The sequence below is a fragment of the Nonomuraea mesophila genome (assembly GCF_004352805.1).
Taxonomy (GTDB): Bacteria; Actinomycetota; Actinomycetes; order Streptosporangiales; family Streptosporangiaceae; genus Nonomuraea; species Nonomuraea longispora.
This window is the reverse complement of record NZ_SMLD01000036.1, coordinates 1-56,722: the sequence shown is the minus strand read 5'-3', so window position 1 is coordinate 56,722 and position 56,722 is coordinate 1. Positions and strand designations below refer to the sequence as shown.

Here is a 56,722-nt window from a genome sequence, read left to right as displayed (position 1 = left end):
CGGCAACTGCCTCTACGCAGCCAAACTCACCGGCGACCGCTACGCCATCCGCGACTCCGAACAACCCGACATCCCACCCATGATCCTGCGCGGCGACGTCTTCCGCGCCTTCATCGGCGGCGCCAAACTCGGCGAATTCGACTTTTAGCCTCCGAAGGCAATCCTGGGCTGCGTGGCGCCGACCACCAGCCCAGCGAAGGCAGACGACACGCAAGGCACCATGAACCTAACGAAGGTCGTCCCTGTCCCGATCAACAAGGGTGGCCAGCACAAGCTGTGCGAGCGGGATAGCCTGCCTGTACCAGGCGTTCCACTGCCCTGCTTTATCACCCGCGACCAGCAGGATGCTAGATCGCCACGGATCGAAGGCGAAGAGGATGCGCACGGTCCCGGGTCAGAGTTCTTGCAGAGAGGAGCGCATGATGGGTCACAGCCGTTGGGAAACGTACAAGGCCAAGCGTCTGCGCGAGATGGACGCGGATGTGCAGCCGCATCCCGAATACGAGCAGGCGGGCCGTGACCTGGAGCTCGGAGACCAGCTACGTGAGATCCGTAAGCGTCGAGGCCTGTCGCAGAAGGTCGTGGCGGAGCGCTCTGGGATGTCCCAGCCCGCCCTGTCCCGCATCGAGGGCGGTGGCGGCATCCCGGATATGGCGACACTGCTGCGCCTCGGTGCGGCAATGGGGGTTCGGCTTCGCGTCGAGCTCGTCGTCGACAACGACGACACCGCTGAAGTCGAGCCTCTAACGGTGCGTCACCGACAGCTCGCGAACGTATGAGTCGCAGGCGGCCACGTCGAGATGTTTCTGATTGACGGTAGCGACCGCTAGCCAGGAATCTGTGCGACCACGTGGTCCGGGGAGTCGAGCCAGAGGTGGTGTTGCTCCGGTGTGACCGTCATGCCGAATCGGTCGCGCCCCGGCTCCCCCCAGCTCACCCACCGGAAATAGGCGTCCACGACCTCGTCCCACAGAGCCCGCTCACCCACCTGGAACACCTTGTACCGCGCGGTGTCCGGACGCCAGTCCACCGCCGCCCACGAGTACGGCTCAGCGGGGTCGGACACCCACAGCCGGTACAGGTCGCCGTCCTCGTCCGGTTCGCCGCTGCCGTTGGAGGTCAGGCCGGTCAGTGCCGCGATGGCCAGATCGGCACCGGCGGGAGCGTGGGCGATCGTGCGCGGGTCGATGCGGGTGGTCAGATGGTGTTTGTCCTCAGGGCCGCGCGGCGGACGGTCATGGATGCCACGTTGCGAGCGCATCAGCATGTACGAGGCGAAGCCGGGGAAGCGGCCGATCGCCGTACCGTCGGGCATGGTCACCAGTCGCAATGCGTGGTTGGTGCCGAACCCCGGGCAGTACGGCAGCACGATCACCGCGCCCGGCCGCGACTGCTCGACCCAGGCGTACGGAACGGTCCGGACCCCGCACGTGACGTGGATCCGGTCGAACGGCGCCCGCTGCGGGCACCCGGCGGCGCCGTCACCGACGACCAGGTGCGGCTGGGCGCCGGCGGCGGCGAGGTTCTTGGCCGCCTGTCCGGCGACGGCGGAGTCCACTTCGACCGTGCTCACCTCCCCGTGGGCACCGACCAGATGGGACAGCAGGGCAGCGGTCCAGCCGGTGCCGGTGCCGATCTCGAGCACCCGGTGGCCGGGGCGGGGGTCCAGCAGGTTCAGCAGGTGGGCGACCGTGCTCGGAGCGGACGCCGAGGAGGTGTAGTCACCTTCCATCTCACGCAGGTCTGTGCCGCCGTCGTCGAGCTGGGTGACGACGCTGGTGTCGGAGTAGACGACGTCCCACCAGGTTGTGGGATCGGCGTCGCGGTCGATCAGGACCGCGGTGCCGGTTTTGCGGGGCGAGACGAGGCCGACGTCGGGGATGAACAGGTGACGGGGCACCGCGCGGACCGCTTGCTTGACGACATCCCTGATGTCTCCGAGGGGGTCGAGGTCGGCGATCAACGCCTCCATCCGCGCGGTGAGGTCCATTACTTCTTACCTCCCTGATCTTCACCGTGCTGGCCGGAGCCTGTCCGGTTCTCGTCGTCGTTGCTGCCCTGACCTCCCTGTTTGGGGTCGAGCGGCGCGTCCTTGGGGCTGTCGGGGTCTTCGTGTCGGCCCACGGATGTTCTCCCTTCACTCGCACCGACTGCTCTCTGTCATCGTATGGTCACTAAATGAATGGAGGGAGAGGCATTTCCGCTGGCTACCTGTCACTTCACGGGGACCCTCGGGTTACATGATGGGGAGATGGCGTCACAGGTCGTAGGGGTTCCGCTGTCGCTGACCGGGAGGTTCGCCCGGTTCGGGGAGCAGGCCAGGCTGGGGCTGGAGGTCTGGCGGGCGGCCGCGAAGGGTGTGGAGTTGGTCGTCGAGGACGATCGCAGCGATCCCGACGTGCTGGAGCGGGTGCTTCGAGGGCTGGCGGGCCGGTGCGATCTGCTGCTGGGGCCGTACTCCACGCTTCTCATGCGCCGGGCGGGGCGGGTCGCGGCGGAGCTGGACCTGCTGGTGTGGAATCACGGCGGGGCGGGTGACGACGTGCAGGGCGCGCATCCCGGTCACGTCGTGTCGATCCCGGCGCCGGCGAGCGCGTACGCGGAGCCGTTCGTGCGGCGGCTGGCCGAGGACGGCGAGCGGGACCGGTTGTGGGTCGTGCCGGGCAAGGGGAGTTTCGGGCGGCAGGTCGCGGCGGGCACCGAAAGGGCGGCGAACGAGCGGGGCATTCCGGTGACCGTGGCCGGGCCTGGGGACGCGCTGCCCGTCGGCGGGTCGTGGAACCTGCTGTGCTGCGGGTCCTTCGAGGAGGATGTCGCGGTGATCGGGAGGGCCGTCGGTCCGCGGAAGGTCTGCGCGGTGGCGGCCGGGGTGCGGGCGTTCGGGGAGGTGGTCGGCGATCCGTACGGGATGTACGGGGTCGGGCAGTGGTTCCCCGGCGGTGGCCAAGGGGCGGCGGTCGGGGTGTCGGAGCGGGAGTTCGTGACCGCCTACAGGGAGCGGGCCGCCGGGGTGGTGCCCGACTATGTGGCCGTGCAGGCCGTGGCCGCCGCCGTGGTCGCGACCCACTGCGCCGCTCTGGCCGGGAGCACCGGGCGTGCGGCGTTGTGGGGCGCTGCCACCGCTCTGGAGACGACGACGCTGTTGGGGGACTTTCGCGTCGATCCAGGCAGCGGGGCGCAGGTCGGGCATCGGGCCGCGCTCACCCGCTGGTCGTAGCGGGCCGCACTCATCCCGCTGGTCGTAGCGGGTCGAGGGGGTTGTGAGGGCCGGCCCGCCGTCGTTACGGCGGGCCGGCCCCCGTACGGCTCGTGCCCCCGCCAGAGTGGGCACGAACCGCACGGCTCTCAGCGGCTGATCCGTACCGCGTCCGCGATGACGTAGCCGGTGCCCGAGGTCCACCGGCTCACGCCCACGACGTTGTACGTGCCGGCGTTGAGGGAGAAGGTGCCGATGCTGCGCCAGGATCCGCCGCCGGATCTCTGGTCGACGTAGACGGTCTGGTTGCCGCTCGATGTCGCCACGATGTACGGCGCCGAACTGTTGTACCCGGGATCGGACGGATACCAGACCTCCACCTGGTACGTGCCCGCGCTGGGGATGGTGGCGGAGTACCAGGCCGGGTCGCTGGAGGAGACCGGGTCGGCGAAGCGGTAGTCGGCGCCGTGGCGCTGGCTGGAGAAGGTGGAGGTGCCCCAGTTGGCGCTGGCGGTGAACTGGCCGGCCGTGGCGTTGTCGACGGTGGTCGTGAACGTCGGGGGGTTGCCGCCACCGGTCACGTAGTTCATGTACGTGTTCCAGTTCCAGTTCCTGCCCGGGTCGGTGTGGGTGGCGCCGGGCACCTCGTTGTGCCCGATGATGCCGGTCCGGGTCTTGGGGATGCCGTACTTGTCGCAGAGGTGGCGCGTCAAGGCGGCGGAGGCCCGGTACATGGCGTCGGTGAACCAGGAGGCGTCGTCGACCCAGCCTTCGTGTTCGATGCCGATCGAGCGGGTGTTGTAGGACCAGTTGCCCGCGTGCCAGGCGACGTCCTTGTCGCGCACCATCTGGGTGATGGCGCCGTTGGACGACTTGACCACGTAGTGGGCGGAGACGTTGGCGCTGGGGTTCTGGAACCAGGAGATCGTGCCGGCGTACGAGCCCTGGGTGACGTGGATGATCACCCGGTCGATGTTGTAGCTCGATTCCCGGCTGGAGGCGGTGTAGTTGCCGGAGTTGGCCGCGACCCAGGCGGCCGGCGGGTAGTCGGGGCTGGCCACGGCGCGCGCGTTGAGGTCGCGGGCGTTGGCCAGGTCGCCGCGGTCGGCGGTGACCTCCTGCGGCTTGACCTGTACGCCGCGGATGTCGATGCCGAGGCCGAGCCCTTCGTAGACGGCGTCGGCGTAGAGGCGGGCGAGTTCGGGTGAGGTCGCGTGGCCGTACGCGGCCACGGCCTGGTACCAGCGGCCGATGTCCTTCCTGGCCGCCTCGTCGAGGCCGAGTTTGTCGGCGTGGGCTCGCAGGACGGCGGCGCCGCCGAGGATGTTGGCCTCGTCGTCGGCGCGCAGCTTGTCGACCGGGAGCTTGGTGAGCTCGGCGGCCTGTTCGAGCGAGTGGTTGGTGGGGTTGCTGACGAGGTGCATCACGCCGTAGCCGCCGCTGGCGCTGGGCTCGCCGCCGTGGCCGTCGAGGTGGGTCTCGGCGTAGGCGAGGGCGACGAGCAGGTCGCGGGGTACGTCGTGTTCGGCGGCGGCGCGGTCGAACGCGGCGGCGAGCGGGTTCTCCTCGGCCGTGGCGACGGCGGGCTGGCCTGCGACGATGAGCAGGGCGGCGAGGAGGGTGGTGGCGAGGGCGGCTAATCGCGTGCGGGCGAGAGTCATGGGTGCTCCTCGTTGGGGGTAACGGGGGCACGGTACGACATCTTCCTGACTAATGTCGATAATTGACATTACTTCCCGGTTAAGTGAAACTTTTCGCCCCACCTTTCCGGGAGAGGAGAGGCTCGTGAGATTGGGCCCCTGAAAACTATTGCGCTTTCGCTGAGCGACGCTGAAACTTCCTTTCGTGACCGCGCTCGTGCGTACCGTCCTGGCGGCGCTCACCGCCGCACTCGTCGGCATCGTGGCCCCCACCCCCGCCCCCGTCGCCGCGTCGGCCGCCTGCGCGACCGACCCAGCGACCCCGAAACGCCAGCTCAGAGCCATGTGGATCTCGTCGGTCGCGAACATCGACTGGCCGAGCCGCACGGGGCTGAGCGTGTCGGCACAGCAGGCGGAGTTCCGCGCCTGGCTGGACCTCGCCGTGCGCAAGCGCATGAACGCCGTGATCGTGCAGATCAGGCCCACGGCCGACGCGTTCTGGCCGTCGCCGCACGAGCCGTGGTCGCAGTGGCTGACCGGCACCCAGGGCCGCGACCCGGGTTACGACCCGCTGGCGTTCATGGTGAACGAGGCACACGCCCGCAACCTGGAGTTTCACGCCTGGTTCAACCCGTACCGGATCGCCAACCACGCCGACCCGAACAGGCTGGTCTCCACGCACCCCGCCCGCAGGAACCCGGGCTGGCGCTTCGCCTACGGCGGCAAGCTCTACTACAACCCGGGCATCCCGGAGGTCCGGGCCTTCATCGAGGACGCGATCATGGACGCCGTCTCCCGCTACGACGTGGACGGCGTGCACCTCGACGACTACTTCTACCCCTATCCGGTGAGCGGCCAGACCATCCCCGACGCGGCCACGTACGACAGGTACGGCTCCGGGTTCGCCACCATCGGCGACTGGCGGCGCAACAACGTCAACCTCCTCGTACGCGAACTCGGCCAGCGCATCCACGCCGCCAAGCCGCACGTCTCGTTCGGGATCAGCCCGTTCGGCATCTGGCGCAACGCCGGCACCGACCCGCTCGGCTCGCGCACCTCGGGCCTGCAGTCGTACGACGCGATCTACGCCGACAGCCGCGAATGGGTCAAGCAGGGCTGGGTCGACTACATCTCGCCGCAGATCTACTGGCACATCGGGTTCTCCACCGCCGCGTACGAGGTGCTCACCGCCTGGTGGTCGGACGTCGTACGGAACACCGGCGTGCAGCTCGTCGTCGGCCAGGCCGCCTACCGGGCGGGCGCGTCCGGCGAGGACGCCGCCTGGCAGGACCCGGCCGAGCTGAGCGACCACCTCCACGACAACAGGAGACATCCCGAAGTCGTCGGCGACGTGTTCTTCAGCGCCAAGGACGTCAGGGCCGACAGGATCGGGGCGTTCACCCGGGTCGTGAACGCCCACTACACCAGGCCCGCGCTCCTGCCCGCGCGCGGCTCCGGCGGCGCGCCGGGCGCGCCGGCGATCACGTCGGCCACGCGGGCCACCGACGGCGTACGGCTGGCCTGGAACGGCTCGGGCACCGCGTACGCGGTCTACCGGGTGGACGGGACGCAGTCCGCGGCCGACCCATGTTTCTTCGCCGACGCCCGCAACCTGGTCACGACGACCCGGCAGCGCACGTTCACGGACACGACCGCCGGCGGGTCGGCCTACACGTACTACGTGAGCGCGCTCAACCGCACCCACCAGGAGGGGTCGCCGAGCGCGGGCCGGGTCGTGGAGGCGGGCGGCGGCGCGTTCAGCGTCGTCGTCGACAACGCCGGCCCCGGCTTCACCGCCGGCCCGAACTGGGGCACCTCCTCCTTCTCCGGGCAGCTGCACGGCAGCGACTACCGCTTCGCCGAGCCGGTGTCCGCCAGCGACCCGGCCTGGTTCCGTGCGGCCATCCCCAGCGCGGGGAACTACCGGGTCGAGGTGTGGCATCCGGCGGATCCCGGCTACAACAGCGCGGCCCCGCACATCGTGGCGGCCTCCGGCGGCAACCGGACGGTCGCCGTCGACCAGCGTTCGGGGGGCGGGCAGTGGCGGGTGCTGGGGACGTACCCGCTGGCGGCCGGCACCTACGACGTGGTCGGCGTGAGCCGCTGGACCTCCGCCGCGGGTTACGTGATCGCCGACGCGGTCCGCATCACCAGGGTGTGACGTCGGGGCGTGCACTGGAGGGTGGGCAGGCCCGGCCCCCGATCGTACGATGAGCCGGTGGACGGAGCCCGCCCGCGGCCGATCGACGCGATCGCGGTCATGGTCGCGGCAGGCCTGACCGCGGCGACCGGCTACGAGGGTCCGGTGCTGGCGCTGCTGATGGCGTCGGCGCTGCCGGTGCTCTGGATGCGCAGGGCCCCGCTCACGGTCGCGTGGATCAGCGCGGGCACGGCGCTCGCCCTGCCCGTGCTGCTCGTGTTCGCGGCGCCCGCCGTGGTCCCGCCCGCGGGCGCGCCGCTCTGGCCGCCTGCGGCCGCGTTCGCCGCGTACGGCGCGATGGCCTTCGCCCGCGACAGGTACCGCGGGGCGGCGCAGTGGCTGCCGGTGATCGTGCTGGCTCTCGCGGTGCTGGCGCTGCCCCACCGGATGCCTCTCGTCCTGCGCACGGAGACGGTGATCGCGCTCGCGGTCATGTACGGCATGTACACCGCCGTCCGGGCCCGGCTCCAGCGCGGCCTGGCGGAACGGTCGGAGCGGGTCGAGCGCGAACGGCTGGCGGGCGAGATGCACGACGTGGTCACCTATCGCGTGAGCCGGATGGTGTTGCAGGCCGGGATGCTGGCCATGAACGCGCCCGACGAGCGGGTGCGTACGGCGGCCGAGGAGCTGCGGGCGACGGGCTGCGAGGCTCTTGACGAGCTGCGGCACATGGTGGCGCTGCTGCGGCGCGGCTCAGGCGAGGGCTTCGACCTGGGGCTGCCGCTGCCCGATCTGCGCCCGCTGATCACCGAGTCGGCGTGCGCGGGAGTGCCCGTCGAGCTGGCGGTGACCGGCACGCCCGAGCCGGTGCCCGGCGTGGTGGGGCGGGCGGCGTACCTGATGGTTCAGGAGGCCCTGACCAACGTGCGCAAGCACGCGCCCGGCGCGGACGCGCGGGTGCAGGTGAGCTACCGGCCGGGAGCGGTACGGCTGAGCGTGCGCAACACCCCCGGCAGGCCGGACGCCTGGGTGGCGGTGAGCGACCCGGGCATGGGCCTGCTCGACCTGTGCCGGCACGTGGAGCTGGCAGGCGGCACCATGGAGATCGGCCATGACGCCGACGGCGGCTTCCGGGTCGAGGCGTCGTTCCCCACGTCGCGGCCGTGAACGTACGGACGATATGTCAGCGCACCGAAGGGCTGAATCGATGGAGTTCAACGGCTTCCGGTACAGCCGGAGCCACCTGCGCGGCCTGGCCGAGGGCATGGGCGACATGGGGGCGGCCGTGTCGGACGTCGAGTCCCGGTACGAAGAAGCCCAGAGGGCGATCAGGGCCGCTCTCGGCGGCGACGACTACGGCGAAAGCTACTGGCGCAGTCGCGAGGAACGCCTGGAGACCATCGGGAGGGCGTTGACGCTGCTGGCCGGAGCGCTCAGCGACGAGGAGGACAAACTCACGAAGGCCTCCGCCACCTACAAGGCCAGTGACGACGCCGGCACCATCGGCGGATGAGGGCGATCGCCCGGCCCGCCGGGGCGTGAGCCGTCAGTCCCAGCCGGCCAGCGCCTGCTCCAGCTCGGCCCGCGCGGCCACGGGGTCGTAGCCGGGGATGGCCTCGCGTAGCACCTCGTCGGTCTGCCGCTCGGCGTCGGCGCACGCCTCACCGAGCGCCGCGAGCACCTCGTCGGCCAGGTCCCTGCTGCCCAGGCGCATGGCGCGGGCGTCGAACGTGACGTCGAGGACGCGGCCCTCCTGGTCGACCGAGGCCGTCACGTGTCTCGACGGCCCTCTGCCGGTGCCGACGATCTTGTCGAGGTGCTCCTGCGCGGCCTCCATCCGGGCCATGAGCTGATCGGCCTGCCGGGCGGGCGCGTCGACGTCCTCCTCGTCGCCGGAGGGCTGGTCGAAGCCGTACACGTCTCGCCTCCGTTCTAGGAAAGAAGGTCGCGGGCCGCCTGCTCGACCCGGTCGCGGACGAACGTCTCATCGAGCGGCTTCGGCAGCGCGTCGGCGCGTTCGGAGACCTCGTCCGCTATCTCCTGCGCCTGGCGCGCGGCCTCCTCCTGCGCGGCGCGGAGCACTGCCGTCACCTGGCCGCCGAGCATCCGTTCGCCCTGCCGCAGTGCCCGCGGGTCGATGCGCAGGCGCGTCACTCTCCCGTGGCCGTCGGCGGCCGCCTCGACGAGCCCGTCCCTGCTCTCCGCCCGGCCCTGAACCTGCCTGATCGCGGTCTGCGCGTCCTTGATGCCGCGAATGACCTCGCGGCTCTTCTGGACGTAGTCGGCCACGTACTCCGCGTCGTCTTCCGGTGCTGGTGGGCGCATGTCTCACTCCGATGGTCACGGGCGAACCATCGGCCATTCTAGCGACCCGGGGGGCGAGTCTTACTGTTGTGTGTCATGTTCCGATAAGTGCCGAAATATTGCCATTGAGCCGCAGTAGTATCCACGGAATGACGGGAATGGAGATGGACCGGGGAGGAACGGGGCAAGATGCCTCCCTGGTCAGTACTCACGCGGAGGAGCACCACGCCGCTCTCAACCCCCTCGCGCAACGCGGCACCTCCTCCTTCGGGGACGACGGCACGTTCGGCCTGTTCATCGCCGCGTACGCGGAAAGCCGCGACGTGTCGATGGCCGTGCACCAGGGGCTGTCCACGGTGATGCAGGACACCGGCACCGGCATGCACCTCGCGGTCAGGAACACCAACGACGCCGAGGCCGCGAACGCCGAAGCCTTCAGAGATCCCGGTGCCGCATGGGCATGACCGTACCCCCAGAGGTCAGCGGCTTCATGCCGATGGTGAGCCCCTGGTACACCATCGACGAGGACGACATGCGGACGGAGAGCGCCGCCTCACGCGCCACGGCCACGCAGGGGGCCTCCGCGGCCGCACAAGGAGAGACGGCGGTACGCGGCGCCGGGCAGCACTACGGCGGCGAGTCCGGCACCGCCCTGCAGGCCCACTGGGACAGGACCGGGCTCAGCGGCGGCCACTTGGACCAGGCCGCCAACGCGGCGAGGCTGGCGCCCGTGGGGCTCGAAGGCGCGGCCAACGTGGTGTCCGGGGTGAAGGTCGCGACCATCGTCCAGGCGGCGCACGCCTCGGTCGACGTCGCCCGGCTGCTGGCCCTGGGTGCCGCGGCCGGCGGCACCGCGTTCGCTGTCAGGCGCATCCTCATGGCACGGGCCGCGAACCGGAAGATCAGGAAAGAGGGCGTGCAGGGCACGGGCAACGTGCTCGGCCAGCTGCTGCGCCGCCGGGTCACCGAACCGGGCCGCCGCATCCTCGACGATCTCCACCGCCTCAACGGCCCTCGCGGCACGCCCGCCCTGGCGGGCACGGGCGGCCGCAGCATCCCGATGCGCCCGGCAGGACTGCGCTCGCCGTCCGGCCCCCGCTCCGTCCAGGACGGCATCGCCCAGATGGGCCGCAGGAGCGGCGGCAGGGGCAGGGGCAACTCGGGTGGCGACAACAACGGAGGGTTCTTCTCCCGCCACGCACGGCAGCGCCAGGAAGAGCGCGACGTCTCCGAGCAGGACATCAATGAGACCCTGTCGAAGGGAACCAGGAGGCCCGGCAAGAAGCCCGACACGTCGGAGTACGAGAGGGACGACGGACTGGTGGTGATCCGTGGTGATGACAATTTCAAGGTCATCACCACCTTCTGGAGAAGAAAGAAGTAGCAGGCTTGCGGATCGAATACAACGACGAGAACGACGTCGCCTACATCTACCTCGTCGACCACATCAACGCCGGCGAGTCGGCGACCCAGATCCCGGTGGAGGCCGACGAGATCCCGGGATATGTCATCCTCGATATGGACAAGGAGGGCGCCCTGCTGGGGATCGAGATCGTCGGCGCCTCCCGCATCCTGCGCCCCGCGACCCTCTCGGCGGCGCAGAACGACGAAACGGGCCAGGAACTGACCTGAGGTAACGGGCCGAGGCCCGCCTCGCCTTGCTGGGTTCGTCGCTCCTCTGTGAGGAAAGGGCTCCTATGTGAGCCAGGAGATTCTCAGGGCCGAAGGACTGCGGAAGACGTTCCCGGGCGTGGTCGCGCTCGACGCGGTCGACCTGCGCCTGCGCGCCGGCGAGGTGCACGTGCTGCTGGGCGAGAACGGCGCGGGCAAGAGCACGCTGATCAAGATCCTGTCCGGGGCCTACCATCCGGACGGCGGCCGGGTGCTCATGGACGGCAGGCAGGTGCACATCCGCTCGGCGGGCGACGCGCAGCGGCTCGGCATCGCGACCATCTACCAGGAGTTCAACCTCGTCCCGCAGCTCACGGTGGCGGAGAACCTGGCGCTCGGCCGGCCGCCGCGCAGGTTCGGGTTCGTGGACGTCGAACGCATGGAGCAGCAGGCGGGCGAGCTGCTCCAACGGGTCGGCGTGGACGTGGACCCGCGCACGCCGACCGCCAGGCTGGGCATCGCCCGCATGCAGATGGTGGAGATCGCCAAGGCGCTGGCGCTGGACGCGCGCGTGCTCATCATGGACGAGCCGACCGCGGTGCTCACCACGAGCGAGGTGGCCAGGCTGTTCGCCATCGTCAGGCAGTTGCGCGACGAGGGTGTGGCCGTCGTGTTCATCACCCACCACCTGGAGGAGATCGCCGCCATCGGCGACCGGGTGACGGTGCTGCGCGACGGCAGGTCCGTGGCCGAGGTGCCGGCGAACACCCGGCGGGACGAGCTGGTCGGCCTCATGGTCGGGCGGCCCATCGACCAGCAGTACCCCCGGCGGCCGGCCGAACGGGGAGAGCCGCTGCTGGAGGTGCGGGGGCTGACCCGGCGCGGCGTGTTCGACGACGTGTCGTTCGACGTGCGGGCGGGCGAGGTGGTCGGCATGGCCGGGCTCGTGGGTGCGGGCCGCACGGAGGTGGCCCGCGCGGTGTTCGGCGCCGACCGCTACGACGCTGGCCAGGTGTTCGTACGCGGCCGGCGGCTACCGCCGGGCGACGTGCACGCCGCCCTGGAGGCCGGGCTCGGCCTGGTCCCCGAGGACCGCAAGGCCCAGGGCCTGGTGCTGGGCGCGGACGTAGCCGAGAACCTGGGTTTGGTCACCATGCGTGACGCCACGCGGGCCGGGTTCGTCGACCGGTCGGGCCTGCGCGGCATCGCCGCCAAGGTGGCCGAGCAGCTCGGCATCCGGATGACCGGCCTGAGCCAGGAGGTGCGCACGCTCTCCGGCGGCAACCAGCAGAAAGTGGTCATCGGCAAGTGGCTGGCGGCCGACGCGAACGTGCTCATCCTCGACGAGCCGACGCGCGGCGTGGACGTCGGGGCCAAGGTCGAGATCTACCAGCTCGTCAACGCGCTCACCGCCGCCGGTGACGCGGTGCTCATGATCTCCAGTGACCTGCCGGAGGTGCTCGGGATGAGCGACAGGATCCTCGTCATGGCGCGGGGGCGGCTCGTCGGCGAACTGCCCGCCGCCGAGGCGACGCAGGACGCCGTGATGGCGCTGGCGACCACGGAGGCCTCCCATGTCCGCTGACGTGCTCCCGCGCCGCTCGCCGGCCGCCGCGTGGCTCGCCGAGAACGGCGCCGTCGTCGCGCTCGTGGTGCTGGTCGTCGCGCTGTCGCTGCTGTCGGGCGACTTCCTGAGCCTGACGAACCTGCTCAACGTCGGCGTCCAGGCCGCCGTCACCGCGATCCTGGCGTTCGGGTCGACGTTCGTGATCGTGACGGGCGGCATCGACCTGTCCGTCGGGTCTGTCGCCGCGCTGTCGGCGATCTCGCTCGCCTGGACCGCCACCTCCGCCGGGATGCCGTGGCCGCTGGCCACGCTGGTGTCGCTCGCGGTGGGCGTCGCGTGCGGGCTGGTCAGCGCGGCACTCATCGCGTACGGCAAGCTGCCGCCGTTCATCGCCACGCTGGCCATGCTCGGCATCGCCCGCGGCCTGGCCCTGGTCGTCTCGGAGGGCAGCCCGATCGCGATGCCCGACGCCGTGTCGGAGCTGGGCGGCACGATCGGGGCGTACCTGCCGATCCCGCTGATCGTGATGGTCGTCATGGGCGTGATCGCGGCCGTGATCCTGAACAGGACCTATCCGGGCCGGGCCATGTACGCGATCGGCGGGAACCAGGAGGCCGCGCGGCTGTCGGGCATCAAGGTGGACCGGCAGCTGCTCATCACGTACGCGCTGTCCGGGGGGTTCGCCGCGGTGGCCGGGATCGTGCTGGCCAGCCGCCTGGCCTCGGCGCAGCCGCAGGCGGCGGCGGGCTACGAGCTGGACGCGATCGCGGCCGTGGTGATCGGCGGGGCGAGCCTGTCCGGCGGGAAGGGCCGGGCGCTCGGCACGCTGGTCGGCGCGCTCATCCTGGCCGTGCTGCGCAACGGGCTGAACCTGCTGTCGGTGTCGGCGTTCTGGCAGCAGGTCGTGATCGGCGTGGTGATCGCGCTCGCGGTCCTGGTCGACACCCTGCGGCGCAGAGGTACCAACTAGGAGGGGATAGATTATGCGCAGTCCCGCGATCATCATGGCCGCGGCCGTGCTCGGGCTGGCCGCGTGCGGCACGGCCGGCGGCGGCGGAGAGGGCGGCGGCGCGGGGGAGGCCGAGCTGAAGCTCGGCATGTCGGTGTCGACGCTGAACAACCCGTACTTCGTCCAGTTGCGCGACGGCGCGCAGGCCGAGGCGAAGACCCGCGGGGCCACGCTCACCGTCACCGACGCCCAGAACGACGCCTCGCAGCAGGTCAACCAGGTCCAGAACTTTACCAGCCAGAACATGAAGGCGATCATCATCAACCCGGTCGACTCCGACGCGGCCGCGCCGGCGGTCAAGGCGGCCGAGCGGGTGAACATCCCGGTCGTCGCGGCCGACCGGGGCGTCACCGGCGCGGAGGTGGCGCAGACGGTGGCCTCCGACAACGTGGCGGGCGGCAAGATGGCCGCGCAGGAGCTGGCCGCGCAGCTAGGCGAGAAGGGCCAGGTGGCCGTGTTGCAGGGCACACCCGGCACCTCCGCCTCGCGCGACCGCGGCCAGGGGTTCACCCAGGGCATCGCGGCGTACCCCGGCATCAAGGTCGTCGCCAAGCAGCCGGCCGACTTCGACAGGACCAAGGGCCTCGACGTCATGACGAACCTGATCCAGTCGCATCCCGGCGTCACCGGCGTGTTCGCGGAGAACGACGAGATGGCGCTGGGTGCGATCAAGGCGCTGGGGGTCAAGGCCGGTCAGCAGGTCAAGGTCGTCGGCTTCGACGGTACGCCGGACGCGCTGAAGGCGGTGCAGTCCGGCACCATGGCCGCCACCGTCGCGCAGCAGCCGAAGCTGCTCGGCAAGCAGGCGGTGGAGGCCGCCGTGCGGGTCGCCAAGGGCGAGACGGTGCAGAAGACGGTCGCGGTGCCGGTCAAGGTGGTGACGAAGGAGAACGTGGCGGACTTCCTGACCTCCTGAGGAGGTCAGGCGGTGGCGCCGCCGTCGATCACGTGGTCGTGGCCCACGACGAACGACGACTCGGGCGACGACAACCACAGCGCCGCGGCGGCGATCTCCTCGGGGGCGGCGACCCGGCCGATCGGCAGCGCGTCCTTCATCCGGATGTCCCGCTCCTCGGTGGTCTCGCCGGGCCGCGAGGACATGGGCGAGTCGATGGGGCCGGGGCTGAGGGCGTTGATGCGTACGCCCTCCGCGATGTGTTCGATCGCCGCCGTGCGCGTCAGGTGGCTCACGGCCGCCTTCGACGCGACGTAGGCGCCGGCCCCGGGCATCCGCCAGTGGGCGCCGAGGTTGGAGGCGACGTTGACGATGACGCCACCGCCGTGCGCGCGCATGTGGGCGATCTCGTGCTTCATCGACAGGAACACGCCCTTGAGGTTGACCGCCAGCACGTCGTCCCAGACGTCCTCGTCATAGCCGGTCACCGGTGCCAGCGTGCCGAAGATCCCGGCCGCGTTGAGCGCCACGTCGAGCCGCCCCCAGCGGGTGACGGCCGCGTCCACCATGGCGGCGACCTCGGCGGACCTGGTGATGTCCACGGTGAACGCCGCGGCCCGCCCTCCGCCGGCCTCGAGCTGCCGCACGACCTCGTCCAGCCGCCCGGCGTCGCGGCCCGCGAGCAGCACCGCCGCGCCCTCCCTCGCGTACGCCAGCGCGGCCGCCCGGCCGACGACCCCGCTCGCACCCGTGACGAGCGCGACCTTGCCTGCAAAACGTCCAGCCATTATTCCATACCAATCGTTCTTAAATTCGGATGACGTTCATCGCCTGATCGACCGCGTCGCGCAGCCGCCGGTGCGGATCGGGGTCGGCCCTGCCCAGCACCCTGACGCCCTGCAGCAGGACGAGCAGGAACCTGGCCAGCGCGTGCGGGTCCTTCTCCTCGGGGATCTCGCCCTGGGCCCGCGCCCTGACGAGGGCGGCGGCGAACGCGGTCTCCAGCTCCGTCCAGCTCGCCGCCACCTTCGCCGACACGGCGGCGTCGCGCGCGGCGAACTCCACGGCGGTGTTCACCACCATGCAGCCTCTCCGCAGCTCGTCGGCCAGGCATTCGGCGACGTAGGCGTCGAGGAACGCCCGGATCGCGGGCAGCGCCGGCCCCGGCTGGGACAGCGGCCCGACGATGTCGCGCTGCCCCAGGTAGCGCTCCAGCGCCCGCAGGTAGAGCTCCCGCTTGCCGCCGAACGTGGCATAGATGCTCGCCCGCGCGACGCCCAGGTGCTCGACGAGGTCGGCCATCGACGTCGCCTCGTAGCCGCGCTCCCAGAACAGTTCCAGCGCTCCCTGCAACGCGACGTCGGGATCGAACTCCTTGCTCCTCGCCATGCCGGAGACGGTAGCACATTCAAGACCGTTCGGTCCAAATAGAGGGCACCTGAACCGGTCCGCAGAACGGGCGGGAATCCGGTCGTGAGGCCCCGCCGCCGGGGCAGGTGCCAGGGGCGGGTCCCGGGGGTCCCGGGTTCCGGCCGGGGAGTGCCGAACGAAAGGTAGGAGAAGCTCGCCATGGCAACCACTTACGGCCTCCTTCCGCCGACCGGGCGGAGAGAGGAAGACGCGGAGGCCGACGACCTCGCGGTGACGGCGCTGCTCAACTGCCTGCTCCGCGAGCTGGCCCGACCCGCGGGCCCGGGACCGGGGACGTACGAGCTGCCCGCGACCGGCCGCATCCTGCGGGTCGGCGGCGCCCTGCGGGTGGGCGGCACCCCGCCGGTCGGCGGCGCGCGCCACCCCGGCGCTCCCGCCCTGCGCACGCCCGGCGGCTGGCGCGCACTGTCGCTGGGTGAACTGCTCACCCTGGTCTGCGCCGAGTTGCGCGCGGGCACGGGGGTCGGCAACGACACGCTGCCCGCCGAGATCCTGCACAGCCGGGACGTCACGGCCGCGCTGCTGGCCGCCAGGCGCGCCGCCACGCCGCCCGCGGACCCGTACCTGCGTTCCGAGCAGGCACTGGTGGCGGGCCACCGCTACCATCCCGCGCCCAAGGCGCGCGGCGGGTCGGGGCCGCGGGCGTGGTTGCGGTACTCGCCGGAGGCGCACGCGCGTTTCGCCCTGCCCCTGCTCGGCGTGCCCGCCGAGGACCTGGTCGAGCAGGGCGACACGACCGGCCTCGACCACTTCGGGTTCGCGGACGGGCTGGTGGCGTTGCCCGCCCATCCCTGGCAGGTGGAGCTGCTGGGCGGGCTGCGCGGCGGGCGGCTGCGCCACCTCGGGGTCACGGCGGCCGTGGCCGTGCCGACGGCGTCCATCCGCACGGTGTACCTGCCGGAGCAGGACCTGTTCTGCAAGTTCAGCCTGGACGTACGCATCACGAACGACGTGCGCCGGCTGTGGCTGCGCGACCTGCGCAGGTTGCCCGTGGTGGCCGACGCGCTGGACCTGGCCTTCGACGACCTACCCGGCCACCTGCCGCGCCCGGCCGTGCTGCGCGACCGCGGCTACCGCAGCGCCCGGCTGGGCTCGGACGGCGGCGAGGCACTGGCGGTGATCGTCCGCGACGGGCTGCGCGAGCACGTCCGTCCCGGGCTGACGGCGCTGCTGGCGGCGGCGATCGCCGAGGGGTTCCCCGGCAACCCGCTCGACGGGCTGGGCGAGGAGCAGGCGCTGGCGTGGTGGTGCCGCTATCTCGACCACGTGGTGCCCCCGCTGCTGCACGCCTATCTGCGCCACGGCGTGGTGCTCGAATGCCACCTGCAGAACGTGCTGATCGCGGTGGACGGGCAGGGCATGCCCGCGCAGGCCGTCTTCCGCGACCACGAGGGCGTCAAGCTGGTCGCGGACCGGCATGCCGCGCTCACGGACGCGCCGCTGGTCAAGCGCTCCTACGCCTGGGAACGGCTGGTGTACTGCCTGGTGACCAACCATCTGCAGGAGATCGCGGGCGCCGTCGCGGCCCGGCATCCGCGGCTGCGCGCCGAGGTGTGGGCGCGGGCGAGGGCCGTGTTCGCCGCCGCGGGCGATCACCGGGAAGTGCGGGAGTTGCTGTCGGCGCCGTACGTGCCGGCCAAGGCCAACCTCACGCTGCGCTGGCTGGACGCCGACGGCGGGGACATGAGGTGCGTGCCCGTCCCCAACCCGTTGAGACTCTTTACGCCATAAGCTATTGTCGCGGAGCAAACACTTTACGGCGTACGGAATCAGATGAGGAGCCCCGATGGCCAAGGCGACACTGCACGACGGCGGCACCATCGACGTGGAGGTGCACGGCACCGGCCCGGCCCTGCTGCTGCCCGTCGACCCCACCCCGGTCGAGGGCGAGCGCGCCGAGGAACTGCGGAAGTGGGGCACCGACCCCGCGCTCGGGCGTTCGCTCATCGACGGTCTGCGCGACACCTTCCAGGTCATCACCTTCGACTACCTCGGGCACGTCATGGCCACGCCCAAGCCCGACACCCTCACGCCCGCCGCCGTCGCGGCCGACCTGCTGGCCGTGGCCGACGCGGCGGGCGCCGGGCGGTTCGCCTACTACGGCTACTCGTGGCTGGCGGTGAGCGGGTTGCAGCTGGCGATCAGGACCGACCGGCTCTCGGCGCTCGTCATGGGCGGCTTCCCCGCGTTCGGAGCGCCGTACGCCGAGATGTTGCGCGTGACCCGGGCGACGTACGACCTGGCCACCGGGCAGAAGCCGGCCGAGCCCGCGCAGAGCGGCACGGGCGACGAGTACGACTGGTCGTCGGCCGAGGTGGCCACGTCCGAGGAGCAGGCCCGGCAGTTCGTCACCCTCTACGAGGGATTGCAGGGGTTCGACGACAAGGCCGTGCGCCTCTCCTGTCCCCGGCTCTGCTTCGCCGGTTCGGCCGACGAGATCCGCTACGACGAGCGCTGGAGCGGCACGCACGTCAGCATCGGCGGCACCCTGACCCGGCACAAGGACGAGCTCGAAGCCCTCGGCTGGGACGTCCAGGTGCTCGACGGGCTCGACCACATGTCCGCCATGCACTCGGCGACCGTGCTGCCGGTCCTGCGCCCGTGGCTGGCCAGGGCGCTCGCGGTCCGGCTCTGAGCCGGCGGCCGGCCCTCAGGGCGTCGCCCGCATGCGGCCGATGATGGCGGTGGACGACCGGTCGCGTACGTAACCGAGCACGCGCACCTCGCCGCCCAGCGAGCGCACCAGCGGGGCCTCGGAGAGCATCTCCGGCGTGTAGTCGCCGCCCTTCACGTAGATCTCTGGCCGGACCATCCTGAGCAGCCGCTCGGGCGTGTCCTCGTCGAACTCGGTCACGTAGTCGACGTCGTTGAGCGCCGCCAGCACGGACATGCGGTCCTCGCACGGGTTGACCGGGCGTCCAGGGCCCTTCAGCCGGGCCACGCCCGCGTCACTGTTGACCGCCACCACGAGCACGTCGCCGAGCCGCCCCGCCTCCTCCAGGTAGGCCACGTGCCCCCGGTGCAGCACGTCGAAGCAGCCGTTGGTGAACACCACCCGCTCGCCCCTGCGCCGGTGCTCGTCCAGCAGCTGGGCGAGGCTCTCCGCCGACTGCACCGTCCCCTCGTGGCGGCGCAGCGCGCGCATCAGCTCGTGCCGGGTGCAGACGGCCGTCCCCTGCCGCCGTACGACGACGCCGGCCGCCGCCTGGCCCGCCTCCGCGGCCTCCTCGGGCAAGGCTCCGCCCGCCAGCCAGAGCGCGAACGCGGCGGTGAAGGTGTCGCCCGCGCCCGTCGCCATGTGCTGCGGGGCGGGCCTGGCGTACGTCCGGTACGGCGGCCGGCCGCGCCTGTGCAGCAGCGTGCCCTCACCGTCGAGCGTGGTCACCACGATCCCGGCGCCGGTCAGCTCCAGCAGCCGCTCGGACCTGGCCGACAGGTAGGCCGGCCGGTCGGGCGGGTCCACGCCGTCGTCGACCAGGCGTACGACCTCGGCGAAGTTCGGCAGCACCGCGGCCGGCCCGCACTCGCGCCACGCGGCCACCGCGTGCGCGTCCACCACCAGCAGGGGCACCCCGGCGAGCGCCCGGCGCACGGCCGGGGTGAACACGCCTCCCCCGTAGTCGCACGCGACCACCACGTCGGCCTGCGCGGCGGCGCGGGCCAGCCGCGCGAGCAGCGCACGCTCCGCGTGGCCGGGGATGCCGTCGAGGTCCTCCTCGTCGTAGCGGGCGGTCAGCTGGCCGCTGGTGACCAGCCGCCGCTTGTGCGCGGTACGCCGTCCCGGCACCGTCACCAGGTCCGTCTCGACGCCGCGCAGGTGCAGCGAGCGCAGCAGCGTCCCGCCGCACTCGTCGTCGCCCACGACGCCGACGAGCCGGACGCGAGCCCCCAGCGCCACCAGGTTGGCGGCGGTGTTGGCGGCGCCGCCAGGAGCGTCCACGGTGTTTTCCAGGCTCATCACGGGCACCGGCGCCTCCTGCGCCAGGCGCTTGGCCGAGCCGTGCAGCCACGAGTCGAGCATGACGTCGCCGACGACCGCGGCGCTGATGACCCGCTCTGTGCCCATGAGTAGCGCTTACCAGCAAAAGGCCAGGTCAAACCAGCGATGGACTATTCGTCCGGGGGTTACGGGCATGGCGTCCCGGGGTAGCCAGGCGGCTATGCAGCGCCCATCCGCACACCACGCGCCCGGCCTTACCGTACGGGAGGAACGATGACGGCGATCGTCGGCGGGGTGGAACGGATCGCGGTGCTCCGGGCCAACGCCCTCGGCGACTTCCTGCTGGCCGTCCCGGCGCTGGAGGCGCTCAAACGGGCCTACCCCGGCGCGCACCTGACGCTGCTGGGCACCCCGTGGCACGCCGCGTTCCTGGCCGGCCGGCCGGGGCCCGTGGACGACGTGGTGGCCCTGCCGCCGATCTCGGGTGTGTCCACGACCGATCCGGGGCACGCCGCGCCCGACCGGCTGTGCGAACGGCTGCGCAGACGCCGGTTCGACCTCGCGGTGCAGATCCACGGCGGCGGCCGCTTCTCCAACCCGTTCGTACGCCTGCTGGGCGCGAGGGTGACCGCGGGGATGCGTGCGCCTGGGGCCGAACGGCTGGACCGCTGGGTGCCGTACACGGACTATCACCACGAGACGCTGCGGTTTCTGCAGGTCGCCGCGCTGGTCGGCGGGGTCGCGGGCGGGCTGGAGCCGCGGGTGACGCTCACTGCGGCCGACCGCGCGGAAGCGGCGGGCGTGCTGGGCGAGCCTCCGCCGGGGCTGGTGGCCGTGCACCCGGGAGCGCGCGACCCGAGGCGGCGCTGGCCCGTCGAACGGTTCGCCGAGGTCGCCGACCGGCTGGGCAGGCCGGTCGTGGTGACGGGCACGCGCGAGGAGGAGGACCTGGTCCTGGGCGTGGTGGAGGCGATGCGGCGGCCCGCCGTCGCCGTCGTCGGCGCGCTCGGCATCGGCGGGCTGGCCGCGCTGTACGAGCGCTGCGACATGCTGGTGGCCAACGACACGGGCCCCCGCCACCTTGCCGCCGCCGTCGGCACGCCCACCGTGGGCGTCTACTGGTGCGGCAACCTGATCAACGCGGGGCCGCTCAGCAGGACCCGCCACCGCCCGTTGATCTCCTGGACCACGGCCTGCCCGGCATGCGGCGCGAGCGGCGTCGACCCGGCCGCGCAGCGCTGCCCGCACGACCGGTCGTGGGTGTGCGACGTCTCGGTCGAGATGGTGATGGAGCAGGCGGAGGATCTGCTCGCCGGACCTACGGGGGATGAGGCCGATGACTGACCACGCCGTACGCGACGAACTGCAGCAGGCCATCGACGAGGCGTTCCGCGGCCGTGACCGGGTGGCGATGCGGGAGGTGTACTCGGCGGTGTCGCAACACGTGAACCTGCCCGCCGACGTGCTCACCCACCTCAACGAGCTGAGCGAGGGCGACTACAGCAGGCAGGAGCTTGCCCGCGCGATCAACGAGGTCATCACGCGCAGGGGCGAGCAGGACAGTCTCGGGCTCCTGGACGTGCCCGCCGGATAGGAATCACGTGGGCCGGGCGCGTGACGGGTCCCTGACCGGCGATTCGCCGGGTAGCTACGGGACATGATGCGACATGTACGGAAAGCGGAGGCCGCGTTCGAGGCCGAGCTGGCCACCGTCCGGCCGGACCTCTCCGCGCCCTACGCCGCCGCCCTGCCCGGCGCCAGAGCCGCCGTGCTCGGACGCCTGTGGCGCAGCCTGCTGTACGAACCGCTGCCCGGCCTCGCGGCACCGGTCTGCCCGCAACCGGGCGGGGACGGGCCGGCGTGCGTGCCGCTGGCGGACGGACGGCGGCTGCGGGGGCGGGCGCGGCAGCCGTACGACCTCGAAGGCGAGGCGGCGCTCTGGCTGGACGGCCGGCCGTACCCGCACCCTGCCGAACTGCTGGCCGCCCTCGCCCTGCCCGGCACCACCCGGCTGGTCGAGGACCTCGGCAACAGCGTCGCCTCGCTGGCCCTGTCGCGCGCCGCCGCCACCGCCAGGGCCGGACCCGGCCGCCCGGACACGCCGGAGGACCACGAGCAGAGCGTCGTCGACGGGCATCCGTACCATCCGGGTTGCCGCAACCGTCCCGGCGTCTCCGCGGCCGAGCAACTGGCGTACATGCCGGAGCACCGCACCACCGTCGCCCTCGACCTGGTCGCGCTGCCCGCCGCCGAATGCCTGGTCACGGGCGCGTGGCCGGGCGCGCTCATGGACGGCGACCGGCTCCTGCTCCCCCTGCACCCCTGGCAGACCCGCCATGTCCTGCCCGGCCTGGGTCTGCGCCCGTACGCGACCGGGGCGATCCCGGCCCGGCCGCTGATCTCCGTACGGACGCTCGCCCCCGTGGACGGCGGCCCGCACGTGAAGACGGCGTTCAGCACCCGGATGACCTCCAGCGTCAGGGACATCTCCCCCGGCTCCGTACGCGACTGCGTCCCCCTGTCGCGCCTGCTCACCACGTTGTCGGAGCGGCTGGGCGGCCGTCCCGCCGTCGCCGGCTACCTGGCGGGGGCCGCCGCGCGGGTCGACGGCGAGCACAGCGCGGACCTGTCGGCCATGCTGCGCGAGCCCACCCCGCGCGCCGGCGCGGAGACCGTGCTGCCCGTGGCGGCGATCACCCGCGACATGATCGCCGACCCGGTCGCGTGGCTGGCGGCGTTCGCCAGGGCCGCTCTGGAGGATGCGCTCGGGCTGCTCTCCCTGGGCGTGGCGCTGGAGGCCCATGGGCAGAACCTGCTGGTCGCGCTCGACCGTGACTGCCTGCCGTACCGGCTGATCCACCGGGACCTGGCCGACGTCAGGATCAGCCCCGCCCGGCTCGCTCGCAACGGGATCGACACCCCTCAGGTCAGCCCCAGACTGCTCACCGACGACCCGGACGTGCTGCACGGCAAGCTGCTCGGGTCACTCGTCGGCACCACGTTCGGCAGCCTGGTCGCGCTGCTCGGACGGCGCGACCGCGCCGCCGAGTCGCGGTTGTGGGACGTCGTGGCCGCCGCCGCGCGCAAGGTGCTCGACGAGCTGCCCCGCACGCCGGACACGGACGCCGACCGCGACGCCGTGTTCGGTACGCATCTCGCGGCCAAGGCCCACCTGCTCGCCCAGCTCGACGACGCGCCTCCCGGCGACCGCTGGACCCGGCTGCCCAACCCCCTCGCTCAGAGGACGTCGTAGGTCAGGTGCGTCGCGCCGGATCCTGCGCGAGTCGTCGTGCTCGGCCGCCGAAACTCATCGCCGGCGCACCAGTTCACCGATCGGGATCCGGCGGAAGGCGATGCTCTCGTACGGCCCCGAGCCGCCGGTCTCGAACAGCAACCCCACCGTCTCCGCGTCCAGCCTGACCAGGTCCGAGTAGGCCGCGGGCGAGCCGGACACCGTGTGCGCGACCCGCCAGGTGACGCCGTGGTCGTCGCTGGCGCGTACCGTCATCGACGCCCGCGCGTCCGGCGCGGCCGGCCCCGAGAACAGCAGCACGTCCGGCGCCCCGCACCAGAGCACGCTGCCCTCCACCACCGGCCCCACCAGAGCGGGCTGCGGCTTGAACGGCTGCTCCAGCGTCTGCCCGCCGTCGGAGGAGTAGGCGTCGGCCCTGGTGCCGGGGGCGTCGGAGTCGGTACGGGTGTTGAGGTAGACGCATCCGCCGGGCAGCTCGGCCGCGGTGGTCTCGTTGACGTTGACGTGGCCGTCGGGGTCGTCGTCGACGTAGCCGATGCGCCACGTCCGGCCGCCGTCGTCGCTCAACAGGCAGTGGCCGCCGTCGTACCTGCCCTCGGTGCCGTCGTCGGCGCCCTCCGGCGGCAGCGAGTGGTTGGCGGGCACCACGATCCGCCCCGCGTGCATGCCGTGCCGCAGCTCGACGGCGTGACCCGGGGTCGTCGCGTACCAGCGCCACCCCGGGTCCTTCACGCTGTCGGTGATCTCACGGGGCCGCGACCAGGTGACGCCGTCGTCCTCGCTGTCCTGGACGAACACCCGCCGTCCCTCAGCCGCCTCCACCTCGCCCCGCCGGATGCTCCCCTCGGTGGCCGACGGACCCTGTCTGACGAACACCAGCACGATCCTGCCGTCGGCCAGAACCACCGGCGCCGGGTTGCCCGCGGTGCCGCGCCGCGGCTCCGTGGCGACCACCTCCAGCTCGCCCCACGTCCTGCCGCCGTCCGCGGATCGCGTGAGCACCAGGTCGATGTGGCCCGAGTCGCCGGCCGAGCCGCGCCGCCCCTCCGCGAACGCCAGCACCGTGCCTGCCCGGGTCGCCACGACCGCCGGGATCCTGAACGTGTGGTACCCGTCGCTCGCCTGCCGGTACGGCACCGACGTGGGATAACGCTCCGTCATGCGCGGCACGCTACGGCCCCCGGGTGAACGGGTTCCGACCTCAGCCGTACACGAAGGCGAATGCCGGGCCCCGCAGTCCGGCGGGAACCTGCCCGCGGCCCCGGCCGGGCCATGCACCGGCGTGCCGCCGGGATGCCGGTTCCCGGCGGCACACCGGCCGCCGCGCCGTCAGCGGGCGCGCGCCGTCACGCTGATCGGCGCGCGAACACGACCACGTTGTCGCGGTAGCTGCGGCGGGCTCGGTCGAAGGTGCCGCCGCACGTGACCAGGCGCAGCTCGGTGCCCCGGCCGCCGTGATAGACCTCCTTGTCGGGTACGCGGCTCTTGGGATACCGAGCCACTCGGCCGACCACGAACGTGACCGTGCTGCCGTCGGCCCGGTCCACGTGCACCCGGTCACCGTCGCTCAGCCGGCGCAGGCGATAGAACACGGCGGGCCCGGTGGTGGAGTCCACGTGACCGGCGATCACGGCCACACCCCGCTCGCCCGGCTCCGGCCCGGCCTTGTTCCAGCCCACTTGGTCGAAGCGTCTGGGAGCGACCAGGCGGCCCCTGGCGTCGAGCCGTAGCGGGCCCACCCGGGTGGACAGCTTGATGGCGGGGATGCGCAACCGTACGGGATCGGCCGCCTCAGCGTCCGAGACGGCGACCGCCGTCCCGACCCGCACCCCGGCCGCGGGGACGGCGGGGGTCGCGGCAGCGGGGGTGGCGTGCCGGCGGGCCGGGACGGTGGCGCAGGCGGCCACCGTGACCAGCGCGCATGCGGCCATCATGAGGGCGCGCATGGTCAGCCGTCCGCGGAGAACTTGTACCGCAGCCAGAACACGCCGGCCCCCAGCAGCCCGGCACCCACCAGGCCCACCGGCACCAGCGGCAGCGCACCACTCGCACCCGTCCCGCTCCCGGCCGTCCCGCTCCCGGCCGTCCCGCTCCCGGCTGCCCCGCTTTCGGTCGTCCCGCTACCGGCGGCCGCGTCCCCCGCCGTCCCGCCCATCCCGGTGTCGACCCCGCCACGCGGAGCACCGTCGTCGTCATCGTCGTCGTCACGAACGACCCCACCGAACCCTGTCTCCACCCCGCCACGCGGAGCGTCGTCATCGTCGTCGGCCGTTGTGAGGGAAACGGTGGGGACGGTCGCCGCCTGGGCGGGGGCGGTCAGGGAGATCGTGCCGGCGCCCAGCCCGAGGGTGAGCGCGGTCGCGAGCACGACTCGCCGTAATTCCTGTGCCATGTGGATGCCTCCCGATGTGCTTGCCGCGGTTCGCCCGCGGCCTGCCTCCAGACTCGGTGCCACCGGTTGGACCACCATGAGCACGGAATGAAAGGGCTCTCACCCTGTCGGCGGGCCGGGTGGTTCGCGTTAGGAGGCGCCCTGGCGTGAAAGAGTTTTCTCACGTCCGACGAATGCTTGGGAGGCAGGGGTGGCTGACGAGTTCGACGTCGTCGTGATCGGCGCCGGTCCCACTGGTGAGAACGTCGTGGATCGAGCCGTGCGCGGCGGTCTGACGGCCGCGGTCGTCGAGGAGCGGCTGGCCGGCGGCGAGTGTTCCTACTGGGCGTGCGTGCCGAGCAAGGCGCTGTTGCGGCCGGTCGATCTGGCGGGTGAGGTGGCGCGGGTTCCCGGGCTGGAGCTCGCGCCCATCGACGTGGCCGCGGTGCTGGCCCGCCGTGACGAGGCGGTCGGCAATTTCGACGACTCCGGACAGGTGGGGTGGATCGAGAGCGTGCCGGCCGAGTTCGTACGCGGGCGCGGCCGGCTCGACGGTCCCCGGCGGGTGCGCGTGGCCCTGGCGGACGGCGGCGAGCGGGTGCTGACGGCCCGGCATGCCGTGGTGGTGGCGACGGGCAGTTCGCCGGTCGTGCCTCCGGTCCCAGGGCTGGCCGAGGCGGCTCCGTGGACGAGCCACGAGGTGACGGAGACCAGCGAGGTCCCCGAGCGGCTGGTGGTGCTCGGCGGCGGCGTCGTGGCGTGCGAGATGGCGCAGGCCATGCACGGGCTCGGCGCGCGGCAGACCACGCTGGTGGTGCGCGGCGACGGGCTGCTGAGCAGGATGGAGCCGTTCGCCGGCGAGCTGCTCGCCCGCTCGTTCGCGGAGGCGGGCATCGAGGTGCGCACCGGCCTCCAGGTCAGCCGGCTGGAGCGGCCGGAGCCGGGTGGGAAGGTGACGGTGCACCTGCCCGAAGGGCCGCCGCTGGAGGCCGACGAGGTGCTGGTGGCCACGGGGCGCCGGCCCGCCACCCGCGACGTGGGGCTCGGCACGGTGGGCCTGCCCGACGACGTTCCGATCGAGGTCGACGACAGCATGCGGGCGACCGGGGTCTCCGACGGCTGGCTGTACGCCGTGGGCGACGTCAACGGGCGGGCGCTGCTCACACATATGGGCAAATATCAGGCGAGGGTGTGCGGCGACGTGATCACCGCGCGAGCCCGCGGTGACGAGTTGCCCGCGATGCGCGACGTGGCGGGCGGCTACGGAGCCCCGCAGGTGGTGTTCACGGACCCGCAGATCTGCGCGGTGGGCCGTACGGAGGCGGTGGCCCGCGCGGACGGGTTCCGGGTGCGGGTCGTCGACTACGACATGGGCGCGGTCACGGGCGCCTACCTCCTGGGCGACGGCTACCGCGGCCAGGCCAGGGCCGTCGTCGATGAGGACAGGAAGGTGCTGCTGGGCGTCACGTTCGCCGGGCCCGGGGCGGCCGAGCTGCTGCACGCCGCCACGATCGCGGTCACCGCCGAAGTGCCGCTCGACCGCCTGTGGCACGCGGTGCCGGCGTTCCCGACGGTCAGCGAGGTGTGGTTGCGCTTGCTGGAGACGTACGGACTCTAGGGCGGACTCCAGGGCGGACTCCAGGGCGGACTCCAGGGCGGGCTCCAGGGCGGACCCTGAGGCCGGCTCTGATGCGGGGGGCGGGCTCGCCGTACGCGAGCTCGTCCCCGCTCAGTCGCGCCGGTCCCGGCTGCAGCCCTTGAGGACCACGCGCGGCGGAGCCCGTCCTGACGACTCCTCCTCCGCCTGCACCATCAGCTCGGCCACGACCTGCTCGACGCTGTCGGCCAGCTCCACGTGTGAGAGCAGGTCCGTCAGCCGCAGCACCGACAGCAGGTGGTGGTCCGGCTGGACCAGGATGATCCGGCCACCGCTGCGCTCCTCCTCCATCCGCTGCATCGCCATAGCGAGCACCCCGATGACCGACGAGTCGTAGAAGTCCAGGTCGTGTAGGTCGAACACGAGCACGGGGCCCGCGGACCAGTCCCACACGGACTTGATGCAGGCGCTGAACCTGACCCGGCCGTCGTGGTCGAGCTCGCCGCTGGCGCGTATGACCGTGCAGTGTACGTACCGGGTGGCTTCGACTCGCAATCCGCGCTCGGTCATCCATACAGACTGCCCTCAGCACGGCGTTTTCACGGATGATCTCCGAAATTGCGCTGGTACGGCTAGTGCGAGGTGCCCGACTCCAGCGTGGCCTGAGCGCCCCGGCCGGAGGCGACGAAGACCAGAAGGGGTGAGGTCGTGGGGCTGGACAGCTCCAGCTCCGTCACGTTGCCGCAGGCCCGCTGCTCGAACTCGACGGCCTCGCCGTCCCTGACGTTGAGCACCCGATCCACCCTGGGGCCCGCCGTGCCGAGGAGTTTCTTGGTGGCGTGCCGCAGCCAGCGCAGTTCGCTGTTGACCCGGCGCCACGACGCGGGGATGAGGCTGGCCGGCTCCGCCTTGGTGCCGAGCCGGAGCGTGACGCGGCCGGTCGCGCCGAAGGTGTCCTTCAGCACGGGGTTGACCACGAACATGCCCGCGCGCAGCACCCGTACGCCCTGCCGGTTGAGGTTGGCCAGACCGCCGGCGCTGATCAGCGTGGACAGCTCGCAGCGGGAGCCGTCGAGCGTGTCGGGGTCGAAGTCCACCTCGGGCGGCTCGTCGAACACGACCTTGTCGAGGCGCACGCCGGCCACCCCGTCGGGGGCGAGGCGCCCGGAGACGATGCGCCGCACCTCCTCGCCGATGCCGTCGCCCTCCATGATGTCGAGCGCCTCGATGCAGACGAGGCCGTCGTCGGGGATCTCCTCGGCCGCGAGGTCGAAGGCGACCTTGGCGTGCGAGCGCCGGCCTTTCAGCAGGACGCACTGGCGCAGCCGCCCCTGGGAGCGGATCTGCACGAGCCGCGTGAGCGGGCCGCCCGCCGCGGGTTTGCCGGTGTGCCAGCCGCTCACGGACCGGTCGTCGGCGGACAGCGTCAGCAGCACCCGCAGCGGGCGCCCCTGTGCGGCCACCTTGAAACCGGCCAGTCCGGAGGTCTCGAATCTGCCGACGATGTGGCTGCCCCTGTGCAGGCGGTCGGTCACCTGAAGGGAGGGGACCTGCCCGCTGAGCAGGTGCACGGGCGGTATGGCGGGCAGGATCACCTGGTCGAGGTCGGTGTCGGATCCTGTGCTGCCGGTCATCGGATGCTCCTCTCGGGGGTGATGGTGGTGGCCAGCGCTGCCGGGTCGTGGAAGTCGAATCGGGTGAGCACGGGCTCGCGCCGGTCCCACATGCGGGCTACGGCTCGGTAGAGGGGGTCGCCGTCGCGTTCGACGTGCCGGAGGTTGACGGCGAGCGCACGCGCGTGGTCCTCCGCTCCGTGCTGCCAGTGCGGCAGGAGCTGGGTGGGGACGTCGGCGCCGCAACGGCGCAGCCACAGCCACAGGCGGGCGCGTTCGCGCTGCTCGGGGCCGAGGAACGACTCGCCCTTGGCGTGCCTGCCGATGGCCTCCTCCAGCAGGGCGTGGTGGCCGGCGGGCGAACGGGCCAAGTACGTGGCGCCGCAGGCGCTGCCCTCCGACCAGCCGGCCTGGATGACGGGGATGCCGAATGCGGGCAGGTCGCTGTCCCTGAAGGTGACGCCCACGTCGGTCACGCTCCACAGGATGTTGGTGGACAGGGCGCCGGTGACGCACTTCATCCGGGAATGGCCGTTGGCGACGGGGTCGAGGAACAGCCAGTTCGCGGACTCGTCGGACGCGGCGAACTCCGCCGTCGCGTCGTACAGCTCGGTGTCCTGTCCCGGGGTGTGGCCGAACACGGCGATCGTCGGCCGGTCGGCGTCGATGCCGAGGCGGGCGCAGCCGTAGTAGCGCAGCTGGCGGCGTTCGGTGTCCGTACGGAGCTGGTATCCGGTCTTGGCCCGCCAGGCGACCCGTTCCGCGCCGGGCCTGATCGTGTCCCGCTGCGGCCACACGTGCCGGTCGAAGAACGCGCCGACCCTGGCGGGCAGCTCGTCGAAGAAGGAGCACGGGCCCTGGTCGGGAAACATGGTGTACGCCTTCACCGACCCGGTGCCGTGGACGTGCACGACGGGGATGTCCCTGGGCACCGTGCGGTCGGCGCGGCCGGTGACGAGCGCGACGGGCGGCAGCTCCGGCTGGACGTCGTCCGCGGCGCCGAACGCCTCGGCGAGGCGCCGCCACTCGGGGCCGGTCAGCACGACCAGCCGCGCCGCGAGCAGGTCGCACACGGCCCTGGCGACGAGCAGCGTGCGCGTCACGACCCTGATGTCGTCGTACGCCTCCGCCACGACGCAGCCGTCACCGCCGGGGGTGTCTCCCCAATATGACCTGGCGGCCGAGAGCAGACGGTCGAAGTCCGCGCCATCTCCGACACCACGCATAAGACCCCTCCACCAAGGCCGGCAGCAACGCCGTGGCCGACGTTGCCAGACGAGGGGCGCGGGACCCGCCAGACAACACGCTTCTTTGCCCTCGGCTGGTGGAAATCGGCCGATCGCGAGGAGAAAGATCGCCACAGCCCGCACAGGGGGCACATGCAGCACGAACGTCAGATATGCCGACGAACACGGGAAAACCGGGGCCCCAGCGCGAACTAACTCCCGTCTCACGCGGTCCAAGTTTTTACATGGAACACGTCATGGCTGGGTTTAGGATGCACCCGAATGCCAAGAGGGGGAGGTATTGCCAGCATGTCCCGAATGTCGAGTATTGCGCGGCTCACCGGTGCGGCGGTCGCCGCGGGCGTGGTGACCGCGGCCATCGCGCTGCCCGCGGTGGGAGGCACGGGCGCGATGTTCGTCTCGGCATCGGAAGAGCTAGGCATCAAGCCTGAGGAGCTCAAGGAGCCCCCGCTCGCGGAGAAGACGACGGTGCTCGACGCCAAGGGCAACCAGATCGCGCAGTTCTACGAGGAATACCGGGAGAACGTCAAGCTCGCCGACGTGGCCGAGGTCATGAAGACGGCCATCATCTCGATCGAGGACTTCCGCTTCTACGAGCACGGCGCGATCGACATCGAGGGCACCATCCGGGCCCTGGCCAAGAACCTCAGCTCGGGCGGCATCGCCCAGGGCGGCTCGTCCATCACCCAGCAGTACGTCAAGCAGGTGCTGCTCAACTCGGCCACCACCACGAAGGAGAAGAACGCGGCGCTGGAGGCCAGCTACGGCCGCAAGCTCAGGGAGCTGCGGTACGCGATGGCGGTCGAGGAGAAGTACACCAAGGACCAGATCCTCGAGAAATACCTCAACATCGCCTACTTCGGGGCCGGCGCCTACGGCGTCGAGGCGGCCGCCAAACGGTTCTTCGGGGTCGACGCGAGCAGCCTCAACCTGGTGCAGTCCGCGACCCTGGCCGGCGCCGTGCAGGACCCCAACGCGACCGACCCCAACCTCGGCAGGGACCAGCGCCAGCGGCTGCTGCACCGGCGCAACGTGGTGCTCGACAGGATGGCCGAGCTGGGCAAGATCACGCCCGCGGAGGCCAAGGAGGCCAAGGCCGAGAAGCTCGGCTTCGACAAGGGCAAGCCGCTGCCCGGCGGCTGCGGGGCCAGCGAATATCCGTACTTCTGCATGTACGTGCGCAACGAGATCCTCAGCAACAAGATTTTCGGCGCGACGAAGAAGGCCAGGACCCAGTTCCTCAACCGGGGCGGCCTGACCATCCAGACCACGCTCGACCCGAAGATGCAGAAGGCCGCCGACCGGGCCATCAGGAAGCACGTGTACGCCTCGGACAAGGCGGTCGCCTCAGAGGCCCTGGTGGAGCCCGGCACGGGCGCGATCAAGGCGATGGCCGCCAGCCGCAAGTACGGCAACAACAAGCGCAAGAACGAGATGTCGTACAACGTGGTCGCCGACGCGGTGCACGGCGGCGGCACCGGCTTCCAGGCGGGCTCGACGTTCAAGGTCTTCACGCTGCTCACCGCGCTCAAGGAGGGCATGAAGATCAACGACGGGGTGAGCACCGGCAGCGGCTACCGCGCGCCCGGCTACTCCGCGTTCAAGAACTGCAAGGGCGAGAACATCGGCGACCCCAGCCACACCGTCACCAACGCCGAGGGGGGCGGCGGCGGCTTCAAGTCGCTGGCCACCGGCACCTGGGGCTCGGTCAACACCTTCTTCGTGGCGCTGGAGCAGAAGGTCGGGCTGTGCGACACAGTCAAGACGGCCAAGTCGCTGGGCATCAAGCGCTCCGACGGGCTGCCGCTGACGGAGTTCGAGACGTTCACGCTGGGCACCAACGAGATGGACCCGGTGACCGTGGCCACCGCGTACGCGGCGATCGGCGCCAGGGGCAAGTACTGCAAGCCCATGGCCATCAACAAGATCACTGACCGTTACGGCAAGGTGAAGACGTACAAGCCCGAGTGCAAGCAGGCCTTCGATCCCGAGGTCGCGGACGCGGCGTCGTACATCCTGGAGGGGGTCTTCACCAAGGGCACGATGCGTGGCGTCGGCGGCATCGGCCGGCCCGCGGGCGGGAAGACCGGCACCACGGACGACCAGGCGGCCGCCTGGTTCGCCGGGTTCACCCCGGATCTGGCGGGGGCGGTCAGCATCGGCGACACGCGCGGCGCGCAGCAGCACAAGCTCAACGGCGTCACCATCGGCGGCCGCTACTACGGTTCGGTCTTCGGCGCTTCGATTCCTGGGCCGATCTGGAAGGACACCATGATCCTGGCACTGAAGGGCGTGCCGGAGACCGACTTCCACCCGATGAACACCTCCCGCTTCGGCGGCTGCGGCGGGAGCTGCCAGCCCAAGCAGCCCGACCGGTCGGACTCGGGCGATGACGACGAGGCCGACGCGGAGCTCGAGGACGCGGACGTCGACCTCGGGTGACGCGAACGGAAACCCGGAAATGCGGAATGGGTCCGGCGAAATGGCGGGGCCCGCGCCGGCCGGGAAGGCGTTGAACTGAGGGAACGGGGAGTGCGTCCGTACAGCAGGACGCACTCCTTGCAAAGGCCCTATTAACAACGGCGAAACATTGGTAACGTGGGAGCGCTCCCAGGATCTTTCCGCGAGGTGCTCCATGACCGAGCAGCCCACACTGGCACAAGTGGCGGCCGCTGCAGGGGTTTCCCCCGCGACCGCATCACGAGTCCTCACCGGCTCGGTGCGGGTCAGCACTTCGACCCGCCGCCAAGTCTACGACGCCGTATCCCGAATGGGCTACGTACGGCAACGCGCACCACGGGGAACGGCCGCGAAAACCATGGCCGACGGTGTCACGGCGGTGATCTGCGACCACCTGCCCCGGCTTTTCTCCGAACCCTATTACGCCAGGCTTCTCTCGGCGGCCGGCAGCGTGATCGCCGAACACGGCACCCACCTCATGGTGACCACCGTCACGCCCACGTCGTCCACGCTGCCCGCCCTGTCGGGCGCGGTGCTCATCGTGGGCGCGCGAGAGCGCCACCCCCTGGCCATCAAGTTATCGACCGCGGGCATCCCGGTGCGCAACATCGGCCGCCCGCCCCACGACCTCAAACTCCCCTACGTCGACGTCGACAACCTCGACGGCGGCCGCCAGGCGGCGGAGCACTTCCTGCTGACCGGCCGCCGGAACGTCGCCGCCATCGGCGGCCCGCCCTCGCTGCCCGCCGCGCGCGACCGATTGGACGGCCTGGTCCGCACCCTGCAGGCGGCGGGCGCACCCGACGTGCCCGTGGCCTACGGCGACTTCACCGCCGCGTCCGGCACCCACGCCATGCAGTGGTTGTTACGCCACGCCCCCGGGCTCGACGCCGTCTTCGTCGCCTCCGACCTGATGGCGGCGGGAGCGATCCAAGCGCTGCGCAGGGCCGGGCGCAGGGTGCCGACCGACGTGGCGGTCATCGGGTTCGACGACGCCCCCGTCGCCAGGCACACCGTTCCCGCACTGACCACCGTCCGCCAGCCCGTCGAGGAGCTCGCCACGGTCGCCACCCGGCTGCTCCTGACAGGGGCCACGGGCATCGACCCCGTTCTCCCCACGGAACTGGTCGTCCGTGAGTCGGCTTGAGCCTGGGGATGTGCTGGCCCGCCGGTATCTACTGCTTGATCCGGTGGCCCGCGGGGGCATGTCGGTCATCTGGCGTGCCTTCGACCAGTCCCTGCACCGGATGGTCGCGGTCAAGGTGCTCACCTCGTCGCTCCACGCCGACCACGGCGAGCGCGTCAGCGTTCGCAGCGAGGCACGCGCCGCGGCCAGGTTCTTCCACCCCGACTCGATCGCGATCTACGACTACGGCGAGACCGTCACCACGGGCGGCGGGGTCGCGGCCTTCGTGGTGATGCCGCTGCTCGACGGCACGCCGCTGGGCGAGCGCGTCGAGCAGGGCCCGCTGCCGTGGACCGAGGCCGCGGCGATCGCGCTGCGGCTGGCCAAGGTGCTGATGGCCGGGCACGCCCGCGGCCTCGTCCACAGGGACGTCACGGCCGAGAACGTGCTGCTCACCGCCGACGGCCCCAAACTGCTCGACTTCGGCATCGCGGCCTGGGCGGGCGACCCCGACGACGACCGCGGTACCCCGCCCTACGTCGCCCCCGAACGGCTGCAGGGTGCTCCCACCCATCCCGCGGTCGACGTGTACGCCCTGGGCGTGCTGCTGCACACCATGCTCACCGGGCGGACCCCGTACCCGGAGACCACGTGGGAGGAGATCGAGGCGGCCAGGAGGACGGCGCCGCCGCCCCGGGTGCCCGGCGTGCCCTACGCCGTCGCCACCCTGTGCCAGCGCTGCCTGGCGCACCGGCCGGAGGAGCGGCCGGCCGCGGCGGAGATCGTCTCGGCGCTGACCGCGGCGCTCGGCACGGCCGGCCTGGGCCGGCACGTCAGGCGGGCGCTCACGGTCGCGGGCTCGGCGGCGGTCGTGCTGTCGCTCCTGCTCTGGTTCCAGCGCACGGAGCTCCGGTCGCCGCAGCATGCCGCGCCTCCACGGCCGTCGCCCACCTCCGCGCAGGTCGAGAGCTCGCCGGCCGCGGCGATCACCGTCGAGCACGCGGTGGCCGGCTTCAGGGCCGCGCTGGAGGACAGGACGCCGTGCGCCGCGACGGACGCCGACGTCGTCCTCGACCTCAACCAGGTGCTGAACGCCCTCGTCGCGCCGCACGGCCCAGCGGCGTCAGGCGGGACCCAGCGCCTGCGCGTCAAGCTCTCCGACCGCATGCGGGAGGGCCGGCTGGCGCCGGACTGCCGCAGCGAGCTGGAGGCCAGGCTCGACGAGATCGAGGCCGCCCTCGACGTGAACTGACGAGGGGTACGGCAGCACCAGCCGTACCCCTCGCCCACGCGGCCGTGCCCCTCGCAAAGCACGGCCGCGCGAGCGTGTGCCTCATGCAACCGCATTTCTGATCAGCAAGTATACTGGGAGCGCTCCCAACATTGCACTGTTCCGGCGCACCCGATCACGGCGGGCACAGTACGCCGAGGTCCATGACCAAGATCGGCTGAAAGTTTCACGGGGCGTTGTCGGACCGGCGCCGCCCGTGGTTCAATGCGCTGGCCGGGCGGGCTGGTCATGGGCGGGTTCTTCTCTGTCGTCAGCGCAAGGGAATCCCCATGAAATGGTTCAAGTCGGCGGCGATCACCGCCGTCATGGTTCTCATCACGAGTGTCCTGATGGTGCCCTCACCGGCACAGGCCCACGGCGTGACCATGTTCCCCGGCAGCCGCACGTTCCTGTGCTGGCAGGACGGCCTGCGGGACAACGGACAGATCCAGCCCTACAACCCCGCCTGCGCCGACGCGGTCGCGCAGAGCGGCACGACGCCTCTGTACAACTGGTTCGCCGTGCTGCGCTCCGACGGCGCGGGACGGACCAGCGGATTCATCCCCGACGGGCAGATCTGCAGCGGCGGCACCGGCGGGCCCTACGACTTCTCGGCCTACAACGCGGTCCGTTCCGACTGGCCGCTGACCCACTTGACGGCGGGCGCCAACATCCAGATGCGGCACAGCAACTGGGCCGAGCACCCCGGCGACTTCGACTACTACATCACCAAGAACGGCTGGAACCCGAACGCCCCGCTCAAGTGGTCCGACCTGGAGCCGTTCGGCACCGTGACCGACCCGCCCAAGAACGGCGGCCCCGGCGGGCTCGGCTACTACTACTGGAACGCCCAGCTCCCGTCCGGCAAGACCGGGCGGCACATCATCTTCACCCACTGGATCCGCTCCGACAGCAACGAGAACTTCTACAGCTGCTCCGACGTCGTCTTCGACGGCGGCAACGGCGAAGTGACCGGAGTCGGCCCCGGCGGCGGCACGCCGGGCCCCGACCCCGACCCCACGACCACGCCGACCGACCCGCCTCCCGGTGACAACGGCTGCACCGCGACGTGGAAGGCCACCGACAACGGCTGGGCCGGCCACTTCCAGGGCGAGGTGACCGTGCGCAACACGGGCGACAGCGCGCTGAACGGCTGGACGGTCTCCTGGACCTACAGCGGCGGCCAGGCCTTCGACGGCACACCGTGGAACGGCGTCCTGTCCGGGCAACCGCCCAACGTGACCGTCAAGAACGCCACCTACAACGGCACGCTGGCGCCGAACGCGACCACCTCGTTCGGCTTCAACGCGACCGGCTCCATCCCCAACCCCGCACCCACCCTGACCTGCACCAGCCCGTGATCAGAACGCGACGTGGGCTTGTCGCGACGACCGTCACCCTGGCCGGGCTGACCCTGGCCGGGGTGATGTTCTTCGCGGGCAGGCAGCCCTCCGCCCAGCTGAACGACGAGCTCGCCGCACAGGTGACCCTGATCCTGGAACAGGCGTCGACCGGCGAGCACCACGCACACGGCCACCACTTCGAGTCGAACGTCGTGTGCGCCGTGGAGCCCTTCGGGACCGAACCGGCGGGCGCGTCCTCCCTCGTCGAGGTGAAGTGGGTCTACGCCCGCCACCTGTGCGCCATCACCGGCGAGAGCAGCGAGTGGTCGGTCTCCGTACGCGCCTCGGGCCCCATCGCCGTACGCCTCGGCATCCCGCCCGTGGTCAAGGTGCCGGAGGCGGGGGCGGGTTACCCGGAGCGGGTCAGGCGGCTCATCCCTCCGCGCTACCACGAGGAGGCGTTCGCGGACTTCTCCGACGACGCCGCCATCGAGGCGGCCAAGCAACGCTTCGCGCAGGCCGACTCGGCCAGGTGACGGAACACGAACGGACGCGGCGCCGACTGGAGGTATCGGGGCCGCGTCCGTCCCATCCGGGCGGGATGTGTCACAAGGCAGGTTTGATGCTTCGCCTCACCTCCTCATACGCAGCCGGGGGCCGACGGGTTCGGCCCGGGGTCGGATCGCGCGAGCGCGGCGGGACGCCGCTCATGCGGGAGTGCAGGTGATCGGATCCGGTGTGGCAGGGGTTCCGTTCGCGATGAAGCCGAACGTGGTGGCGGCGCCGGCGGCGAGCGAGCCGTTCCACGCCTCGTTCGCGACGGTGACCGTCGAGCCCGAGACGGTGTGCTTTCCGCCCCAGAGCTGGGTGATCGAGCCCTGCGAGGTCCAGGCGACCCGCCAGCCGCCGATCGCCTCCGTGCCACCGTTGCGCACCGTCACCTCGGCCTGGTACGCGCCGCCCCAGGCGTTCGTCACCTCGAACTCCGCCACGCACGCGTCGGTGGGCGCAGGCGTGTCCGAGGTGGTGAACGTCGCGTCGTCCGACGGCGGCGAGGTGTTGCCCGCCGCGTCCCTGGCCACCACGTGGGCGGTGTACTCGGTGGAAGGGGTGAGCCCGGTCAGGTCGTAGGACGTGCTCGTGGCCGTGCCTACCTTGGTGGACCCCAGGTAGACGTCATAGCCGGCCACTCCCACGTTGTCCGTGGAGGACGTCCAGCCGAGCCTGGCGGTCGAACCCGTGATCGCGGAGACCTCGGGCGTGCCGGGCTTGCTGGGCGCAGTGTCGTCCTCCACGTCCGGACCAGGGGGCTCACCCCAGATCATGGAGTCGCCGCTGTGCAGGGTGATGCGCTCGGTCCTCTCCGGCGTCGCGCCGGGCGTGGTGGGAATGCCCTGGTACGACCAGTCGTCGGCCGGGTCCCACGTGCCCGCGCTGGAGATCCTGAACTGCACCTCCCTGCGGTGCTGCGACTGTCCTGCCGGGGCGATGTCCTCGCCCGAGCAGTCGATGCGCACGTAGTACGTGGAGCCGCCCGAGGGGTGGAGCGTGGGCTGCGCGCACTGCGTGTAGGCCGACGACACCGTGATCTGCGAGGCCGTCGTCGAGCCGTCGAGGGTGAAGTAGTAGCGCAACGCACCGTCGGACAGCACCCTGGCGGGCCAGGCCGACTGGTTGCGCACGATGGCCTTGATCTCCGTGAAGCCCGGACCCGACGCGTTCACGCCGGCCTCGACGAAGATCTCGGGCCCGTCCGGGGTCTCCTCCTGCGGGAAGCCCGCCGCGGGTGCGCCCCCGTACTCCTGGTAGAGCCGGGCCAGCGCGCTGGTGAAGCCCGCGTTGTAGTCGGTGGCGACCTCGTTCATGACGTAGTCGTCACGCTCGTCGGTGTAGGCGTCGTTCGGGTCGGGCGGTCCGCCGACGAGGGCTCCGTACAGGGTGTGGCGGGTCTGCTCGGGGTTGGTGATCTGGTCGCTCCACGAGCCGTGCGCCGTACGGTGGTGCGGGTTCTCCGGCGGGTTGGCGCCGAAGCCGATCACGTACGAGGAGTTGCGCGGGTTGTCCCCGAGCGCGTAGTCGATCTGGCCGACCGCGAAGTCGTGGTAGCGGGCCTTGCGGGTGGCGTCGGTGATCGAGTCGCTGTGCACGAGCGCCGCGAACGCGGTGTTGGCCGCGTACCGCAGCGAGCCCCACCGGTCGAGCACGGCCTGCCCGCCCGGCGAGTACGCCACCTTGGAGCCGTTCACGCCGACCGTCCACCAGTCGAGCCAGCGGTTGGCGTCGTCCAGGTACCGCTGCTTGCCGGTCAGCTTGTGCAGCAGCACGTACGCGCCGTAGGACTTGTCGTCCCAGGCGATCGTCCACTTGTACGACTTGGTGCTGGTCTGCGGCTCGTTGCCGAGGTTGTCGTAGCCGGCCTCGGCCTTGGCCAGGTAGGAGGCGTCGTCCGTGGCCCGGTAGAGCCAGATCGCGCCCCACACCAGCTCATCGTTGTAGCCGCTCCAGGAGTTGTAGTAGCTGGAGGCGTCGGTGATGCACTCGGTGTACTTCTTCCTGACGGTGTCGGCGAAGGAGTACAGCTGCTCGGCGTGCGTCACCAGCGTGTCGGCGTACTCCGGATCGGTCGGGCGGAAGACGATCGAGGAAGCCGCCATCGCCGCCGCCGTCTCCCCCGCCAGGTCCGACCCCCCGCACGAGGCGTCGATCTTGTACGCCGGCCGCTCCATCCCCATCGCCTCGGCCGGACCCCACCAGGCGTGGTCCGTGCCGCCGTTGCCGACCTGCCCGTAGAGCACGTTCGGCGACGGGTGCGCCTTGACGAAGTAGTCGTTGACGAACCTGAGGTTGTCGAGCAGGTGGGTGAGCTGGCCGGAGTCCTCGTAGGCGTCGCGGTACTCCACCGCGCCCCAGGCCAGCATGGTGGCGGAGAACGCCATCGGGAAGCCGAACTTGACGTGGTCGCCCGCGTCGTACCAGCCGCCCGTGAGGTCCACGCCCACGTCGTCGCCGTCGTTCAAGGCCGAGTCGCCGCGCCAGGAGACGCGGTTCCACGCGGGCAGTTCGCCCGACTGCTGGGCCTCGTAGAACCACAACGACTTCTGCAGCGCCTCGCCGTAGGCGAAGGCGGGCTCGGCGGCGCGGGCCGCCGGCCCCGCCCCTGTCACCAGGGGCAGGACCAGCGACACCGCGGCTATGAAGGCTGCCTTTCTCACGGGAAGAGCCGTCCGTACTCGGCGAGCGCGACGGCGACGTCCACCTGCGCCCAGAACCGGTGGTAGTTGAAGACCGGCGCCTCGCCGCCGTTCAGGAAGGCCTCGACCTTCGGCCAGTCGGGGTCGTCCTCGTAGAACGACCTGATCGACAGGAACGTGGAGTCCTCGTTGATCGGGTCGCCGTTGGGCATCTCGCCGCTCCAGCCCGGCGGCACGTACACCGGGTCGGTGATGCGGCGGTAGTCGGCCTTGGTCTCCGGCACCGACACGCCCGCCTCGTCGCGGTTGGCCCAGACGCCGTCGAGCAGCGCCTTGGCCGTGTCGCGCGCCTCGGCGTGGTTCGCCCTGGCCGCGTAGTACATCAGCACCTTGGCGTACGAACCGGCGACGCCCACGTCCTGCGTGTGGTCCAGGACCGTCACGTGCAGGCCGGGGTTGGCCGGCGGCATGCCGGAGGTGGCGGAGAAGTCACCCGCGGGCGCGCCGCTCCACCGCAGCGTGGACGGGATCTCGTAGGTGCCGTCGGCGTTGACCGTGGTGTTGTCGAGCGCCCACTCCACCCACTTGTCGAGCAGCGCCTTGGCGTCGGCGTTGCCGGTGACGTTGTAGAGCTCGGCCACCCGCTCCATCGTCCACGCCTGGAAGCCGAACCACTGGTTCGACGGCGGGTCGTGGTAGACCGGCTGCCAGTCGTAGGCCATGCCGTGGAACTTCGGCAGGTCGCTCGGCGGGTTGTCGTAGTGGCCCTCCCAGCTGTTGGTCGCGCCGCCGGCGATCCCGCCCTCGTCCGACTGCAGCCAGGTGTAGAACTGCAGCTGGCGGGTCAGGCTGGTGCCCCAGTCGGAGGCGCCGGTCGCGCTCTTCGGCTTGAGCTCGTCCACGTTGGACAGCGCCCAGGCCGCGAACGGGTTCTGGTAGCCGGCGTGGTTGTGGCTCGAACCGATGCGCCAGGCCCAGCCCGCGTTGGAGTCGGTCGCGCCGCCCCAGGCGTAATACCAGTTCAGCAGGTACGCGGCCGAGTTCTTGCCGGAGCCCGCCGGGCACGAGGGGCTGGTGCACCCGGGCTGCTTGAAGTACTTGTCGTACATCGCGTAGCGCAGGTAGTCGCCCATCTTGGCGGCCTTGGCCACCGTCTCGGAGATCTCCGACTCCTTGTCCTGCTCCTTGGCCCAGGTCAGCGCCCAGTACGCCACCTGCACGGCCCGCGCGTCGGCGTCGGGGGCGTTGGTGTACTTCCACTGCTTGGCGTAGGAGCTGTCCTCGATGAACAGGTCCAGGTAGCCGTTCGGCCCGCCGTGCTCGAACGTGTCGCAGGACGGCTGCGGGATCGTCTCGAAGACCGACTCCTCCGGACCACGCTGGTAGGTGTTGATGTAGGTGGGTTTGGTGGTGCCGTCGCCGCAACGGCCGAAGCCGTAGGTGTTGTCGACGTCGAGCAGCCAGTGCATGCCGTAGATGTCCCGGGTGCCGTACGCGCTCTGCAGCTCACTGGCCAGCGGGTCGGTGCCCACGGTGACGCCGGAGTCCATCGCGGTCGGGTAGTTGCTGATCTCCAGGTGCTCGGCCGCGTACGTGGCCGGCTTGGACGGGTCGTAGAAGGAGTTGGTCGGCTGGTCCTCCGTCGACGGGATGATGTACGTCTCCAGCGAGGTCCAGGCGTCGTTGAACTTCGACCAGTCGCCGGTGACCTGCCCGTAGACCGCCTCCAGCCACAGGTAGTAGCTGTAGGCCTCGGAGGTGGTCTCGTGCCCGTGGTCCGGCGCCTCGACCATGAACGTCTCGATCGAGTGGTACGGCACACCCTCGGGCGAGAAGTAGCCGTTGTCCGGGTCGTGCAGCTCGTTGTAGAGCTCGACGAAGCGCTGGACGTACTCGTTGCCGCCGCCCACGTCGTCGTCGGCCTCGTTGGCGGTGACCTCGACGGGGTCGTAGCCGGTGGCGCTGACCCGGAAGACGGCCGAGCCGCTGGTCGTGTCGGAGTCGTCGGCCGCCGCGAGCGTGACGTTCTGCTCGGTGTCCCAGTTGGACGTGGTGAACGTCCTGGTGGCGCCGCTGGAGACGGTGAGGTCCGCGTCACCGCTCGCGCGGGCGACCGAGACGGTCACGCCGGCCGAGGGCGCCTGCGACAGTTTCACGCCGAAGCTCGCGGTGCCGCCTTCGGGCACCGACAGGGAGGTGGGGCTGACGACGAGCGCGGGGCCGGTGTTCTGCGTGACGGTGATCCCGACGGGCGCCGAGGTCGTGGTCGCGCCGCCGTTGTCGGTGGCCCTCGCGGTGATCGAGTAGCTGCCCGCCGCCACGCCGGTCCAGTTGTAGGCGTACGGCGCGGAGGTGTCGGTGCCGAGCAGGGTGGAGCCCTGGTAGAAGTCGACCTTCGAGATCGTGCCGTCGGAGTCGGCCGCGTTCGCCGCGATGGCCACGCCGGCCGGGGCGGTGTAGGTCTGGCCGGCCGACGGCGAGGTCAGCGACACGGTGGGGGCGGCGTTGTCGTCCTCGCCGCCGCAGGTGGTGCCGTTGACGCTGAACGACGTGGGGGCGGGGTTGCTGCCCGTCCAGGTGCCGTTGAAGCCGACGGAGACGGACGCGCCCGAGGCGAGGTTGCCGTTCCACGGCATGTTGGTGCCGGTGACGCGGGTGCCCGACTGGCTCCAGTTAGCACCCCAGCCGCTCGGGGTGTACTTCTGGCCCGTGGTCGGGTAGTCGAAGGCCAGCGTCCACGAGCTGAGCGCGTCGCCGGTGTTCTTCAGCGTGATGTTCGCGGTGAAACCGCCCTGACCTTGGCCGCTCGTCCATTGGTTGGCCGTGTAGGTGACGTCACAGGCCACGGCCGCCTGGGCGGGGGCGGCGGCCACGGCCGCGGTCGCGCTCGCCACGAGGACGAGCGTCGTGGCCACGGCCAGTCGCCTCGATAAGCGCGTCAGGATGGGGGGAGGTCTGTACTTCACGGGGTCTCCAGGGAGTAGGGGGTGTGGGAGCGCTCCCACGATGGATTGTGGATGTGCCCCGGCGTATGTCAACGGAACGGCGTCCCGGCGACCCCCTCGCTTCCTCTCACCAGGCTGCCCGGGATGAAAGTTTCACACCCATCATGGGGCATTCGGCGAGCATGCGGGGCGGCGGGGAGTCCGGCGGGGACGGGCCTCTGTACACGGCTGCGAGTCCGGCTCACCATGGGAGCGCTCCCAGCCACCTAGCACTGGAGATGATCGCTCGTGAGACTCCAACGCGGCCTCCGCAAATGGGCCGTGACCATGACCGCCGTGAGCGTCGCGGCCTTAGGGCTCGTCGTCGGCCAGAGCACGGCCGCGAGCGCCGCGGTCGCCTGCGACGTGACCTACTCCGCCAATTCGTGGACGAGCAGCCCAGGTCAGGGCGGTTTCACCGCGAACATCACGCTGAAGAACACCGGCGACGCGCTCAGCTCGTGGACGCTGGCCTTCGACTACCCGACCACGGGTCAGAAGTACACCCCGAGCGGGTGGGGTGCCCAGTGGAGCCAGTCGGGCACCCGTGTCACCGGCGCCAACATGTCCTACAACGGCAGCCTGGCCGGCGGCGCGTCCATCTCCGTCGGCTTCAACGGCACCTGGACGGGCAGCAACCCCGACCCCACGTCGTTCAGCGTCAACGGCACCACCTGTGGCGACACCGCCCCGGTCAACCCGACGGTGACCACCTCGACCAGCGCGGTCGCCGTGAACGAGGGCGGCACGGCCACGTTCACGACCCGGCTCTCCTCGGCCCCCAGCTCGAACGTCACCGTCACCACCACCCGCACCAGCGGTGACGCCGACCTGACCGTCAGCTCCGGCGGCTCGCTGACCTTCACCCCGTCCAACTGGAACACCCCGCAGACCGTGACCCTGGCCGCCGCCCAGGACAGCGACACCGCGGCGGGCACGGCGTCCTTCAGCGTCACCGGCACCGGCGTCACCGGCACCACGGTCACCGCGACCGAGGTGGACGACGACGCCACCACGGAGCAGTCGATCATCGTCTCGCCGACGTCGGTGACCGTACCCGAGGGCTCGACCGGCACGTACACCGTACGCCTGGCCCAGCAGCCCTCGTCGAGCGTGACCGTCACCTCGACGGGAGGCAGCGGCGACAGCGACCTGACCGTCGGCTCCGGCGGCTCGCTGACCTTCACCACCTCCAACTGGAACACCCCGCAGACCGTGACCCTGGCCGCCGCCCAGGACTCCGACACCGCCAACGGCACCCGCGCCTTCACCGTCGCCTCGACCGGCCTGACCTCCCGGACGGTCACCGCCACCGAGGCCGACGACGACGGCGACCCCAACCCCGGCCAGCACGTCGAGAACCCGTACGCCGGCGCCACCGGCTACGTGAACCCGAACTGGTCGGCCATGGCCGCGGCCGAGCCCGGCGGATCCGCGGTGGCCGACATCTCGACCGCCGTGTGGATGGACAGGATCGCCGCCATCGGCGGCTCCGACGAGGCCATGAGCCTGCGCGAGCACCTCGACGAGGCCGTCAGCCAGGACGCCGCCAACGGCTCCACGCCGCTGACCATCCAGGTCGTCATCTACAACCTGCCCAACCGCGACTGCTCGGCGCTGGCCTCCAACGGCGAGCTGCGCATCTCGGAGGACGGGTTCAACCGCTACAAGAACGAGTACATCGACCCGATCGCCGACATCCTCGACGACCCGCAGTACGCCAACCTGCGCATCGTCACGATCATCGAGCCCGACTCGCTGCCGAACCTGATCACCAACACCGACCAGTTCGAGGACTGCCGCGAGGCGGACGGCCCCGGCGGCTACCGTGACGGCGTCCGCTACGCGCTCGACCAGCTGCACGCCATCACCAACGTCTACACCTACGTCGACGCCGCCCACCACGCCTGGCTGGGCTGGGACTCGAACTTCCAGCCCGCGGTCGACCTGTTCTACGAGACCGTCGCCGGTGCCCAGGCCGGCGTGGACAGCGTGGACGGCTTCATCGTCAACACCGCCAACTACTCGATCACCACGGAACCCCACTTCACCATCGACACGACGGTGAACGGCACCTCCGTCCGCCAGTCGGACTGGGTGGACTGGAACTACTACGTCGACGAGCTCACCTTCGCCCGCGACCTGCGCAGCGCCTTGATCGCCAAGGGCTTCAGAAGCGGGCTCGGCATGCTGATCGACACCTCGCGCAACGGCTGGGGCGGCTCTGACCGCCCGAGCGGCCCGAGCTCCGCGACCAACGTCAACCAGTTCGTCGAAGAGTCCCGGGCCGACCGGCGCATCCACGCCGGCAACTGGTGCAACCAGAGCGGCGCCGGCATGGGCGAGCGGCCGACCGCCAACCCGGCGAGCGGTCTGGACGCCTATGTCTGGGTCAAGCCTCCCGGCGAGTCCGACGGCTCCAGTGAGGAGATCGACAACGACCAGGGCAAGCGGTTCGACCGGATGTGCGACCCGACCTACCGCGGCAACGACCTCAACGGCAACAACCTGACGGGCGCGCTGCCGGACGCGCCGATCTCGGGCCAGTGGTTCTCGGCGCAGTTCCGCGAGCTGCTGGCGAACGCCTACCCGCCGATCAACTGAAGGCCCGGCCGGCCGGCGGGACCCGCCTGACCCGGGTCCCCCAGCCCGCCTGAGGGGGCCCGGGCGCACGAGAGTGGCGCCCGGGCCCCGATTCACGTCACGCCATGCGCCCTGCGCCACTCCGAGACGATCTCGTCGACGTCGTAGGGCATGAGGTTGAGCGGCGGGCCCGGCAACCCCGTCCTGATCGCCTCACGGATGCGGCCGTTGATGTCCTCGATGACGTGCCGCACCTCGGTCTCCGTACGGGCGCCCCGCGCCTCGGCCAGCGCCTGCTCGGCGTCCTTGCGCAGTGCCAGCGTGGGCGGCAGGGGCATCGACAGGCCTTCGCTCTCCACCTTCTGCTTGACCCACCACAGATCGTCCAGTTCCCTGTCGAGGCCGGGCAGCGGCTTGCCCTTGCCCGGCAGGTCGTCGAACTCGCCGCGCGCCTCCGCCTCGCGGATCTGCCGGTCGATCCAGCTCTCGTAGGGCATCCCTGGCGGCTTGCGCTCGGTCACGTGCGACTCTCCTCACGTCACAGGTTGTGGGCGGGGGCGAGCGGGCCGCGCCAGCCGAGCACGGCCTCGGTCATGCGTACGGACGCGACCGTCGCGGCCACGTCGTGCACCCGCAGGACGCGCGCGCCCTTGAGGATCGCGACGACGTTGGCCGCGATCGTGCCCTCGGTGCGCTCGCCCTGGGGGCGGTCGAGGGTCTCGCCGATGAAGTCCTTGTTGGACAGCGCCGCCAGCGTCGGGTAGCCCATCGAGGTGATCTCGTCGAGCCGGCGGGTGAGCTCCAGCGAGTGGTAGGTGTTCTTGTTCAGGTCGTGGCCCGGGTCGATGATGATGCGGTCGGGCGCGATGCCCGCCTTCAGCGCGAACTCGACCCGCTCGCGCAGGAACGCGGCCACCTCGGTGACGACGTCCGCGTAGCTGGGCCGCACGATCCGCCGGCCGGGGCCGCCGAGGCTGTGGGTGACGATCACGCCGGCGCCGGTCGCCGCCGCCGTCTCCGCGATGCCGGGCTCGCGCAGGCCGTTGGTGTCGTTGATGACGTCGGCGCCTGCCTTGATGGCCGCCCGCGCCACCTCGGCCCTGTGCGTGTCGACGGAGATCACGGCGTCGGTGACGGCCCTGACCTCCGCGATCACCGGCACGACCCGCTCGATCTCCTCCTCGGCCGGGATCTGCTCCTGGTCGGCGCTGAAGGCGAACCCGCCGACGTCGACCCAGTCGGCGCCCTCGGCGACGGCCCTGCGCGCCGCCGCGACGGCGCCGTCGAGCGCGTAGGTGCGGCCCCGGTCGTGGAAGGAGTTGGGAGTCCGGTTGACGATGGCCATGATGGCGACCTGGCGCTCGAAGTCGAACTCCCGCCGCCCGATGCGCCGGACCGGGGAGATGATCCCGAGTGAGGGTGTGTCGGCGCTCACGTGGTGGTCCCTTTCCGTCCCCCCGAGCCTACCCGGCCCCCCGCCAGGTCAGACGGCCAGGGATCACCACGTGGAGGGGCCCGCCCCCCGTCCTCCTGAGGACAGCGACCCGATCCTCTCCTCGGCTCCGCGATCCTGTGGCCTTAACCGCATGGTGAGCCTGACGGTGGTGCCGCGCGGGCCGGTGCGGAAGTCGGCCGCGTCGCACAACGCGCGGATCAGGAAGATGCCCCTGCCCGACGCCGCGAAGTCCGACGGCAGGTGGTGGCGGTCGATGTACTCCTCGGGGATGCCCGGCCCGCTGTCGGTGGTCTCCGCGCGGATGACCCCGTCGACCGTCCACAGCGTGAGGTGCCCGTGCCCGCCCGCGTGCTCGACGGCGTTGACCACGCTCTCGTGCACGGCCAGCACGAAGTCCTCCAGCCGCGAGCCGCTCAGCCCCGAGCGCTCCGCGCAGCAGGCCACCGACCGGCGCAGCGTGGAGACATCGTCGAGCGTGAAGGGCTGGGTCAACAGGGTGCCCATGGCAGGCCTCCCACCTCGCCTGGTCGCCGACGCGCAATTTGAGGGGGGCACGACGTTTCGCTGACGGTCTGTTCCGGTGCGGTCACGGGTCATCGGTTCACGGGCGTCCTCCTACGCCGGTGGCGAGCTCGCGTATCCGGCGTGCCGGCCCGCGGTCGGGGGCGAGCGGCCCGGTGTCCATGCCGGCGCCGTCGCGCAGCCCTCGGAACAACTCCCGCATCGCCTCCTGCGACGAGTACTCCGGTGTCCAGCCCAGCACGTCCCTGGCCCGCCGCACGTCCATGAGCGGGATGCTCAGAGCCAGCTCCAGGAGCCCCGGCGACGCCGGCGCGAGCCGCAGCCGCCAGGCGGCCGCGACGGCCGCCCTGGCCATCTGCGACGACACGCGCACGGTGCGGGTGCCGAGCATCTCGGCGAGGTCGTGCGGGTCGAGCGCGGGCTCGGCGGCGAGGTTGAACGGGCCGCGTACGTCCTTGGTGACGGCCAGCCGGAAGGCTTGCGCCGCGTCCCGCGCGTGCAACACCTGCAGCCGCAGCCCCGGGACGTCGGGGACGAACGGGATCACGCCCGGCCTGATCAGCCGCCCCGGCACGAACGGCCCCCCGAACAACCGGCGCTGCTCGGTGGCGGCGGCCCGCTGGAAGATGAAGCCGGGCCGCATCCGCACCACGCGGATGCCCGGGTGGTCGTGCTCGAAGACGTCGAGCACCCGCTCCACGTAGGCCTTCTCCCGCCCGTACGCCGCCCCCGGCCAGCCGTGCGTGGGCCAGCTCTCGTCCACCGGCCGGTCCTTCGACCCCGGCGAGTACGCCCCCACGGACGAGGCGTGCACCAGCGCGGGCACCCCCGCCTCCGCCGCGGCCCTGAACACCCGCATGCTGCCCAGCACGTTGGCCCGCCACGTCGTCGCGGGATCCCTGGTCGGCTGGAACAACCAGGCGAGGTGCACCACGGCGTCGGCGCCGTCGAAGATCCGCACCAGGTCGTCGCTCGCCACGTCGGCCTGCCGCCAGTCGGTCTTGTCGGCCCGCCATCCGGGCAGCCGGCGGGCGACTCCGACGATCGAGGTCACTTCGCTGTCCGCGGCGAGCGCGCGTACGAGGCTGGTGCCGACGTTTCCTGTGGCTCCCACCACCACGACTCTCATGCGACCTCGCTGCCCCACCCCGGGAGCGCGAAACCCGCCGGGACCGCGCGCAGGCGGCCTGATCAGGCGGGCGGCCCTGCGGGCACGGTGGCGACCTGCGGCGCGGGAGACGTCGGCCGCGCGTCAGCGACCGGTAGTGGCCTGGTCGATCACAACGCCAGTACCAAAAGACACTTTACACTCTCCGTATTGGGTGACTAACTATTGGTAGCGACTCGGTCGGAGCGATAAGGAGCCGTTCGCATGCCGGTGAGCTTCACCCAGCACCACCTCGCTGCACGTGTCGACCGGAGATTGGCCGCCTTCCTCGACGACTGGCGGGCCCCTGTCTCCGACCCGGGTGTGGAGGCGGCCTACGGGCTGCTGACCGACTTCATCCTGAGCGGCGGCAAGCGCATCAGGCCGCAGCTGTGTTACTGGGGCTGGCGCGGCGCGGGCGGCGACGACTGCGACGAGATCATCAGTGCCGCCGCCGCCCTGGAGCTGTGCCACGCGGGCCTGCTCATCCACGACGACATCATGGACGGCAGCCAGCTGCGCCGGGGCCGGGCGACCGTGCACAGAAACCTGGCCGAGCTGCACACGGGCCCGGGCGCGGAGGCGTTCGGCCAGGCGGGCGGCATCCTGCTGGGCACGCTGAGCCTCGCCTGGTCCGACGCGCTGCTGTCGTCCTGCGGGGCCGAGCCGCCGCGACTGCGCGCCGCGCACCACCTGTTCGACGCCATGCGCACCGAGGTCATCAGCGGCCAGTATCTCGACATCCTCGGCCAGCTCCGCTCGGGGGCGAGCGTGGACGAGGCACTCACCATGATCCGTTACAAGACCGCGAAATACACCGTCGAGCGCCCGCTGCAGATCGGCGGCGCCCTGGCCGGCGCCCCGCTCGAACTGCTCGACTCCTACTCCGACTTCGGCCTGCCGCTGGGCGAGGCGTTCCAGCTGCGCGACGACATGCTGGGCACGTTCGGCACGTCGTCGGAGACCGGCAAGTCGGCGCTCGACGACCTGCGCGAGGGCAAGCACACGGTCATGTACGCGCACGCCGTGCAGCACGCCTCGCCCGCGCAGCTCGCCCATCTCCAACGCTGGCACGGCGACCCGGAGCTGTCGGAGGAACGCGCGGGCGAGCTACGCCAGATCCTGGCCGACACGGGGGCGCCGGCCAAGGTCGAGTCGATGATCGAGGAGCGCGTGAGCGCGGCCCTGGCGGCGCTGGCCGCGGCCCAGATCAAACCGGAGGCGGAGCAGGCGCTGACCGTCCTGGCCGACCAGCTCGCACACCGTACAACCTGACGATTCGAAGGGGCATCCCGATGGGACGGGTACTTCTCGCCGCCCCGCGCGGCTTCTGCGCGGGCGTCGAACGTGCGATCACCACCGTCGAAGAGGCGCTCGACCGCTTCGGACCACCCGTTTACGTGCGCAAGCAGATCGTGCACAACACGTCGGTGATCCACGACCTGACCGGCCGCGGCGCGGTCTTCGTCGACGAGCTCGACGAGGTCCCCGACGGCGCGCTCGTCGTCTTCTCGGCCCACGGCGTCGCGCCGGCGGTCAAGGAGGAGGCGCGGCTGCGCGGGCTCGCGACGATCGACGCGACCTGCCCGCTGGTCACCAAGGTGCACAAGGAGGCCGTGCGCATGGCCGAGGCGGGCTACGAGATCGTGCTGATCGGCCACGCCGAGCACGAGGAGGTCGAGGGCACGGTCGGTGAGGCCCCCGGCCGCATCCACGTCGTCGATCCGGCCCGCACCGAAGACCTCACCGCCGACGGCTCGGCGCCGGTGGCCTGGTTGTCGCAGACCACGCTGGCCGTGGACGAGACCATGCGCGCCGTCGAAGAGCTGCGGGGGCGCTTCCCCGCTCTGGCCGACCCGCCGAGCGACGACATCTGCTACGCCAGCCAGAACCGCCAGGAGGCCGTCACCAGCATCGCCTCCAGATGCGACCTGGTCATCGTCGTCGGCTCGGCCAACTCCTCCAACTCCCGCCGGCTCGTCGAGGTCGCCGTCAACGCGGGCGCCGGCGCGGCCTACCTGATCGACCGGGCCTGCGACGCCGACGAGCGGTGGCTGGCGGGCGTGCGGACCGTCGGGGTCAGCTCCGGCGCGTCCGTGCCGGAGGGGCTCGTCGAGGAATTACTCGGCTGGCTCGCCGCCCGCGGATACGCCGACGTCGAGCCGGTGACCTTGACCGAGGAGACCCTCACGTTCTCACTTCCTCCCGAGCTCAGATCCCCACGCGAACCCTAACGAGATTGGTGGTGCACGATGACAGAAACGACCCAGTCCCAGGCCCCGGAGGACGGCACGGGGCAGCTCAGCCTCAGCACCGATGCCGCGAGGCAACTCTCCACGACGACCAAGACGCCCCCGCAGATGCAGGAGATCACCTCGCGGTGGCTGCTGCGGCTGCTGCCGTGGGTGCAGTGCTCCGGAGGCGTGTTCCGGGTCAACCGGCGGCTGACCTACACCCTCGGCGACGGCCGCATCACCTTCAGCACGACCGGCTCCAACGTGCGGGTCATCCCCGCCGAGCTCACCGAGCTGCACGTGCTACGCGGTTTCGACGACATGGAGGTGCTCCAGGCGCTGGCCGATCGCTTCGCGCAACAGGAGATCGAGGCCGGCGAGAAGATCGTGACGGAGGGCGGCCCGGTCGACCGGCTGGTGCTGATCGCCCACGGCCGGGTGGGCAAGGTCAGCCGCGGCGCCTACGGCGACGAGCAGAATCTCGGCGTCCTGGCCGACGGTGACCACCTCGGCGAGCAGGTCCTGACGGGCGGCGGCGAGTTCGCGTTCACCGCCAGGGCCAAGACCGCCACCACCGTGCTGACCCTTTCCCGCCAGGACTTCGAGCAGGTGCTGGAGCGCTCGCCCGAGTTGCGCGCCCACGTGGAGAGCCGGCGCACCGGCGTCGACCGCGCCCAGAACGACTATGGCGAGGCCGCGATCGACATGTCGGCCGGCCACACCGGCGAGGCCGTGCTGCCCGGCACCTTCGTCGACTACGAGCAGAGCCCGCGCGAATACGAGCTGAGCGTGGCGCAGACGGTCCTGCGCGTGCACAGCCGGGTCTCCGACCTGTACAACCAGCCGATGAACCAGCTCGACCAGCAGCTCCGCCTGACGATCGAGGCGCTGCGCGAGCGCCAGGAGCACGAGCTGGTCAACAACCGCGAATTCGGCCTGCTCCACAACACCGACTTCGGCCAGCGCATCCGCACCCGTTCCGGTCCTCCCACGCCCGACGACCTCGACGACCTGCTGTCCGTGGTGTGGAAGGAGCCCGCGTTCTTCCTGGCGCACCCGCAGGCCATCGCCGCCTTCGGCAGGGAGTGCAGCAAGCGCGGCGTCTACCCGCAGGCGAGCGAGGTCAACGGGCACCGCGTGCCGGCCTGGCGGGGCGTGCCGATCTTCCCGTGCAACAAGATCCCGGTCAGCGGCGCCCGCACCACGTCGATCATGCTCATGCGCACCGGCCAGGAGAACCAGGGCGTCGTCGGCCTGCACCAGACGGGCATCCCCGACGAATACCAGCCCAGCCTGTCGGTCCGCTTCATGAACATCAACGAGAAGGCCGTCATCTCCTACCTGGTCAGCGTCTACTACTCGGCCGCCGTGCTGGTGCCCGACGCGCTCGGGCTCCTGGAGGACGTCGAGCTCGGCAGGAACGGCTGACCCGCGCAGGGTCCCAGTGATTGGTGGTGATCGTGTTGACGGAGACCGACCAGCGGCTGAGCCTCGACACGGCGGCGGCTCGCACGCTCGCGACGACGACCAAGACGCCTCCGCAGACGCGGGAGATCTCTCCCCGCTGGCTGCTGCGGGTGCTCCCGTGGGTGGACGTCGCGGCCGGCGTCTATCGGGTGAACCGGCGGCTGACGTACGCGGTCGGCGGCGGCCAGGTCGGCTTCGTCACCACGGGCGCCCGCTTCCGCGTCGTCCCGCCGAGCCTGGCGGAGCTGCCGCAGTTGCGCGGGCTCGCGGACGACCCCGTGCTCGACGAGCTCGCGGGCCGCTTCGAGCAGCGGGAATACGCGCAGGGCGAGGCGATCGTACGCGCCGGGCGGCCGGCCGACGAGCTGCTGCTGATCGCGCACGGTAAGGCGGCGAGGATCGGCACGGGCCCGTACGGCGACCCGGTGACGCTCGGCACGCTGGCCGGAGGCGAGCACGCCGGCGACGAGCACCAGCCGTGGGAGTTCACGCTCGAGGCGGTGACGGCGTGCACGGTGCTGGCCCTGCCCTGGACCGAGCTGCGCACGCTCGCCGACCGGTCGCCGGCGCTGAGCGCCCAGCTCGCCCGCCACCGCATCGGCAGGGCCAGACCCCAGAACAAGTGGGGCGAGGCCGAGATCGCCGTCGCCGCCGGGCACCGGGGCGAGCCCGCGCTGCCCGGCACGTTCGCCGACTACGACCCGGGCCCGCGCGAATACGAGCTGAGCGTGTCGCAGACCGTGCTGCGCGTGCACACCCGGGTCGCCGACCTGTTCAACCAGCCGATGGACCAGACCGAGGAACAACTGCGGCTGACGATCGAGGCCGTACGCGAGTCGCAGGAACATCAGCTGGTCAACAACCGTGACTTCGGCCTGCTGCACAACGCCGACCCCAGGCAGCGCATCCACACCCGCACCGGCCCTCCAGGGCCCGACGACCTGGACGAGCTGCTCTGCCGCAGGAAGAAGTCCCGCTATTTCCTCGCCCACCCCAGGGCCATCGCCGCCTTCCACCGCGAGTGCACCGCCGCGGGCCTCTATCCGGGCAGCACCGAGCTCGACGGCGCCAGGCTGACCGTGTGGCGCGGCGTGCCCATCCTGCCGTGCGACAAGATCCCGATCAGCCGGGCGGGCACCACCTCGATCCTTGTCATGCGTACGGGTGAGGAGGACCAGGGCGTCGTCGGCCTGCGCCAGAGCGGCGTGCCCGACGAGCGCGAGCCCGGGCTCAGCGTGCGGTGCACCGGCATCGACGCGCGAGCCGTCGCCTCCTACCTGGTCAGCGCCTACTACTCGGCGGCGGTCCTGGTGCCCGACGCGCTCGGCGTGCTGGAGAACGTCGAGGTGGCCCGTTGAAGAAGGAGTGACCATGAGCCAGCCGTTCGAACTGCCCGACTTTTACATGCCGTATCCCGCACGGCTCAACCAGCATCTCGAGGAGGCCCGCGACCACTCCAAACGGTGGGCACGCGACATGGGCATGCTCGAAGGCTCGGGCGTCTGGGAGGAGGCCGACCTCGACGCCCACGACTATCCGTTGATGTGCGCCTATACCCACCCTGACTGCGACGGCGCCGAGCTCTGCCTGATCACCGACTGGTACGTGTGGGTCTTCTTCTTCGACGACCATTTCCTCGAGGTGTTCAAGCGCACCGGCGACCTGGAGGGCGGCCGCACCTACCTCGACCGCCTGCCGCGTTTCATGCCGATGGGCGCCGACCTGACCATGCCGGAGCCGGCCAACCCGGTCGAGGCGGGGCTGGCCGACCTGTGGGTCCGTACGGTGCCCGGCATGTCCGTCGACTGGCGGGCCCGGTTCGCCGAGAGCACGCGCAACCTGCTGAACGAGTCGTTGTGGGAGCTGGCCAACATCAACAAGGGCCGGGTGGCCAACCCGGTCGAGTACATCGAGATGCGGCGCAAGGTCGGCGGCGCGCCCTGGTCGGCGGGGCTGGTCGAGCACGCGGTCGGGGCCGAGGTGCCGGCACGGATCGCCGCCTCGCGGCCGATGCGGGTGCTGCGTGACGCCTTCTCCGACGCCGTCCACCTGCGCAACGACCTGTTCTCCTACGAGCGGGAGGTCAGGGACGAAGGTGAGCTGAGCAACGGGGTGCTGGTGCTGGAGAAGTTCCTCGGCTGCACGACGCAGGAGGCGGCCGACGCGGTCAACGACCTGCTGACCTCGCGGCTGCACCAGTTCGAGCACACCACGTGCACGGAGCTCGGGCCGCTGTTCGTGGAGAACGCGATCGACCCGCTCAGCGCGGCCGGCGTGCTGGCCTACGTGAAGGGGCTGCAGGACTGGCAGTCGGGCGGGCACGAGTGGCACATGCGCTCCAGCAGGTACATGAACAAGCGGGCGACGGCGACCCGGCCGCTCGGCATGACGTCCCTGGTCGACCTGCTGGGAGCCAAGCGGCTGCGCAACTTCACGCATGTGCCGCACCAGAAGGTGGGGCCGTCGATCGTGCCCGAGCTCTACGTGCCGTTCGAGCTGCGGTTGTCGCCGCACCTCGACGCCTCCCGGCGTAACACCGTGGCGTGGTGCGCGGAGATGGGCATACTGGAGGCCCAACCGGGCGTGGCTGGCTCGGCGGTGTGGGACGAGGAGAAGCTGGTCGACTACGACCTGCCGCTCTGCGCGGCGGGCCTGCATCCCGACGCCTCGCTCGAAGAGCTGGACCTGGCCGCGTGCTGGCTGGCCTGGGGCACGTACGGCGACGACTACTTCCCGGTCGTCTTCGGCAGGTCGGGCAATTTCGCGGCCGCCCGGGTGGCGGTGGCCAGGTTCGGGGAGTTCATGCCGATCGAGGGCGTGCCCGCGACGTTGCCCGCGAGCGCGCTGGAGCGTTCGCTGGCCGACCTGTGGACACGCACGGCGGGGCCGATGCCGCTCGACGACCGCCGCAAACTGCGTAAGGCGATCGAGGACATGTGCGACGGCTGGTTGTGGGAGCTGGCCAACGAGCTGGCCCACCACATCCCCGACCCGGTCGACTACATCGAGATGCGCAGGCTGACCTTCGGCTCCGAGCTGACGATGAGCCTGTGCCGGCTGCGCCACACCAAGGGCATCCCGGAGGAGGTCTATGCCAGCGGGCCGATGGTGGCGCTGGCGAACGCCATGATGGACGCGGGCTGCCTGCTCAACGACATCTTCTCCTACCAGAAGGAGATCGAGTTCGAGGGCGAGGTGCACAACTGCGTCCTGGTGGTGCAGAACTTCTTCGACTGCGACTACGCGGCGGCGGTGGCCATCGTCAGCGACCTGCTGGCCTCGCGGGTGCGGCAGTTCGAGCACATCGTGGAGCACGAGCTGCCGCTCGTGTGCGACACCTTCGGGCTCGACGCGGAGGCCAGGCAGGATCTCGACGGGTTCGTGGCCGAGCTGCGCGACTGGCTGGCCGCCATCCTCAACTGGCATCGCGGGTGTTTCCGCTACGACGAGAAGACGCTGCGCCGGCACAAGGCGCCGCCGCGGTGGCGGCTGGGCGGCCCCACGGGGCTCGGCACCTCGGCGGCCGTCGTCACCGCCGGCCGGGGTTAGGTGGGGGCGTGGATGCGCGGCTGGTAATACCACCCCATCATGCGCATCAGCCGCTGCTGGTACGGCGTGACGTTGTGCAGCCGGATCCACCGTTGCGAGGGCGGCAGGGTCGGCATGACGAGCACGCGCAGGCCTGAGACGTCGATGAAGGTGAGTTCGCCGGTGTCGACGACGACGTAGGGGCCTCGGCGGCAGCGGGCCAGGGCGCCGGCCACGGCGGAGCTGTTGGTGGCGTCGATCTCACCGACCAACGCGACGTCCGGCGCTCCTGGCGCCGGGCGCACCACGATGCTCAGCTGCTCGTCCTGATAGAGCAGCAGCTCTTCGACGCCGCTCACGCTCCCCGCACCCCCCAACACGAACTCGGGGGTTGTATGCCGAAATGCTCCCTGCAGGGTATGACCACCAGGAACGTCTGGCGGTTAACCAGAACCAAGGTTACACGAGGTTTGTGGGGCTACGTAAATATCGATGTAAAAACATCGAATCGCGGGGAAATTATGACGGTTAACGCTTTCCGGACAGGCCGGGCGTGCCCGCGCCGGCTGCGGGCATGACGGACCGGCCTGTCCGGAGGCGGCGAGGTGGGCGGGAGCTCTCTCTCGCGCCGCGCCGACCAGGGGCTCGGCGCCGGTAAGGTGCCGCCACGGCTACGTGGCTACCGGTGCGGCTCAGGTCAGGGCGTACGCGGGGAGCCGCCGCCACCCCGGACGGCTCAGTTGTCGTCGCCGACGTTCTCCTGGTTGCTCAGGAGGGCGAGGTCGATGTCCTGCAGGTGACCCGCGGTGAGGACGTCGATGTACTTCACGGAGTCGTTGCCGACGTCGTTGGCCAGGGTGAGGTCGTCGAGGAGGCTCAGCTGGCTCGCGATCTGCTTGCCCTTGTTGTAGGGGTTGGGAACGTCGGCCGAGGCGCTCGTGGCCGAGAAGCCCAGCATGAAGCCCGCGATGGCTGCACCGGCAAGAATGCGACGCATCATTTCTCTACTTCTCCTTCGTCGGAATCGGCGCGGAATGCGCGTCTTCGGATTCGCTCGCACAGGGCCGCGAGTTTTCGTGAATAACAATCTCGCGCCCACCGGCACGCCGCAACCGGGCTTAGCTAAGTCAAAGTCAAATGCGCACCCCATTTCCTTGGCCGCCGTTCACGCACTGTTCGGGCACACCGGACCTGTCCCGATTTATCCGGAGTGAGACGCGCGCGATTTTTCATCTTATCGCCATACGTGCGCCCCGCATGCCCCAAGGGCGTTTCATCCCCACAGGAATGGCGGAATGCTCCCGGCGGAAACATCTCGGCGTGGACCGCACGCCGACGAGTCACGGGAGCGCTGAATATGCCATGAGAAGAACACCGCCGTCGCTGCCGATCACGCTGGCCCTGACCATTCTGGCCACCATGCATTCCGCGCCCGCGCTGGCCGCCCGAAGATGCGGCGGGCACTGGCCGGGCCATTGCCGCACCGCTGCGGACAACGCCGTCGCCGTGCGTTCGCCGGTCGGCGCCATCGCCGTGCGGGCGGCGATCGAGATGATCGGGGTCCCGTACTCGTGGGGCGGCGGCGGGGTGCGCGGGC

53 protein-coding genes (1 of these 53 cut by a window edge) are annotated in these 56,722 nt (G+C 71.1%); 30 read left to right on the top strand and 23 right to left on the bottom strand.

Translation table 11 applies throughout. From position 1 onward, the window contains the following. Window positions 1–148 carry the 3' portion of a DUF397 domain-containing protein gene (locus E1295_RS16450; protein ID WP_132631148.1) on the top strand. 65 nt of this gene lie to the left of the window's left edge, so 148 of the gene's 213 nt are visible here — the last part of the coding sequence; its start codon lies off the left edge, out of view; its stop codon occupies window positions 146–148. A 78-nt stretch (window positions 149–226) separates the two neighbouring features. On the opposite strand, the gene E1295_RS16445 is transcribed toward E1295_RS16450, so the two are convergent. Continuing rightward, window positions 227–385 carry a type II toxin-antitoxin system RelE/ParE family toxin gene (locus E1295_RS16445; RefSeq protein WP_342775881.1) on the bottom strand — a complete coding sequence of 53 codons (159 nt, stop codon included), beginning with the start codon at window positions 383–385 and terminating at the stop codon, window positions 227–229. A gap of 34 nt (window positions 386–419) precedes the next feature. Here E1295_RS16445 and E1295_RS16440 point away from each other — a divergent pair, with 34 nt between their 5' ends. Continuing rightward, entirely contained in the window at window positions 420–779 is a 360-nt protein-coding gene (locus tag E1295_RS16440) for a helix-turn-helix domain-containing protein (RefSeq protein ID WP_246080079.1), read from the top strand. A 47-nt stretch (window positions 780–826) separates the two neighbouring features. On the opposite strand, the gene E1295_RS16435 is transcribed toward E1295_RS16440, so the two are convergent. Both E1295_RS16435 and E1295_RS51855 read right to left on the bottom strand, forming a co-directional pair. Then, window positions 827–1,990, bottom strand: coding sequence for a methyltransferase domain-containing protein (locus tag E1295_RS16435; RefSeq protein WP_132631147.1), 1,164 nt, complete (start codon window positions 1,988–1,990; stop codon window positions 827–829). Continuing rightward, entirely contained in the window at window positions 1,990–2,124 is a 135-nt protein-coding gene (locus E1295_RS51855) for a hypothetical protein (protein ID WP_281284750.1), read from the bottom strand. The genes E1295_RS16435 and E1295_RS51855 overlap by 1 nt, the downstream gene beginning before the upstream one ends. 127 nt (window positions 2,125–2,251) lie before the next feature. Between E1295_RS51855 and E1295_RS16430 the strand changes: the two genes are divergently transcribed. Further along, a complete protein-coding gene (locus E1295_RS16430; protein ID WP_166427259.1) occupies window positions 2,252–3,217 on the top strand; it encodes an ABC transporter substrate-binding protein in 966 nt (321 codons plus the stop codon). Window positions 3,218–3,345: 128 nt separating this feature from the next. On the opposite strand, the gene E1295_RS16425 is transcribed toward E1295_RS16430, so the two are convergent. Beyond that, complete coding sequence (locus E1295_RS16425) at window positions 3,346–4,857, bottom strand: golvesin C-terminal-like domain-containing protein (RefSeq protein ID WP_132631145.1); 1,512 nt, start codon at window positions 4,855–4,857, stop codon at window positions 3,346–3,348. A gap of 184 nt (window positions 4,858–5,041) precedes the next feature. On the opposite strand from E1295_RS16425, the gene E1295_RS16420 reads away from it, so the two are divergent. The 3 genes from E1295_RS16420 to E1295_RS16410 are packed head-to-tail and all read left to right on the top strand — an operon-like array spanning window position 5,042 to window position 8,489. Beyond that, window positions 5,042–6,997: a family 10 glycosylhydrolase gene (locus E1295_RS16420; RefSeq protein ID WP_132631144.1), complete on the top strand. Its 1,956-nt coding sequence runs from the start codon at window positions 5,042–5,044 to the stop codon at window positions 6,995–6,997. Between the two features lie 57 nt (window positions 6,998–7,054). Then, window positions 7,055–8,143 (top strand): sensor histidine kinase, encoded by a 1,089-nt coding sequence (locus tag E1295_RS16415; protein WP_132631143.1) that lies wholly within the window; start codon window positions 7,055–7,057, stop codon window positions 8,141–8,143. Between the two features lie 40 nt (window positions 8,144–8,183). Then, window positions 8,184–8,489, top strand: coding sequence for a hypothetical protein (locus E1295_RS16410; protein ID WP_132631142.1), 306 nt, complete (start codon window positions 8,184–8,186; stop codon window positions 8,487–8,489). 33 nt (window positions 8,490–8,522) lie between these two features. On the opposite strand, the gene E1295_RS16405 is transcribed toward E1295_RS16410, so the two are convergent. Next, a complete protein-coding gene (locus E1295_RS16405; protein WP_132631141.1) occupies window positions 8,523–8,894 on the bottom strand; it encodes a YbaB/EbfC family nucleoid-associated protein in 372 nt (123 codons plus the stop codon). A 14-nt stretch (window positions 8,895–8,908) separates the two neighbouring features. After that, the gene (locus E1295_RS16400) at window positions 8,909–9,301 is read right to left on the bottom strand and encodes a YbaB/EbfC family nucleoid-associated protein (protein ID WP_132631140.1); all 393 of its coding nucleotides are present in this window, start codon (window positions 9,299–9,301) and stop codon (window positions 8,909–8,911) included. Between the two features lie 128 nt (window positions 9,302–9,429). Here E1295_RS16400 and E1295_RS16395 point away from each other — a divergent pair, with 128 nt between their 5' ends. From E1295_RS16395 to E1295_RS52440, 6 genes are all read left to right on the top strand, one after another. Then, window positions 9,430–9,744: a hypothetical protein gene (locus tag E1295_RS16395; RefSeq protein WP_132631139.1), complete on the top strand. Its 315-nt coding sequence runs from the start codon at window positions 9,430–9,432 to the stop codon at window positions 9,742–9,744. Then, window positions 9,741–10,664, top strand: coding sequence for a DUF4258 domain-containing protein (locus E1295_RS49665; RefSeq protein WP_181958000.1), 924 nt, complete (start codon window positions 9,741–9,743; stop codon window positions 10,662–10,664). Before E1295_RS16395 ends, E1295_RS49665 begins: the two co-directional genes overlap by 4 nt. 5 nt (window positions 10,665–10,669) lie before the next feature. After that, entirely contained in the window at window positions 10,670–10,912 is a 243-nt protein-coding gene (locus E1295_RS16385; protein ID WP_132631138.1) for a DUF2283 domain-containing protein, read from the top strand. Window positions 10,913–10,979: 67 nt separating this feature from the next. Continuing rightward, window positions 10,980–12,476, top strand: coding sequence for a sugar ABC transporter ATP-binding protein (locus tag E1295_RS16380; RefSeq protein ID WP_132631137.1), 1,497 nt, complete (start codon window positions 10,980–10,982; stop codon window positions 12,474–12,476). Continuing rightward, entirely contained in the window at window positions 12,466–13,428 is a 963-nt protein-coding gene (locus E1295_RS52445; RefSeq protein ID WP_132631136.1) for an ABC transporter permease, read from the top strand. Before E1295_RS16380 ends, E1295_RS52445 begins: the two co-directional genes overlap by 11 nt. A 13-nt stretch (window positions 13,429–13,441) precedes the next feature. Then, window positions 13,442–14,383, top strand: a complete 942-nt coding sequence (locus E1295_RS52440) for a D-ribose ABC transporter substrate-binding protein (RefSeq protein WP_132631135.1) — start codon at window positions 13,442–13,444, stop codon at window positions 14,381–14,383. Window positions 14,384–14,388: 5 nt separating this feature from the next. Here the strand turns inward: E1295_RS52440 and E1295_RS16365 are convergent, their stop codons facing one another. Together E1295_RS16365 and E1295_RS16360 are read right to left on the bottom strand one after the other, a co-directional pair. Then, window positions 14,389–15,150, bottom strand: a complete 762-nt coding sequence (locus E1295_RS16365; protein ID WP_132631134.1) for an SDR family NAD(P)-dependent oxidoreductase — start codon at window positions 15,148–15,150, stop codon at window positions 14,389–14,391. A 19-nt stretch (window positions 15,151–15,169) separates the two neighbouring features. Then, on the bottom strand, window positions 15,170–15,751 hold the full coding sequence (locus E1295_RS16360; RefSeq protein ID WP_132631133.1) for a TetR/AcrR family transcriptional regulator: 582 nt from the start codon (window positions 15,749–15,751) through the stop codon (window positions 15,170–15,172). A gap of 180 nt (window positions 15,752–15,931) precedes the next feature. Here E1295_RS16360 and E1295_RS16355 point away from each other — a divergent pair, with 180 nt between their 5' ends. Together E1295_RS16355 and E1295_RS16350 are read left to right on the top strand one after the other, a co-directional pair. Then, the gene (locus tag E1295_RS16355; RefSeq protein WP_246080078.1) at window positions 15,932–17,524 is read left to right on the top strand and encodes an IucA/IucC family protein; all 1,593 of its coding nucleotides are present in this window, start codon (window positions 15,932–15,934) and stop codon (window positions 17,522–17,524) included. A gap of 55 nt (window positions 17,525–17,579) precedes the next feature. Then, entirely contained in the window at window positions 17,580–18,428 is an 849-nt protein-coding gene (locus E1295_RS16350; protein ID WP_132631132.1) for an alpha/beta fold hydrolase, read from the top strand. A gap of 15 nt (window positions 18,429–18,443) precedes the next feature. On the opposite strand, the gene rfaE2 is transcribed toward E1295_RS16350, so the two are convergent. Further along, window positions 18,444–19,859, bottom strand: coding sequence for a D-glycero-beta-D-manno-heptose 1-phosphate adenylyltransferase (gene rfaE2 / locus E1295_RS16345; protein WP_132631131.1), 1,416 nt, complete (start codon window positions 19,857–19,859; stop codon window positions 18,444–18,446). 147 nt (window positions 19,860–20,006) lie between these two features. Here rfaE2 and E1295_RS16340 point away from each other — a divergent pair, with 147 nt between their 5' ends. The 3 genes from E1295_RS16340 to E1295_RS16330 all read left to right on the top strand — a co-directional run bounded on the left by E1295_RS16340 (window position 20,007) and on the right by E1295_RS16330 (window position 22,986). Further along, the gene (locus E1295_RS16340; RefSeq protein ID WP_132631130.1) at window positions 20,007–21,077 is read left to right on the top strand and encodes a glycosyltransferase family 9 protein; all 1,071 of its coding nucleotides are present in this window, start codon (window positions 20,007–20,009) and stop codon (window positions 21,075–21,077) included. Beyond that, on the top strand, window positions 21,070–21,327 hold the full coding sequence (locus tag E1295_RS16335) for a hypothetical protein (protein ID WP_132631129.1): 258 nt from the start codon (window positions 21,070–21,072) through the stop codon (window positions 21,325–21,327). Before E1295_RS16340 ends, E1295_RS16335 begins: the two co-directional genes overlap by 8 nt. A gap of 63 nt (window positions 21,328–21,390) precedes the next feature. Next, window positions 21,391–22,986 carry an IucA/IucC family siderophore biosynthesis protein gene (locus E1295_RS16330; protein WP_246080077.1) on the top strand — a complete coding sequence of 532 codons (1,596 nt, stop codon included), beginning with the start codon at window positions 21,391–21,393 and terminating at the stop codon, window positions 22,984–22,986. Window positions 22,987–23,040: 54 nt separating this feature from the next. Here the strand turns inward: E1295_RS16330 and E1295_RS16325 are convergent, their stop codons facing one another. From E1295_RS16325 to E1295_RS16315, 3 genes are all read right to left on the bottom strand, one after another. Continuing rightward, on the bottom strand, window positions 23,041–24,147 hold the full coding sequence (locus E1295_RS16325; RefSeq protein ID WP_132631128.1) for a sialidase family protein: 1,107 nt from the start codon (window positions 24,145–24,147) through the stop codon (window positions 23,041–23,043). A gap of 185 nt (window positions 24,148–24,332) precedes the next feature. Beyond that, window positions 24,333–24,932 (bottom strand): class F sortase, encoded by a 600-nt coding sequence (locus E1295_RS16320; RefSeq protein ID WP_132631127.1) that lies wholly within the window; start codon window positions 24,930–24,932, stop codon window positions 24,333–24,335. Between the two features lie 2 nt (window positions 24,933–24,934). Continuing rightward, window positions 24,935–25,378, bottom strand: coding sequence for a hypothetical protein (locus E1295_RS16315; RefSeq protein WP_132631126.1), 444 nt, complete (start codon window positions 25,376–25,378; stop codon window positions 24,935–24,937). Window positions 25,379–25,568: 190 nt separating this feature from the next. Between E1295_RS16315 and E1295_RS16310 the strand changes: the two genes are divergently transcribed. Beyond that, window positions 25,569–26,975 (top strand): dihydrolipoyl dehydrogenase family protein, encoded by a 1,407-nt coding sequence (locus E1295_RS16310; RefSeq protein ID WP_132631125.1) that lies wholly within the window; start codon window positions 25,569–25,571, stop codon window positions 26,973–26,975. 111 nt (window positions 26,976–27,086) lie between these two features. Here E1295_RS16310 and E1295_RS16305 read toward each other — a convergent pair whose 3' ends face one another. The 3 genes from E1295_RS16305 to E1295_RS16295 all read right to left on the bottom strand — a co-directional run bounded on the left by E1295_RS16305 (window position 27,087) and on the right by E1295_RS16295 (window position 29,793). Beyond that, the gene (locus E1295_RS16305) at window positions 27,087–27,524 is read right to left on the bottom strand and encodes an STAS domain-containing protein (RefSeq protein WP_132631124.1); all 438 of its coding nucleotides are present in this window, start codon (window positions 27,522–27,524) and stop codon (window positions 27,087–27,089) included. A gap of 62 nt (window positions 27,525–27,586) precedes the next feature. Beyond that, window positions 27,587–28,588: a hypothetical protein gene (locus E1295_RS16300; RefSeq protein ID WP_132631123.1), complete on the bottom strand. Its 1,002-nt coding sequence runs from the start codon at window positions 28,586–28,588 to the stop codon at window positions 27,587–27,589. Continuing rightward, entirely contained in the window at window positions 28,585–29,793 is a 1,209-nt protein-coding gene (locus E1295_RS16295) for a hypothetical protein (protein ID WP_132631122.1), read from the bottom strand. The genes E1295_RS16300 and E1295_RS16295 overlap by 4 nt, the downstream gene beginning before the upstream one ends. A gap of 318 nt (window positions 29,794–30,111) precedes the next feature. On the opposite strand from E1295_RS16295, the gene E1295_RS16290 reads away from it, so the two are divergent. The 5 genes from E1295_RS16290 (at window position 30,112) to E1295_RS16270 (ending at window position 36,549) form a co-directional block, all read left to right on the top strand. Further along, entirely contained in the window at window positions 30,112–32,256 is a 2,145-nt protein-coding gene (locus E1295_RS16290; RefSeq protein ID WP_132631121.1) for a transglycosylase domain-containing protein, read from the top strand. Window positions 32,257–32,449: 193 nt separating this feature from the next. Then, on the top strand, window positions 32,450–33,421 hold the full coding sequence (locus E1295_RS16285) for a LacI family DNA-binding transcriptional regulator (RefSeq protein WP_132631120.1): 972 nt from the start codon (window positions 32,450–32,452) through the stop codon (window positions 33,419–33,421). Further along, entirely contained in the window at window positions 33,408–34,652 is a 1,245-nt protein-coding gene (locus E1295_RS16280; protein WP_342775880.1) for a serine/threonine-protein kinase, read from the top strand. The genes E1295_RS16285 and E1295_RS16280 overlap by 14 nt, the downstream gene beginning before the upstream one ends. A gap of 308 nt (window positions 34,653–34,960) precedes the next feature. Then, window positions 34,961–36,031, top strand: coding sequence for a lytic polysaccharide monooxygenase auxiliary activity family 9 protein (locus E1295_RS16275; protein WP_132631118.1), 1,071 nt, complete (start codon window positions 34,961–34,963; stop codon window positions 36,029–36,031). Continuing rightward, complete coding sequence (locus tag E1295_RS16270; protein WP_132631117.1) at window positions 36,028–36,549, top strand: hypothetical protein; 522 nt, start codon at window positions 36,028–36,030, stop codon at window positions 36,547–36,549. Before E1295_RS16275 ends, E1295_RS16270 begins: the two co-directional genes overlap by 4 nt. A gap of 171 nt (window positions 36,550–36,720) precedes the next feature. Here the strand turns inward: E1295_RS16270 and E1295_RS16265 are convergent, their stop codons facing one another. Both E1295_RS16265 and E1295_RS16260 read right to left on the bottom strand, forming a co-directional pair. Further along, window positions 36,721–39,279, bottom strand: a complete 2,559-nt coding sequence (locus E1295_RS16265; protein ID WP_132631116.1) for a glycoside hydrolase family 9 protein — start codon at window positions 39,277–39,279, stop codon at window positions 36,721–36,723. Then, complete coding sequence (locus tag E1295_RS16260) at window positions 39,222–42,119, bottom strand: glycoside hydrolase family 48 protein (RefSeq protein ID WP_246080076.1); 2,898 nt, start codon at window positions 42,117–42,119, stop codon at window positions 39,222–39,224. The genes E1295_RS16265 and E1295_RS16260 overlap by 58 nt, the downstream gene beginning before the upstream one ends. 318 nt (window positions 42,120–42,437) lie before the next feature. On the opposite strand from E1295_RS16260, the gene E1295_RS52200 reads away from it, so the two are divergent. Beyond that, window positions 42,438–44,792, top strand: a complete 2,355-nt coding sequence (locus E1295_RS52200; RefSeq protein ID WP_425465346.1) for a glycoside hydrolase family 6 protein — start codon at window positions 42,438–42,440, stop codon at window positions 44,790–44,792. A gap of 92 nt (window positions 44,793–44,884) precedes the next feature. On the opposite strand, the gene E1295_RS16250 is transcribed toward E1295_RS52200, so the two are convergent. From E1295_RS16250 to E1295_RS16235, 4 genes are all read right to left on the bottom strand, one after another. Next, complete coding sequence (locus E1295_RS16250; protein ID WP_132631115.1) at window positions 44,885–45,292, bottom strand: DnaJ family domain-containing protein; 408 nt, start codon at window positions 45,290–45,292, stop codon at window positions 44,885–44,887. A gap of 17 nt (window positions 45,293–45,309) precedes the next feature. Next, on the bottom strand, window positions 45,310–46,206 hold the full coding sequence (folP, locus tag E1295_RS16245) for a dihydropteroate synthase (protein ID WP_220448744.1): 897 nt from the start codon (window positions 46,204–46,206) through the stop codon (window positions 45,310–45,312). A 63-nt stretch (window positions 46,207–46,269) separates the two neighbouring features. Beyond that, window positions 46,270–46,731: an ATP-binding protein gene (locus E1295_RS16240; RefSeq protein ID WP_166427258.1), complete on the bottom strand. Its 462-nt coding sequence runs from the start codon at window positions 46,729–46,731 to the stop codon at window positions 46,270–46,272. Between the two features lie 97 nt (window positions 46,732–46,828). Continuing rightward, entirely contained in the window at window positions 46,829–47,878 is a 1,050-nt protein-coding gene (locus E1295_RS16235) for an NAD-dependent epimerase/dehydratase family protein (RefSeq protein ID WP_132631113.1), read from the bottom strand. 243 nt (window positions 47,879–48,121) lie between these two features. On the opposite strand from E1295_RS16235, the gene E1295_RS16230 reads away from it, so the two are divergent. From E1295_RS16230 to E1295_RS16210, 5 genes are read left to right on the top strand one after another with little or no spacing between them, the layout of a single operon-like run. Further along, a complete protein-coding gene (locus tag E1295_RS16230) occupies window positions 48,122–49,171 on the top strand; it encodes a polyprenyl synthetase family protein (protein WP_132631112.1) in 1,050 nt (349 codons plus the stop codon). A 20-nt stretch (window positions 49,172–49,191) separates the two neighbouring features. Next, window positions 49,192–50,130 carry a 4-hydroxy-3-methylbut-2-enyl diphosphate reductase gene (locus E1295_RS16225; RefSeq protein ID WP_132631111.1) on the top strand — a complete coding sequence of 313 codons (939 nt, stop codon included), beginning with the start codon at window positions 49,192–49,194 and terminating at the stop codon, window positions 50,128–50,130. 18 nt (window positions 50,131–50,148) lie between these two features. Beyond that, window positions 50,149–51,558 (top strand): family 2B encapsulin nanocompartment shell protein, encoded by a 1,410-nt coding sequence (locus tag E1295_RS16220; protein WP_132631110.1) that lies wholly within the window; start codon window positions 50,149–50,151, stop codon window positions 51,556–51,558. A gap of 35 nt (window positions 51,559–51,593) precedes the next feature. After that, a complete protein-coding gene (locus E1295_RS16215; protein WP_132631159.1) occupies window positions 51,594–52,955 on the top strand; it encodes a family 2B encapsulin nanocompartment shell protein in 1,362 nt (453 codons plus the stop codon). Window positions 52,956–52,968: 13 nt separating this feature from the next. Next, window positions 52,969–55,146 carry a terpene synthase family protein gene (locus E1295_RS16210; protein ID WP_132631109.1) on the top strand — a complete coding sequence of 726 codons (2,178 nt, stop codon included), beginning with the start codon at window positions 52,969–52,971 and terminating at the stop codon, window positions 55,144–55,146. Here the strand turns inward: E1295_RS16210 and E1295_RS16205 are convergent. Together E1295_RS16205 and E1295_RS16200 are read right to left on the bottom strand one after the other, a co-directional pair. Next, complete coding sequence (locus E1295_RS16205; protein WP_166427257.1) at window positions 55,143–55,484, bottom strand: STAS domain-containing protein; 342 nt, start codon at window positions 55,482–55,484, stop codon at window positions 55,143–55,145. The genes E1295_RS16210 and E1295_RS16205 overlap by 4 nt on opposite strands. A 377-nt stretch (window positions 55,485–55,861) precedes the next feature. Further along, window positions 55,862–56,125: a hypothetical protein gene (locus E1295_RS16200; protein ID WP_132631107.1), complete on the bottom strand. Its 264-nt coding sequence runs from the start codon at window positions 56,123–56,125 to the stop codon at window positions 55,862–55,864. 362 nt (window positions 56,126–56,487) lie between these two features. Here E1295_RS16200 and E1295_RS16195 point away from each other — a divergent pair. Beyond that, on the top strand, window positions 56,488–56,722 hold a 235-nt coding region (locus tag E1295_RS16195; RefSeq protein WP_220448743.1), incomplete at its 3' end, for a hypothetical protein.

Coding starts and splice junctions, on each gene's coding strand:
- E1295_RS16440 (WP_246080079.1), top strand. CDS start 420: ATGATGGGTCACAGCCGTTGGGAAACGTACAAGGCCAAGCGTCTGCGC.
- E1295_RS16435 (WP_132631147.1), bottom strand. CDS start 1,990: ATGGACCTCACCGCGCGGATGGAGGCGTTGATCGCCGACCTCGACCCC.
- E1295_RS16430 (WP_166427259.1), top strand. CDS start 2,252: ATGGCGTCACAGGTCGTAGGGGTTCCGCTGTCGCTGACCGGGAGGTTC.
- E1295_RS16425 (WP_132631145.1), bottom strand. CDS start 4,857: ATGACTCTCGCCCGCACGCGATTAGCCGCCCTCGCCACCACCCTCCTC.
- E1295_RS16410 (WP_132631142.1), top strand. CDS start 8,184: ATGGAGTTCAACGGCTTCCGGTACAGCCGGAGCCACCTGCGCGGCCTG.
- E1295_RS16400 (WP_132631140.1), bottom strand. CDS start 9,301: ATGCGCCCACCAGCACCGGAAGACGACGCGGAGTACGTGGCCGACTAC.
- E1295_RS16395 (WP_132631139.1), top strand. CDS start 9,430: ATGACGGGAATGGAGATGGACCGGGGAGGAACGGGGCAAGATGCCTCC.
- E1295_RS49665 (WP_181958000.1), top strand. CDS start 9,741: ATGACCGTACCCCCAGAGGTCAGCGGCTTCATGCCGATGGTGAGCCCC.
- E1295_RS52445 (WP_132631136.1), top strand. CDS start 12,466: ATGTCCGCTGACGTGCTCCCGCGCCGCTCGCCGGCCGCCGCGTGGCTC.
- E1295_RS52440 (WP_132631135.1), top strand. CDS start 13,442: ATGCGCAGTCCCGCGATCATCATGGCCGCGGCCGTGCTCGGGCTGGCC.
- E1295_RS16365 (WP_132631134.1), bottom strand. CDS start 15,150: ATGGCTGGACGTTTTGCAGGCAAGGTCGCGCTCGTCACGGGTGCGAGC.
- E1295_RS16360 (WP_132631133.1), bottom strand. CDS start 15,751: ATGGCGAGGAGCAAGGAGTTCGATCCCGACGTCGCGTTGCAGGGAGCG.
- E1295_RS16355 (WP_246080078.1), top strand. CDS start 15,932: ATGGCAACCACTTACGGCCTCCTTCCGCCGACCGGGCGGAGAGAGGAA.
- E1295_RS16350 (WP_132631132.1), top strand. CDS start 17,580: ATGGCCAAGGCGACACTGCACGACGGCGGCACCATCGACGTGGAGGTG.
- rfaE2 (WP_132631131.1), bottom strand. CDS start 19,859: ATGGGCACAGAGCGGGTCATCAGCGCCGCGGTCGTCGGCGACGTCATG.
- E1295_RS16340 (WP_132631130.1), top strand. CDS start 20,007: ATGACGGCGATCGTCGGCGGGGTGGAACGGATCGCGGTGCTCCGGGCC.
- E1295_RS16335 (WP_132631129.1), top strand. CDS start 21,070: ATGACTGACCACGCCGTACGCGACGAACTGCAGCAGGCCATCGACGAG.
- E1295_RS16330 (WP_246080077.1), top strand. CDS start 21,391: ATGATGCGACATGTACGGAAAGCGGAGGCCGCGTTCGAGGCCGAGCTG.
- E1295_RS16325 (WP_132631128.1), bottom strand. CDS start 24,147: ATGACGGAGCGTTATCCCACGTCGGTGCCGTACCGGCAGGCGAGCGAC.
- E1295_RS16320 (WP_132631127.1), bottom strand. CDS start 24,932: ATGCGCGCCCTCATGATGGCCGCATGCGCGCTGGTCACGGTGGCCGCC.
- E1295_RS16315 (WP_132631126.1), bottom strand. CDS start 25,378: ATGGCACAGGAATTACGGCGAGTCGTGCTCGCGACCGCGCTCACCCTC.
- E1295_RS16305 (WP_132631124.1), bottom strand. CDS start 27,524: ATGACCGAGCGCGGATTGCGAGTCGAAGCCACCCGGTACGTACACTGC.
- E1295_RS16300 (WP_132631123.1), bottom strand. CDS start 28,588: ATGACCGGCAGCACAGGATCCGACACCGACCTCGACCAGGTGATCCTG.
- E1295_RS16295 (WP_132631122.1), bottom strand. CDS start 29,793: ATGCGTGGTGTCGGAGATGGCGCGGACTTCGACCGTCTGCTCTCGGCC.
- E1295_RS16290 (WP_132631121.1), top strand. CDS start 30,112: ATGTCGAGTATTGCGCGGCTCACCGGTGCGGCGGTCGCCGCGGGCGTG.
- E1295_RS16285 (WP_132631120.1), top strand. CDS start 32,450: ATGACCGAGCAGCCCACACTGGCACAAGTGGCGGCCGCTGCAGGGGTT.
- E1295_RS16275 (WP_132631118.1), top strand. CDS start 34,961: ATGAAATGGTTCAAGTCGGCGGCGATCACCGCCGTCATGGTTCTCATC.
- E1295_RS16240 (WP_166427258.1), bottom strand. CDS start 46,731: ATGGGCACCCTGTTGACCCAGCCCTTCACGCTCGACGATGTCTCCACG.
- E1295_RS16235 (WP_132631113.1), bottom strand. CDS start 47,878: ATGAGAGTCGTGGTGGTGGGAGCCACAGGAAACGTCGGCACCAGCCTC.
- E1295_RS16230 (WP_132631112.1), top strand. CDS start 48,122: ATGCCGGTGAGCTTCACCCAGCACCACCTCGCTGCACGTGTCGACCGG.
- E1295_RS16225 (WP_132631111.1), top strand. CDS start 49,192: ATGGGACGGGTACTTCTCGCCGCCCCGCGCGGCTTCTGCGCGGGCGTC.
- E1295_RS16220 (WP_132631110.1), top strand. CDS start 50,149: ATGACAGAAACGACCCAGTCCCAGGCCCCGGAGGACGGCACGGGGCAG.
- E1295_RS16210 (WP_132631109.1), top strand. CDS start 52,969: ATGAGCCAGCCGTTCGAACTGCCCGACTTTTACATGCCGTATCCCGCA.
- E1295_RS16200 (WP_132631107.1), bottom strand. CDS start 56,125: ATGATGCGTCGCATTCTTGCCGGTGCAGCCATCGCGGGCTTCATGCTG.